Origin of the sequence: Staphylococcus pseudintermedius (assembly GCF_001792775.2) — a bacterium.
GTDB classification, from domain to species: domain Bacteria; phylum Bacillota; class Bacilli; order Staphylococcales; family Staphylococcaceae; genus Staphylococcus; species Staphylococcus pseudintermedius.
The window spans coordinates 1-57,671 of sequence record NZ_MLGE02000001.1; the positions used below are offsets into that span (position 1 = coordinate 1).

A 57,671-nucleotide genomic window follows, 5' to 3' on the forward strand; every position below is an offset into this window, starting at 1 on the left:
ACCTTTACCCGCTTTTTGATGTATTAATGAATTTAATTCACTGTTATCTAATAGCGTATAACTTGGTATTGCCTTACCTTTTTGTAAATTCTTTTTCTTATAATCTTCATACAATTGATGACCTAATTGGTGTCGATTCTGCTTTTCAACGTTCAATTCAACTTTTATTTTACCACTATCAATGGCATCCGTTATTTCCTTTTTAGCTGATTTTTGTAAAACTTTATCGTACTCAACGCTGTATTTCCCTTGTCTATCTTTGAAGAACTTGTCACGCCAGTTACCTACATGTGGCACTGTCGTACTTCGACAATGGGGATGCATCGGCGGGGCATTGACACCTGGCACCATGTCTTTGACTTTAAACACTTTCTTATCATAATGACGACAGATTTTAGATGTCTTTTCATCACGTTTCGCCACGAACTCATATTCGGCATCGTCACCCATTGTCTCTAAATAATGCAATTTCTGCGCTTCTGTTTGAACGCGTGCAGCTTCGGTAATCAATAACCTTTTCGTATTAGCGACTGTCTGCTTCTGTTTCTTACGTATCTCAGGCACAAACTCATACGGATGTCGGCCACGTAACATTACATGACTGGCCATCCGCTCAACATCTTTTCTGAGTTCATCTTGATTGTTCCAAAGTCGCTCAGACCAATTCAGCTTGCCAAAGTTAGAATACACAATCGCTTCCACATCTGTCGGCTTCACATGCACATCAGCCCCTAAAATTCCCGCTTGATGTCGTAATGTACGTGTCACAGTCTCTTGTAGATGATGATTCACCACATTCTCTTGTTCTGCATAGCCTTTCGTCACAATCAAACCGAGCTCATGCTTTAACAACTGCTCACGGCTCACATACATGGCTGTATTGTAGCGTTTAAGTTCTTTATTCGCTTTTTCGCTAAAATCTTTATTTTCAACATACGCCTTCGCTTGCATTTGAAACATTTCAACATCGAACGCATCCACAATCTTTTTTGCTTCTCGCCAGTCAATCCCCTCAGCCGTCGCAAGCTTCCCATAATACGCTAATAATGTTTTGTAGATATCCGCAATCATCATCGCAACGATACGCTCAATTTCAGCTACTTTAGCTGCATCCTCAAGCGTCTCAGATTGTATCGCTTGTTGTGCCCGCTCTAACCAGTAATCACTCAAGTTCGACTTTTTTGATTTAAACGATACTTTTATTTCAATGATTATTAGTTGTATCAATTGCAAGCGTTACATAAATCCTTTTAATGAACCAGTAACTTTAATACAAACCATTACTCATCCATCCGGTTACTCATATAAAAAATCACTTATTCCTTATTGTTGTTGGACTAAGCGCTCTATTTTTTATGTATATTGTAGAAAGCTGTTTTCAATAGATGAATCTAATGTATTAGACAAAGTGAAGTTGTTATGTTAATTTATAAATATAAAAGGCAACACACATGAAGTGTATTGCCTTAATGAGACCGTTAAAAAGACGGTGGATTATTACTTGATTATTAAATAACCATCACATTCTCCAAAGCTAGTGATGGTTATTTTTTTGATTTTTTATCGATTGAGACAACTTAATGTATGAGGGCTACAGTAAATGTACCAAACCCTAGCATAATCATTAGTGCATCTGCAATACTAATCATTAAAGCCTCTCCTTTCTAAAGATTTTGTTGATGCTCTCATAGGCATCACCTCACTTTATACTAAGATAGCCACCATCTATCTAACTTTCTCACCTGTTTATTTTATAGTGACAACAACATTTCGCCTAGTTATGTTAAATTTAAATCAGCATCTACAAGATAAGCCATAAGCAATTATTGTGTTGGCACATGATAACTTCTGGTATGAATACTGATTGTTTACAGTTATGTAAAAATGAAAAAAACGATTGATAATGCGCTCAGTAAGCCAATAACAAACTATTACTCAATTAGTAATTCCACTGTCTACCAATAAAAAAGCACCTAATCCATATTGTTCACTGGACTAAGTGCTTTATTTTTTATGTATATTGTAGAAAAATGAGATGATTGATCACTTGTGGCTAAACGACTCAAATCTTGTGACTAAATTTGTGTTTTGGGCACCTTCAATCAGCCACATTGTGACCAAAAATTTTAAAAACTAAGTTAAGTATAGTTAAATTTTGTTTTCTATGTATTTAATGAAGTAGTCTCAAATCCTTGATATGACAGTGTTTTGAGCTTATATGTAAAAAGAGAGCCGAAAAAGTTTAAACTACTTTTTCGGCTCCTTACGGAAAGTGAGGGATTCGAACCCTCGAGACGCTTGTGGCGCCTACACGCGTTCCAAGCGTGCTCCTTCGGCCAACTCGGACAACTTTCCACCTTATAAAATATAAAAAATCAGAAGCGATATTTCACTTCTGACTATATGACCCCTACGGGACTCGAACCCGTGTTACCGCCGTGAAAGGGCGGTGTCTTAACCGCTTGACCAAGGGGCCGTGGCTCCACAGGTAGGACTCGAACCTACGACCGATCGGTTAACAGCCGATAGCTCTACCACTGAGCTACTGTGGAATAACAATGGAGCGGGTGATGGGAATCGAACCCACAACATCAGCTTGGAAGGCTGAGGTTTTGCCATTAAACTACACCCGCATTAAAAATAAACGATATAGGCGGTTGATGGGAATCGAACCCACGAGTGTCGGAACCACAATCCGATGCGTTAACCACTTCGCCACAACCGCCGTGATTTAAGAAGTGGTTCAGGACGGAATCGAACCGCCGACACAAGGATTTTCAGTCCTTTGCTCTACCGACTGAGCTACTGAACCATTTTAATAATGGCGGTCCCGACGGGAATCGAACCCGCGATCTCCTGCGTGACAGGCAGGCGTGTTAAACCGCTCCACTACGGGACCACTTATAAATAATATTGCGGGAGGCGGATTTGAACCACCGACCTTCGGGTTATGAGCCCGACGAGCTACCGAACTGCTCCATCCCGCGGTAATAAAAAATAATAATGGCGGAGGAAGAGGGATTCGAACCCCCGCGAGCCGTTAAGCCCCTGTCGGTTTTCAAGACCGATCCCTTCAGCCAGACTTGGGTATTCCTCCGAATTATATGGACCTTGCAGGACTCGAACCTGCGACCGAACGGTTATGAGCCGTTAGCTCTAACCAACTGAGCTAAAGGTCCTAATAATATTTTCAACTAAAATTAGTGGCGGCGGAGGGGATCGAACCCCCGACCTCACGGGTATGAACCGTACGCTCTAGCCAGCTGAGCTACGCCGCCTTATGTAGTTGTATTAGTATTAAATTTAAATGGTGGAGACTAGCGGGATCGAACCGCTGACCTCCTGCGTGCAAAGCAGGCGCTCTCCCAGCTGAGCTAAGCCCCCATATAAATAATTTTAAAAGCTATCGGGAAGACAGGATTTGAACCTGCGACCCCTTGGTCCCAAACCAAGTGCTCTACCAAGCTGAGCTACTTCCCGTAAGGTAATGTAGCGCGCCCGATAGGAGTCGAACCCATAACCTTTTGATCCGTAGTCAAACGCTCTATCCAATTGAGCTACGGGCGCATATGAAACAGAAACAATGGTGCCGAGGACCGGAATCGAACCGGTACGGTGATCTCTCACCGCAGGATTTTAAGTCCTGTGCGTCTGCCAGTTCCGCCACCCCGGCAAATAATGGAGCAGAAGACGGGATTCGAACCCGCGACCCCAACCTTGGCAAGGTTGTATTCTACCGCTGAACTACTTCTGCATATGCGGGTGAAGGGAGTCGAACCCCCACGCCGTAAGGCGCTAGATCCTAAGTCTAGTGCGTCTGCCAATTCCGCCACACCCGCAAAGTGAGCCATAGAGGATTCGAACCTCTGACCCTCTGATTAAAAGTCAGATGCTCTACCAACTGAGCTAATGGCTCATCATGGTGCCGGCCAGAGGACTTGAACCCCCAACCTACTGATTACAAGTCAGTTGCTCTACCAATTGAGCTAGGCCGGCTACTCATATTTATTTTTTAAAAATGGTGGAGAATGACGGGATCGAACCGCCGACCCTCTGCTTGTAAGGCAGATGCTCTCCCAGCTGAGCTAATTCTCCAATTATGTAATAACCTGGCACCGTCCTACTCTCGCGGAACGTAAGTCCGACTACCATCGGCGCTAAAGAGCTTAACTTCTGTGTTCGGCATGGGAACAGGTGTGACCTCTTTGCCATTGGCACCAGATTAAGTTGTTGAATGTCATACATTCAAAACTAGATAGTAAGTATATTTATCACAAGCATTACCTTATGAACAATTATGTTGATTAAGTCTTCGATCGATTAGTATTCGTCAGCTCCACGTATCACTACGCTTCCACCTCGAACCTATTCACCTCATCATCTTTGAGGGATCTTATAACCGAAGTTGGGAAATCTCATCTCGAGGGGGGCTTCATGCTTAGATGCTTTCAGCACTTATCCCGTCCATACATAGCTACCCAGCTATGCCGTTGGCACGACAACTGGTACACCAGAGGTATGTCCATCCCGGTCCTCTCGTACTAAGGACAGCTCCTCTCAAATTTCCTACGCCCACGACGGATAGGGACCGAACTGTCTCACGACGTTCTGAACCCAGCTCGCGTACCGCTTTAATGGGCGAACAGCCCAACCCTTGGGACCGACTACAGCCCCAGGATGCGATGAGCCGACATCGAGGTGCCAAACCTCCCCGTCGATGTGAACTCTTGGGGGAGATAAGCCTGTTATCCCCGGGGTAGCTTTTATCCGTTGAGCGATGGCCCTTCCATGCGGAACCACCGGATCACTAAGTCCGTCTTTCGACCCTGCTCGACTTGTAGGTCTCGCAGTCAAGCTCCCTTATGCCTTTACACTCTATGAATGATTTCCAACCATTCTGAGGGAACCTTTGAGCGCCTCCGTTACTCTTTAGGAGGCGACCGCCCCAGTCAAACTGCCCGCCTGACACTGTCTCCCAGCACGATAAGTGCTGCGGGTTAGAAATCCAATACAATTAGGGTAGTATCCCACCAATGCCTCCACGTAAGCTAGCGCTCACGCTTCTAAGGCTCCTACCTATCCTGTACAAACTGTACCGAATTTCAATATCAGGCTACAGTAAAGCTCCACGGGGTCTTTCCGTCCTGTCGCGGGTAACCGGCATCTTCACCGGTACTATGATTTCACCGAGTCTCTCGTTGAGACAGTGCCCAAATCGTTACGCCTTTCGTGCGGGTCGGAACTTACCCGACAAGGAATTTCGCTACCTTAGGACCGTTATAGTTACGGCCGCCGTTTACTGGGGCTTCGATTCGTAGCTTCGCTTGCGCTAACCACTCCTCTTAACCTTCCAGCACCGGGCAGGCGTCAGCCCCTATACGTCACCTTACGGTTTAGCAGAGACCTGTGTTTTTGATAAACAGTCGCTTGGGCCTATTCACTGCGGCTCTTCGAAGCGTGAACCTCAAAGAGCACCCCTTCTCCCGAAGTTACGGGGTCATTTTGCCGAGTTCCTTAACGAGAGTTCGCTCGCTCACCTTAGAATTCTCATCTTGACTACCTGTGTCGGTTTGCGGTACGGGCACCGTTATTCTAGCTAGAGGCTTTTCTCGGCAGTGTGAAATCAACGACTCGAGGAACAAGTTCCTCTCCCCATCACAGCTCAATCTTAAGAGTGCCGGATTTGCCTAACACTCAATCTCACTGCTTGGACGTGCACTCCAACAGCACGCTTCGCCTATCCTACTGCGTCCCCCCATCGCTTAAAACGAATCATGGTGGTACAGGAATATCAACCTGTTATCCATCGCCTACGCCTGTCGGCCTCAGCTTAGGACCCGACTAACCCAGAGCGGACGAGCCTTCCTCTGGAAACCTTAGTCAATCGGTGGACGGGATTCTCACCCGTCTTTCGCTACTCACACCGGCATTCTCACTTCTAAGCGCTCCACATGTCCTTGCGATCATGCTTCAACGCCCTTAGAACGCTCTCCTACCATTGTCCAAAGGACAATCCACAGCTTCGGTAATATGTTTAGCCCCGGTACATTTTCGGCGCAGTGTCACTCGACTAGTGAGCTATTACGCACTCTTTAAATGATGGCTGCTTCTAAGCCAACATCCTAGTTGTCTGGGCAACGCCACATCCTTTTCCACTTAACATATATTTTGGGACCTTAGCTGGTGGTCTGGGCTGTTTCCCTTTCGAATATGGACCTTATCACCCACATTCTGACTCCCAAGTTAAATTATTTGGCATTCGGAGTTTGTCTGAATTCGGTAACCCTAGAGGGGCCCCTCGTCCAAACAGTGCTCTACCTCCAATAATCATCACTTGAGGCTAGCCCTAAAGCTATTTCGGAGAGAACCAGCTATCTCCAAGTTCGATTGGAATTTCTCCGCTACCCTCAGTTCATCCGCTCACTTTTCAACGTAAGTCGGTTCGGTCCTCCATTCAGTGTTACCTGAACTTCAACCTGACCAAGGGTAGATCACCTGGTTTCGGGTCTACGACCAAATACTCATTCGCCCTATTCAGACTCGCTTTCGCTACGGCTCCACATTTTCTGCTTAACCTTGCATCAGATCGTAACTCGCCGGTTCATTCTACAAAAGGCACGCCATCACCCATTAACGGGCTCTGACTACTTGTAAGCACACGGTTTCAAGTTCTCTTTCACTCCCCTTCCGGGGTACTTTTCACCTTTCCCTCACGGTACTGGTTCACTATCGGTCACTAGAGAGTATTTAGCCTTAGGAGATGGTCCTCCCAGATTCCGACGGAATTTCACGTGCTCCGTCGTACTCAGGATCCACTCAAGAGAGAATTCGTTTTCGACTACAGGATTATTACCTTCTCTGATTAACCTTTCCAGGTTATTCGTCTAACCAATTCTTTTGTAACTCCGTACAGAGTGTCCTACAACCCCAATAAGCAAGCTTATTGGTTTGGGCTCTTCCCGTTTCGCTCGCCGCTACTCAGGGAATCGATTTTTCTTTCTCTTCCTCCGGGTACTAAGATGTTTCAGTTCTCCGGGTCTGCCTTCTTGCATGCTATGTATTCACATGCAGATAACACGACATAACTCGTGCTGGGTTTCCCCATTCGGAAATCTCTGGATCAAAGCTTACTTACAGCTCCCCAAAGCATATCGTCGTTAGTAACGTCCTTCATCGGCTTCTAGTGCCAAGGCATCCACCGTGCGCCCTTAATAACTTAATCTATATGATATTTTGGCAAACGTTCGCATTCGGCTTCATCACTTCACATTCACTCAGTTACTTACGCGCAGTAAGCGCCTTCGCTCATGCTTGTGATTCATAGACTGACAAACGTTTTCAAAACATCATGTCGTCTACCGAAATACAATTTTTTCCAAAATCACCAGTTATTAATTATGTGAGTCGTCATTTGACGACTAGCGATAATTTTTTGTTTCAAGCTTTTAAACGCTTGTCACTCGGTTTTGCTTGGTAAAATCTATACTTACTTATCTAGTTTTCAATGTACAATTCATTCTGAATCCTCAAATGAATGAGCATTCAAAACTGAATACAATATGTCACGTTAATTCGCTTATCACCTGATGGTGATATTCCGTATATTATCCTTAGAAAGGAGGTGATCCAGCCGCACCTTCCGATACGGCTACCTTGTTACGACTTCACCCCAATCATTTGTCCCACCTTCGACGGCTAGCTCCAAAATGGTTACTCCACCGGCTTCGGGTGTTACAAACTCTCGTGGTGTGACGGGCGGTGTGTACAAGACCCGGGAACGTATTCACCGTAGCATGCTGATCTACGATTACTAGCGATTCCAGCTTCATGTAGTCGAGTTGCAGACTACAATCCGAACTGAGAACAACTTTATGGGATTTGCTTGACCTCGCGGTTTCGCTGCCCTTTGTATTGTCCATTGTAGCACGTGTGTAGCCCAAATCATAAGGGGCATGATGATTTGACGTCATCCCCACCTTCCTCCGGTTTGTCACCGGCAGTCAACTTAGAGTGCCCAACTGAATGATGGCAACTAAGTTCAAGGGTTGCGCTCGTTGCGGGACTTAACCCAACATCTCACGACACGAGCTGACGACAACCATGCACCACCTGTCACTTTGTCCTCCGAAGAGGAAAACTCTATCTCTAGAGCGGTCAAAGGATGTCAAGATTTGGTAAGGTTCTTCGCGTTGCTTCGAATTAAACCACATGCTCCACCGCTTGTGCGGGTCCCCGTCAATTCCTTTGAGTTTCAGTCTTGCGACCGTACTCCCCAGGCGGAGTGCTTAATGCGTTAGCTGCAGCACTAAGGGGCGGAAACCCCCTAACACTTAGCACTCATCGTTTACGGCGTGGACTACCAGGGTATCTAATCCTGTTTGATCCCCACGCTTTCGCACATCAGCGTCAGTTGCAGACCAGAAAGCCGCCTTCGCCACTGGTGTTCCTCCATATCTCTGCGCATTTCACCGCTACACATGGAATTCCACTTTCCTCTTCTGCACTCAAGTTTTCCAGTTTCCAATGACCCTCCACGGTTGAGCCGTGGGCTTTCACATCAGACTTAAAAAACCGCCTACGCGCGCTTTACGCCCAATAATTCCGGATAACGCTTGCCACCTACGTATTACCGCGGCTGCTGGCACGTAGTTAGCCGTGGCTTTCTGGTTAGGTACCGTCAAGATGTGCACAGTTACTTACACATTTGTTCTTCCCTAACAACAGAGCTTTACGATCCGAAGACCTTCATCACTCACGCGGCGTTGCTCCGTCAGGCTTTCGCCCATTGCGGAAGATTCCCTACTGCTGCCTCCCGTAGGAGTCTGGACCGTGTCTCAGTTCCAGTGTGGCCGATCACCCTCTCAGGTCGGCTACGTATCGTCGCCTTGGTAGGCCGTTACCCCACCAACTAGCTAATACGGCGCGGGTCCATCTATAAGTGACAGCAAGACCGTCTTTCACTGTAGAACCATGCGGTTCAACATGTTATCCGGCATTAGCCCCGGTTTCCCGGAGTTATTCCAGTCTTATAGGTAGGTTACCCACGTGTTACTCACCCGTCCGCCGCTAACGTCAAAGGAGCAAGCTCCTTATCTGTTCGCTCGACTTGCATGTATTAGGCACGCCGCCAGCGTTCATCCTGAGCCAGGATCAAACTCTCCATAAAAGAAGTAAGCTTGATATAGCTCGTTGATTGTTTAAGTCAATCACTCTCGAAAGTACTTTTGAAGTACTCAAATTATTGGAATTAACGTTGACATATTGTCATTCAGTTTTCAATGTTCATGTCATTTCTTTTTTTGACTCGACAAGAATTAATTATACACAAGTCATTCAACAAAGTCAACAACTTTTTTTAATTAATTTTTCATCTTCGTTGTGGCAACTTATTGTGCCGCTCAACAAGATATAACTATACAGCCTTTTAAACAGTTTAACAATCATAAAAATTACACCATTTCAATCACTTTGTTATATAAAGCGCACATTGTTGTTTTTTATTTTTAGGATGAATTGAAAAAAATGTAATCAAACATTCTATCTCAACTACAGCCAACCTAATCATTTGCTGCATACTTCATATAGCACCCCACATCAAACGTTTTAAAATCGCATCTTTTTTATACATAATCCCCCCCGAATCCATAACAACAAAAAAGAAAAGCAACATGTGTATGCAACCACCCATGTCGCTTTTCTTCATATAAGTTTAAACCATTACATTTCCGTACGGCCAGAAATCGCTCTCGACAATGTCACTTCATCCGCATATTCCAAATCGCCACCTACCGACAAACCTTGTGCCAATCGCGTCACACGAATACCCAAAGGTTTAACAAGGCGTGAGATGTACATCGCTGTAGATTCACCTTCTAAATTCGGGTTCATAGCTAAAATTAACTCTTTGACCCCTTCATCTTTTAAGCGTTCTACTAAACTTGGAATATTGATGTCTTCAGGTCCGATACCATCCATAGGTGAAATCGTCCCGTGTAGCACATGATATAACCCTTTATATTCTTTCATTTTCTCCATCGCAATCACATCTTTATCATCTTCAACGACACAAATCATTGAACGATCACGCTGTTTATCTTCACAAATATAACAAGGGTCTTGTTCGGTAATATGACCACATACACTACAATAGGTGAGTTCTCGTTTAACATCTACGAGTGCTTTAGCAAATTGTACGACGTCATCTTCTTTCATATCTAGTACGTGAAATGCCAGACGTTGAGCCGTCTTAGGACCAATGCCTGGCAATTTCATGAAACTATCAATCAGTTTCGATATCGGTTGAGGATAATGCATCTTACATCATTCCTGGGATGTTAAGACCTTTAGTATGTTTACCTAAACGCTCTGCAGTTAATGCATCTGCTTTATTCATCGCTTCGTTTGTTGCTGCTAATACTAGGTCTTGTAACATTTCTACGTCTTCAGGGTCTACCACTTCTTCATTAATGATGACATCGACCACTTCTTTATGTCCAGAAACAACGACTTTGACCATGCCACCGCCAGCTGTTCCTTCAACGTGTTCTTCTTTTAATTTTTCTTGCTCTTCTGCCATTTTCTTTTGCATTTTTTGCATTTGTTTCATCATTTGTTGCATATTTCCGCCACCGCGCATAAATAAATCCTCCTTAATTTTCAACTCTATGATAATAAGAGCTTGTCTCTCTTAGATTCGATTTCAATTATACATACCTTTCAATCGCTTGTCATGTTTCTTCGTCCATCAGATGCACCATCTCTTCGCCAAACAAATCTTTTGCAGTTTGTACGACGTCATTTTGTTGTTCAGCAGGTTTTTTCGCTTCTGATGCGTTGCTCTGAGTATTTCCGCGTTTACGATTTGAAATGTAATCACTGCGGACCTGCATCCATTTATCAGCTGGGACACCGACCACTTCTACAGATTTGTTAATCATATCTTTCACGACATTTTCAATACTTCGCTTTTTCTCTTCATCTTTTTTCAAGATTTCGCAATGAATTTCTTCGTCAAATTTGATTAACACTTTATCTTCACTTGCTGCGACAGGTTCTGAATTTTGAAGTAGGCTGACGAGCGATTTTTGATTGCGATCTTTCGCATATTGAATGACATCCGCCCAACGTTCTTTAATAAGCGCAATGTCTTCTTTATTCGCTTTATCCAATACTTTCGCAATTTGTTCAATAGAATACGTCGAACCGCTTCCCCTACGTTTAGCTGCTGCTGGTGGCTTAGGTTGTGCGGTCGCGGTTGAGAAGCCTTGAGATTTTAATGTTTGTAACTCAGACTCCAACGCTTCCATTCGTCTCATCATCGCGTCATGTTGTTCAGTTGGCGCATGATTGACTACGACTTCACCTGTACGGTTCACTTCTTTCACCATTTCAGATAACTTCACGAGCAAGACTTCTAAATGGACGTTTTGATTCACACTAAATCGAATGGATACGAGTGTATCGTTAATGACATCTATCATTTTGTATAAGACTTCTAAATTGAATGGCATAAGCGCATCGTATTCTGTTTCTAATTGCGTCGTTTTTGCCATAATCGTATCTCTTACAAAATAAATCATGTCATTAATGAGACGATTCACTTCTTTCCCTTCGCTCACAAATTGATGATAACGTTCAAAGGCTTCATGGACGTGACCTTGAACAACGTCTTGGAAAAGAGCGTTGAGATCAGACTCATCTAAACTTCCTGTCACATCTAAAGCATCCTTTAATGTCAAACGTTCATCACCAAATGCAATCGCTTGGTCCATAATACTGAGCGCATCACGCATCCCACCTTCAGACACTTTAGCAATAAACGTCAAAGCAGCCTCATCAAACTCAATTTGTTGTTGGTGTGCCACATAGCGCAAACGGTCCACAATACGGTTGGCATTAATCGCCTTGAAGTCAAAGCGTTGTGCACGCGAAATAATCGTCGGCGGTATTTTATGTGGTTCAGTCGTCGCAAGAATAAAAATGGCGTGTGCAGGCGGCTCTTCTAACGTTTTCAACAACGCATTGAATGCCCCTGTCGTCAACATGTGCACCTCATCGATAATGTACACTTTATATTTCGATTCACTCGGGGCATATTTCACCTTATCACGAATATTACGAATTTCGTCGACACCATTGTTGCTTGCTGCGTCAATTTCAATCACATCAGAATTGTACCCTTGTGTGATTCCTTTACAACTTGCACATTCATTACACGGTTCGCCATCATCGCGTACTTCACAGTTAATCGCTTTGGCAAATATTTTAGCGATACTCGTTTTCCCAGTACCACGTGGCCCACTAAAAATATAAGCATGCGACTGTTTACCTTTAGCAATAGCATTTTTAAGTGTTTTGGTCACATGCTCCTGCCCTACAACATCTTCAAAGCTTTGGGGGCGAAACATACGATATAATGCTTGGTAATCCAATTTGGCACCTCCGAATTAACAATGATTTCATTATAGCACGTTACGACTGATTTGTATGGCGACATCCTATTCAAAAAACGCTTCCGGATAGATCACTTTACCGTTAGGTGGGTCCTCGAGTGTATCCCACAAAAATTTGACGCGATAGTTTTCAGACGGTACATCAAATGGCGCCAAAATATGATGCCGTATTGCTTCCTCGTAACCTAACTTTTGATAGTAATCCGCATGGCCTAACACGACGATTGTTGTATAGTTCTCAGCAAACGCACGCTCCTCTAAGGCCTGAACGAGCGCTCGACCAATTCCTTTATTACGATATTCCGCCACGACAGCTAACGGAGCTAATGCAAGTGCAGTATACGTCGTGTCATCATTTTGAATCGTCACTTCAGAACACATGCCGTGGCCGATGATGTCGCCTTCATCTGTTTTCGCAACGACTTCTAATTCATAACGATAATTCGGTGACAAGCGCAGACGTTTGACGAGATGATGTTCTTGATGATCAGACTCAGGGACATCTTCAAAAGCATTCGCCAACAACTCATATGTCGCCTCATAGTCATTTTCGGTGGGTGTACTTAAAAATATAGACATTGCTTCAACCCCTTTGCATTAAAATAAAGTATAAAAAAAGAGCGACTCTTAACAGCCACTCTTACATCTATTTCACAATACATTACATTTAAAATTAAAAACCGTGCACCTCTGTATCGAATGCGCATCACAAACGTTACCAGAGTCGACAGCTAAATCTCGGCTACCCTACGGCACATACGAGGATCCACTTAATGCTGCTTCCGTCAGGACCTGACATGGTTCATGGGTTCATATTGCATAGGACCGAAATCTTCAAACACCTCGTGCTCTGGGCAGACTTCACAAATACACACCCTTCACAAAGGAATTCGGCCTCGCGTAAAGCGGATTTCGAGTAAAGGGAACCGCTACCTCCCCGCTTAGCACGGTACAAATAATAATACTATATTTCAGATTAGAATTGCAAGCATAATCAAAATTGCGAGCAATGAAAATGATGTAATGTTTCACCTATGATGATCAATGTGGATGTCGTCTAGAAAAATCAATAAATTTAAATTCAGTGGCAATGTGTTTAGAGATATTATACTGAAATTTTGTCGTATCTTTCAAATGGACGATACCTCGTACTGTTGCTGAATACTGAGGGGTCACATTCCTAAATGCTTCTCGTTCCAGTTCTCCAAACGGTTCAAATGTAATGGATTTACTCGAAAAACTAATCTCATAGCCTTTTTCTTTTTCAATATAATCATACAAAGAGTTTTGAACGACTTCTGCAGACAACTCTGGAAACAAATCGACACGTACGTAATCTTCATCAACGATTTTTGTTACCCCTTCAATTTGACGATAACGAACAAAATGCCATAATTCTGCTTCAGCTGTCAGTTCCAACGCTTTTTTCACTTGAGGCACGTCTGCAGCTTTAACCTTTTCAAAACGAACGACGACCGTTTCGTAATGAAGTCCGAGTTGCGTTTGAACCTCTTTAAAACTTTTCAAATCAGCAAACGGAAACTCTGTCACGCCTTGATAAATGACGACTGAACCTTTACCACGAATCTTTTGAATCATGCCATCCAAGACGAGCATGTTCAAACTTTTCCGCACTGTTTCACGTGACACGTTGTATTTTTTCACCAACTGATGTTCAGAAAGCAATTGTTCGCCGTATTTATATTCCCCTTCCAAAATTGCTATACGTAAACGTTCATAAATATATTGAAATTTATTTTGGTTTTTCATCCGCCTTGCCTCTCATTTTCATTATCTCGCTACAACGATTGTTGCGTATGCTTCGAGCTCATTCCCTTCAATTATACCATTTTGAAGGACGACCGAACCAGAGCGATCCAAATCTTCTGGCAATGTCACTTTTTCTGATGTCATATTCACAATAATCAACCAAGTGTCCCCTTGATAGCGTCGTTCATACACAAACAGTTGCGGATGATCGAGATAACGCGGTACAACTTCTCCGTACGTCACTATATCGTGTTCATGACGTAACTGAATTAACTTTTTGTACGTGTATAAAATGGATTCCGGGTCTGCCATGGCCGCTTCAACATTCACCGTATCATAATTATCTGCAACATCTATCCATGGTGTACCCGTCGTAAAACCGGCATGTGCTTCACCATTCCATTGCATTGGCGTACGTGAGTTATCACGTGATTTTTGCCCGAGTATCGTTAAAATTTCCGCTTCGTTGACACCTGCTTCACGCATTTCACGATACGCATTCAACGACTCTACATCACGATATTGTTGAATCGATTGAAAATGTGGATCTGTCATACCAATTTCTTCACCTTGGTAAATATAGGGTGTCCCTTGTAATAAATGTAAAGCAATGGCTAGCGTTTTGGCACTTTGTTGACGTAACGCTTCAGTCGCATCACTACCAAACCTTGAAACGACACGTGGTTGGTCATGATTACACCAAAAAATCGCATTCCAACCATTACCAGCATACATTTTCGTTTGCCATTCCATCAAAATCTGCTTCAATTGCAACAAATCAAATTTTTGGTTCGTCCACTTTTGTCCATCACGATAGTCGACTTTTAAATGATGAAAGTTAAACACGCTGCTCAACTCTTGGCGCTCTGGATTCGTATATTGAATACAATGGTCAATGGATGTAGACGACATTTCCCCAACTGTCATCATATCTCGATCACCAAACGTATGACGATTCATTTCATGGATATAGTCATGAACACGTGGCCCATCAGTGTAATACTCTTTACCAATCTCATTTGAGTCTTCAAACGTATCTTTAGAAATCAAGTTAATTACGTCAAATCGAAAACCATCTACACCGAAATCAATCCAATAATTAATCATTTCGTACAATGCGTGACGCACTTCGGGATTATCCCAGTTCAAATCCGCTTGCGTAACATCAAATAAATGCAAATAATAGGCATCCGTTTGCTCATCGTATTGCCATGCATTCCCACCAAACTTCGATAACCAATTCGTCGGCGGTCCGTCTTCTGAACGTCTGAAAAAGTAATAATCTCGATACGGGTTGTCTACCGACTGCTGCGCTTGTTGAAACCATTCGTGTTCCGTAGATGTATGATTGATAACAATATCGAGCATCACTTTCAATCCTCGTGCATGTGCTTCATCAATCAATGTACGTAAGTCTTCTTTATCCCCAAATTGTGCATTCACTTGATAGTAATCACGAATGTCATATCCGTTATCATTCATCGGCGAATCGTAAATCGGTGTGAGCCATAAATAATCGACCCCTAAAAATTGTAAATAATCCAGTTTCTCAATAATCCCTTTTAAATCGCCTTCCCCATTACCTGTCGTATCGTTAAAAGACTTTGGATAAATCTGATACACGACTGATTTTTTCCAATCTTGCCTTACCATGTGAAACCCACCTTTTTTCTTTGTGCTGTGCAACATGTTAAAACTTACCGTTCGTCATTGACCATTATTTTCGTTTTTTCACGACTTAATTTTGCGAAAATGATCGTTAACACTGCTGGTACGACCATCGAAATCAACGTCGCAATACCGAAAACACCCCAGAATTGTGATTTAATCGAAATAATCGCAGGTAAACCACCTACACCGACTGAACCTAATACGCCAGAGCCACCTACAATCGCCCCAGTGACCATCGTCGTTAAAATGGCTGCGAAAAATGGGTATTTCAATGGCAAGTTGACACCAAACATTGCCGGTTCTGTAACACCTAAAAAGCCTGAAATACCAGATGTCATCGCTAAACCTTGTTCTTTATTCATTTGACGACGTTGATAAACGAACCATGCGCCAAATGCGGCTGAACCTTGTGCAATGTTAGACAACGCTAAAATGGGCCATAAGTACGTACCACCGAGTTCACTTCCCATGAGTTGGAAGTCGACTGCTAAAAACATGTGATGCAAACCTGTAATGACCAATGGCGCATACAATAAGCCATACACTGCGCCACCAAACCAACCCGCATTGCCAAATAAAAATTGAACCGCTGATGTAATACCTGTACCCATCCATAACGCGAGAGGTCCGATAAATAAAAAGGCTAAAAATCCAGTTACTAACAAAGCGACTGGACCGACAACAAGGAGTTTTATCGAATCATGGACGACCTTATTTAACCCTTTTTCAATTTGCGCTAACACGTATGCTGCGAGGAGGACAGGTAGTACTTGCCCTTGATAGTTCAGTTGTTCGATCTTCAAACCGAAAATGTGCCACGCTGGAATTTCATCAACTTTACCAATGTCATATTGTGATAACAACTGTGGATGCATCAATACGAGCCCGAGCACAATTCCTAATACCGGATTGCCGCCAAACACACGCATTGCACTCCATCCGACTAATGCTGGCAAGAAAATAAATGCCGTTGTCGCAATGACATTAATAATATTGGCGAAATCAGCAATTTGCGGAAATCTTTCAATAATGGACGGCGCGTTACCTAGACCTTTCATCGTCAACACATTGTTAACCCCTAATAACAAACCAGCCGTTACGATAGCAGGTAAAATCGGAATGAAAATATCACCAAGCAACTTAATTAAACGTTGTAACGGATTTCCCTTTTTAGCCGCTTGTGCTTTCGCTTCCTCTTTCGATACAGCTTGCGTATTCGTTTCTTCCATCAACACCTTGTATGCTTCGTCTACCGTTCCAGGACCAATTACAATTTGATATTGTTGATCCGCTTTAAATTGCCCTTTAACAAGTGGATTCTCGCTTAACTTCTCTTTGTCCACTTGATTGTCATCTTTTAACACTAATCTCAAACGCGTCACACAATGTGTTGCAGATTGAATATTTTCTTCTCCACCAATTGCTTCGATAATATCACGGACATCTTTCTTTTTCACTGCCATCACTGTCACTCCTTATCCAGAAACTTGTATAGACAAATTATAACTTGTACATACAAGTTTTGTAAAGGCTTACATTTTATTTTTTCTTGCATGTTATGTAACACATACTCGAGATAACCATTGGGCTTCCGCTTGCCAACAATAGCAAGATGGGAGGCAACATGTTTTAACATTTCGAAAATAAAAAGACCGAGAAAATTCCATTCCCAGTCTCTTATCGTCGAAATCCGATTCAGTTTAAAAAGATTAAAAAAAGCCAAGCATTCAATTACTTGAATGTTTGGCTTTTATATCTATTAGTCTTGGATTTTACTTATAATGGCGGAGGAAGAGGGATTCGAACCCCCGCGAGCCGTTAAGCCCCTGTCGGTTTTCAAGACCGATCCCTTCAGCCAGACTTGGGTATTCCTCCGTGTGACGAGCACATAACATATATTATTACAGCTCGTTCACATTGTCAACAAGAATTTTACAAAATTTATATAAAAACTTTTCCGGCTATGTAGCGGTGCACTGATTGCGCGACTTCACGGCCTTCTTTAATCGCCCAAACAACAAGACTTTGACCACGTCGTGCGTCCCCTGCTACAAAATATTTCGACTGATTCGTACGATAATCTTTTGTGTCTGCCACAATTTTTTGACGCTCTACTTTTAACTGCAATGCGTGTGCCAATGGTGATTTGACACCTTCAAAGCCAATCGCGAGCAAAACGAGGTCAGCTGGAATAAAAATTTCTCGATCATCCCCTACAATTGTACCGTCAGCATGATCACGTTGAACTTGCGCATAAATACCACGGACATCGCCCAACTCATCGAGATCGAAGCGCATCGTTTGAATACCATATGCACGGGGTTCTTGACCATATTTCGCTTCATATTCTTGGTGGGCATAATCTTTCTTCAATACAGGTTGTGCGAGCGGCCAGCTATAGTTAATTTCAAAACGTTCAGGTTTACGCGCTTTACGGTTGAATTGGATAATGGATTCGCAACCATCGCGTAATGCTGTCGCAACACAGTCAGCCCCCGTATCACCGTCACCAATGACCACGACTTTTTTACCTTGAGCAGAAATTGTTTGCGTGTCCGTTTCATTCAATAACAATTGCGTTTGTTCAGTCAGATAATCCATCGCAAAATGAATACCGCGACCCATTCGACCTTCTAACGGCAAGTCACGTGGTTTTTCTGCACCCGTACAAACGACGACGGCATCATACGTCTCATCCAGTTCGTTTTTACTCACATCTTTACCGATTTCTACATTACAGTGAAAAGTGATACCTGCTTCTTCTAATAAACGAATACGTCGAAACACAACTTCTTTATCGAGCTTCATATTCGGAATACCATAAGTCAACAAGCCACCTGGTTGGGCATTTTTCTCATACACCACGACTTGATATCCTAATGCGTTCAACTCTTCTGCTGCGGCTAATCCTGCTGGGCCACTTCCGATAATCGCTACTTTTTCATTGCGACGTACTGAAGGGGTTTTCGGCTTCACCCATCCTTGTTCAAACGCCTCGTCAATAATCGTTCTTTCAATCCCTTTAATCGCTACAGATTCACGATTAATCTTCATGACACAGGAGGCTTCACACGGAGCTGGACACACATACCCTGTAAAGTCCGGAAAATTGTTCGTCTCTGCTAAACGTTCATATGCGGTTTTAAAGTCACCGCGATACACTAAATCGTTCCATTCTGGGATGTAGTTACCGAGCGGACAGCCCACTGTTTCACGTTCCACCATTTCACCCACTTGGCAAAATGGGGTCCCACAATCCATGCAGCGTGCCCCTTGTTGTTGCGCATCTTCTTGTGAGAAACGTGACTGATATGCCTCATAGTGTTGAATGCGTGTCTCTAGAGGCATTTCTGCGAGCTTTTGCTTATCATATTTCATAAAACCTTTAAATTCACCCATAGTTAGCCTCCTTTAGTACACAGCAATTGGTTCCGCTTGTGCCACTTCATCTATATTTTGATCATCATTAAATGCAGCTAATAATGCATCGTCTTGTGATGCATGTTGTTGCTGATGATAATGGATTTTTTGAACCATTTGCTTATAATCTTTCGGAATGACTTTGACACATTGCTGTAACTGCGCCTCAAAATCAGCTAAAATTACTGCTGCTTTTTGACTTTCTGTATAAGCGAGATGACGTTCCAACATGCCTTTTAACATCGCTTTTTCCGCTTCATCCTTGACCACATCAAAATCTAATGTTGCCAGTTGATTGTGTGTTTTAAATTGTTCAACATCTGAAGGGAACGCGTAACACACACCCCCACTCATACCTTGGCCAAAGTTTTTGCCGACATCACCTAAAATGACGACCCGCCCGCCTGTCATATATTCGAGGCCGTGATCACCGACACCTTCTACGACAACGTGTACGCCACTATTACGGATACAGAAACGCTCACCCGCACGCCCATTAATATACGCTTCACCTTTCGTCGCACCATAGAAACAAACATTACCGACAATGATTTCGGCTTCACGTGCAACATTCGGTGCATTGACGACAATTTTACCGCCAGATAATCCTTTACCCACATAGTCATTTGCATCACCCGTATGATGGAGGGTCAGCCCTTGTGGTATCCACGCACCTAAACTTTGTCCTGCATGCCCGTGCGTTTCAGCTACAATCGTATCTGTTGGCAAGCCATTCAAACCGTGGGCGCGCGTAATTTCACTACCTGTAATGACACCGATGTTACGCTGTTCATTGCCGACTTCGAACTGACCTTTAAAGCGACTGCCCGCTTGAATATGCGCTTGCGATGCGGGTAATAACGTCGTCAAGTCAAAACCATGTTCGAGACCGTGACGTTGTTCAATCTCTTTTGTACGTGGACCGACATGTTGATACAACAAGTTTTCTAACTTCATTTCACGTGCTTTTGGATGATGATAGGCAACAGCTGAACGTTTCAATAAGTCTGTACGACCGACAAGCTCATCGACAGTACGAATACCGAGTTCTGCCATAATTTCACGCAATTCCTCTGCTACAAAATGCATATAATTCACCACATGTTGCGCTTTACCTGTGTAGAGTTTACGCAAGTCACCGTTTTGTGTCGCGATACCCACTGGACACGTATCTTTATGACAGACACGCATCATAATACAGCCCAAGACGACTAACGGTGCTGTCGCAAAGCCAAACTCTTCTGCACCTAACATACATGCATAGGCGACGTCTTTACCTGTCAGTAATTTACCATCTGTTTCTAAACGAACACGTGAACGTAAATCATTCATCATGAGCGTTTGATGTGTTTCTGCAAGACCAAGCTCCCATGGCAATCCCGCATGCTGAATACTCGTTTTCGGTGACGCACCTGTTCCACCATCGTAACCACTAATGACGATTTTATCTGCAAATGCTTTCGCAACCCCTGCCGCAATCGTGCCCACACCTGATTTAGAAACGAGTTTCACAGTAATGTCTGCATCGCGATTAACATTTTTTAAATCATGAATCAATTGGGCTAAGTCTTCAATCGAATAAATATCATGATGTGGGGGTGGTGAAATCAAGCCAATACCTGGTGTTGAACCACGCACCTCCGCAATCCATGGATACACTTTACTGCCTGGCAACTGTCCGCCTTCCCCTGGTTTAGCGCCTTGAGCAACCTTGATTTGAATCTCTTTCGCATGTTGTAGATAATGACTCGTTACACCAAAACGACCTGAAGCCACTTGTTTAATCGCACTTTTGAAGTCGCGCCCATCTGCTTGCAGTTCATAGCGTGATAAAGCTTCTCCGCCTTCACCACTATTACTTTTACCACCGAGTTGGTTCATCGCTTCCGCTAATGTTTGATGCGCTTCTTGTGAAATTGACCCATAACTCATCGCTCCCGTTTTAAAGCGTTTCACAATTTCCTCAACCGGTTCGACTTGTGCAATATCGATGGCCTGTTGTGATTTGAAAGCAAATAAGTCTCGAATATGGCTGCTCGTTTGATCGTTCGCCACTTTAGAAAATGCTTTAAACTGCGCATAATCATTGTCGCGACACGCATGTTGAAGTAATCGTATCGTTGTTGGATTGAATGTATGATGTTGACCTTGTTGACGCCATTGGAATGTGCTTCCTGGGTCTAACGTGTCACCTTTAATCGTTTGGCGCGCCTTGTTTTCAGCGTCTAATGTTTCAATGGAGATGCCCGATAATTTAGAAGTTGTGCCCGTAAAATAATCGTTAATCACTGCTTCTGATAACCCTACCGCTTCAAAGATTTGTGCCCCTTGATAACTTTGAACCGTAGAGATACCCATTTTCGCCATTACTTTAATCAGACCCTCTGATAAAATGGCGTTGTAACGCGCGACGTTATCAGCTACTACACCGTCTAATCTACCGTGCTCTGTCAATTGCGCAATCGTTTGTTGTGCAAGATACGGAACGACTGCATTCGCACCGTAACCGACTAAACAAGCAAGGTGATGCACTTCACGTGTTTCACCAGAACTTGCGACAATGCTCGTTTGCATCCGTAAATTTTCACGAATTAATAATTGATGAATATGACTCACCGCTAATAAAATCGGCATCGCATACTGGTCTACTTCGGTGACGTCACTATCATTCAACACGATGATTTCTGCCCCTTGACGTACCGCTTTGATGACCACTTCCCCTAAATTGTCTAGCGCTTCTTTTAATCCACCTATGTAACCTGTCGAAAACTCTGCTACCGTAAAGCCTTCTTGTCCGATGACGTCTAATTGTGCTGGTGTCAACACGGGATGTTTCAGTTGTACCCGCTTGAGGACATCCGGCCCTGGTTCCAGCAAGTTGCCTTCTTTACCTAAATAACTCAATTCACTCGTTACAATTTTTTCACGATATGCATCAATCGGTGGGTTCGTTACTTGTGCAAAGAGTTGTTTGAAATAATTAAACAGTGATTCAGGTCGTTCGCTGAGTACGGCAAGTGGTGCGTCGTAACCCATTGCCCCAATAGGATCTTTGCCACCTGTCACGAGTTCAGTTAAATACTTGTCCAACTCTTCTTTCGTATAGCCAAAGCGTTGTTGCATTTTAAGAACATGGTCTACAGCGACAGGTCCACCCGCATATGAGACCGCTTCTAAATCGAGCTTGTGTTGATACGTTTCCAACCATTCCAAATAGGGTTGCTGCTCTGCAATCGCGGTTTTTAATTCATGGTTTTCGATAACCTTATGTTGATTAAAATCGACAAGCAATAGCTTACCTGGATTCAGTTGCCCTTTAAATACAACATCTGCTTCGTCTACATCCACGACGCCGACTTCTGATGAAAAGACGATTTCATTTTGTTTCGTAATTGTATAACGGCCTGGTCTCAAGCCATTCCGATCGGTTAAAGCCCCTAACTTGTCACCATCACAGAATGAAATCATGGTCGGTCCATCCCACGGCTCCATTAAATAGCTATAAAATTCGTAAAATGCGCGTACTTTCGGATCGTTACTTTCGTTATACAACCACGGTTCTGGAATGAGTAACATCGCTGCTTGTTCAGGCGACATCGCTAAACTTAAAAACTCTAGTGCGTTATCCACAATAGCCGAGTCACTGCCCGATTCATCCAATATTTGATGGACTTTATGTTGCGCCTCGCCGAAAATCGTTTCAATTAAGCGACGTTGACGGGCACGCATCCAGTTCACATTACCTTGAATCGTATTAATCTCACCGTTATGCATGAGCAAGCGATTTGGATGTGCACGCTCCCAACTCGGAAATGTATTCGTACTAAAACGCGAGTGTACCGAACCAAATTTCGATACGTATGACGGCTGTTGTAAATCGACATATAATGATTTAATTTGGTCTGAACGCAACCATCCTTTATAAACAATGGTACGTGTCGATAAACTCGTAAAATATAAATCTAACTGTGCACTTTCACCATATTTTTCGATTTGCTTACGCGCAAGGTACAATGCACGCTTAAAGTCTTGAGCGCTCTCATTTACGACGAAGACTTGTTGAATGACAGGCATCGTTTCTGCTACATGCGGCGCGAGACACGTCACGTCGACCGGTACTTGACGATCACCGATGATACGCAACCCTTCTCCTTCAAAAATTGATGCCATTACCGCTGCATGTTTTGTGTCAGAAATCATGACGTTGGCAAACAACATACCTACCGCATAGTCACCTTCAGTCGGCAAATCAAAATCAGTGACTTCTGAGAAATATTGATAAGGCACTTCTGTCATAATGCCTGCCCCATCACCTGTAATACCATCTGCACCGATACCTCCACGGTGATCGAGACGGCGTAACATTTCTAAAGACTTTTCGACAATCTCATGAGAACGTTCATTATTCATATTCGCATAAAAGCCAATCCCACAAGCGTCATGTTCTTCACGACTGTCATAAAGTCCGATTTTGGAATTTAAATAATTGTTAGACATTTCTGACACCTCCCTTTAGTAATATTTCAACTATATAGCAAAGCGATTTATCACATCAATATATACTTGAGATGAAATCTATCTAATTTTGAGATAATATAAATTGTAAGAGGTGGAATGGTATGGAATTGAAACAACTCAAATACTTTGTCGAAGTCGCAAAACGTGAACATATTTCTGAAGCAGCACTCGAATTGAACGTCGCACAATCAGCAATTAGCCGTCATATTCATAATTTAGAAAATGAACTCGAAACATCATTGTTTTATCGTCGCGGGCGTAACGTATTTTTAACCGCAGAAGGCAAACAGTTGCTTGAATATGCAAAACAAATTCTTGAGCAAGTCGATCTCACTTTGTCGCAGTTTCAAACGCAAGTACAACAACAGCAAAGCGTCTTCACAATCGGTTATGTGGACGGCTCAATCGGCCAAATTTTACCGCAAGTGTTACAGACAATTGAAAACGAGCTGTCCTTGTCACTCATTCCTACATTGTTAGATGAACAAGAGACATTACAAGCGTTGCGAGCACAAGAAATTGATTTTGCACTGACAACTGTCACAACGACGGATCCAACATTTGAAATAGTGCCATTAGTAGAAGAAACGTACGTCTTATATGGGGACTTACACGCACCAATGATGAACGTGCCGAATCCACCGTTATCACACATATTGAAACAACCGTTATACTTGCTTGAACCGATTCCTACAGACTTCAAAACATATTTGATAACACATGCCGACAAACCCGTCCGTGTCTTGAATCAAGAACAATTCGCACGCTTTATTTTACGCAATCAAAAAGGCTTCGTACTTGCACCAACGTACGTCAACTTATATAGTCAAAATCAACAATGGAAAAAGATTTCATTGTCACATACAGATTTCAAAAAAACGTTACACCTCATTTATCGACGCGATTTACAAAAACCTTTACGTGATGAAGTCATCCAAATCATCATGACACATATACAACAACGTTCGGTTTATCATTAAGGAGAATGATTTATGAAGCAACTTTCGAAAAAAATAAACACCATTGTCATCGTGGTGAGTATCATCGTAGCGATTTGTGCGATAGTATTCACACGTTTGAATAGTTCGTTTTATCATATCCCGCTCGGTGAAGTGACGAAAATTGAAAGTCATCACCAAGAAAAGTCAGTAGATGAACAACATAATCAAGATGTGAAATATAAAGACGTGTTACAAGTCAAATTGTTAAATACAAAACAACAAGGCGACACCCTTCACGTCGAACACCGGTATAACGCCTCGAAAACTGAAGAACAAGCGTATCAACCGGGTGATAAAGTGCTACTGCACAAAGGAAAAAATCAAAAAGATACATATATTATTGAGAAAAAACGCGATACCGTACTCGTGACAGTCATCAGCGCGTTCTTTATTGCATTACTCATTGTCGGGCAACGGATCGGAATTCAATCCATCCTATCACTCGTTATTAACGCGTTTGCCATTTTGTTAGCCATTAGTTTGTATCACGCGTATCCGCAACTGAATCTCTTTTTATTAATGAGTCTCGCAGTCATGATTGCGACGATTTTAACACTTTGGCTCGTCATTGGTTGGTCAATGCGTACGATTGTGACCATTGTCAGCACTTTACTCGGCACGTTCATTTGTATTTTTATCGCATGGAGTGTCATCGGTTTAACACACGGGCAAGGGATTAAATATGAAACGATGAGCTTTCTCACGATTCAACCTAGAACCGTCTTCCTTACTTCCGTCATGGTTGGAACGCTTGGGGCAGTGATGGATGTCGCCATTACGATTTCAAGCGGGATGTATGAAGTGCTACAGCGGTCGCCACACATTTCAATGCAACGGTGGGTGCTCGCAGGTCGTAACATCGGTCGTGACATTATGGGAACGATGACGAACATTTTATTATTCTCATATCTTGCAGGAAGTTTACCGATGCTCTTACTTTATTTAAAAAATGGCAACACGCTCACTTACAGCATTAGCATGAATTGGTCCTTAGAAATTTCCCGGGCAATTACAGGCGGGATTGGCATCGTCTTAACTATCCCATTGACCATTTTTCTCATGCGTATATGGTTAAGCCTACGAGGAGGTGCAACACGATGAATGCCATTGTCATCTTAGGTTTGATTCTTTTCATACTCATGCTCATATTTGGCGGTAAAACAGGACTCGTTTCATTTTTAACGCTATTTTTAAACTTTATCATTTTATTCATTACTGTACTCGCCATCGTTTTTGGCGCGCCTATTTATGTCGTTACTTTCATTTTTTGTATTATTGTCTCGATGGTTAACTTGTTTTTACTCAACCGCTTTAATACAAAAACTTTAGCTGCATTTATCGCGAGTACGGTCACGACATTATTAATGATTGTCGCCGTTTACTTGTCCGTACATTGGGGTCATCTACAAGGTTTCACCCAAGAAGAACAAGACGAAACGTATATCTTCTCCTTAAATATTGGGATTGATATGGAACAGTTTATGATTTTTACTGTGCTACTTGCTGTCATTGCAGCAGTGATTGACTTGGCGATTACGATTAGCTCACCTGTATTTGAGTTACACGAGACGAACCCCTCATTATCCGAACGCGAACTGTTTCATTCAGGCATGCGCGTCGGCCGAGAAATTTTAGCGACGTCTGCGAACACGATTTACCTCGCATTGATTGGAGGTTCAATGACAATTGTTTTTTGGTTTTTCAACTTGCATTACAGTTTCGGCCATATGCTCAATGCCAAATTATTTACACAAGAAGTCATTACAATTGCTTTAGGAGGGGTCGCCATTGCAGTCTGTATTCCGATTACGGCTATGATAACTGCTTGGCTTGTGAAACATCGCCATCAACTTCCTTTTCATCTAGACTGAGCTTCAAGACGAGTGAAAACGGGTACAATGTGAACGAGGTGAATTTATATGACAGCGATTCATATTCATGGCGCACGTCAAAACAACTTAAAAAATATTGACGTCTCCATTCCGAAACATCAGTTAACGGTCGTGACTGGGCGTTCAGGATCTGGCAAGTCTTCCCTCGTTTTTAATACGATTGCCGCTGAATCCGAACGACTATTGAACGAAACCTATTCGAGTTATATTCAGCACCAATTAACGCAATATGAAAAACCGGATGTTGACCATATTGAAAACTTGCCCGTCGCGATGGTCATCAATCAAAAAAGACTCGGTGGCAATTCGCGCTCAACGGTCGGTACCATTTCAGACATTTATGCGTCCGTCCGGCTATTGTGGTCGCGTATTGGCACACCTTTCGTCGGTTATTCAGACGTCTTTTCGTTCAATAATCCGAATGGAATGTGTGAACATTGTCAAGGGCTTGGTTATGTTGAAGATATCGACTTGAATGAACTGCTCGATTTCGACAAATCTTTAAATGAAGGTGCGATTCGCTTTCCGTCATTTAAGCCGGATAGTTGGCGCGGGAAACGTTATCGCTATTCGGGTTTGTTTGATAATGATAAAAAGCTCAAAGACTATACAAAAGAAGAGCTCGATACGTTTCTTTATACCGAGCCAACACGCTTGAAAAATCCACCCTCAGAATGGCCTAAAACTGCAAAATTTGAAGGGTTAATCCACCGTTTCCGACGCTCATTTTTAATTAATGATAACTTTGAAAAGAAACGCTTTTTAAAGGACGTTGAACGCGTAGTCACCAAACAAACATGTCCTGTCTGTCACGGACAACGCTTAAATCAAAAAGTGCTCAGCTGCAAAATTCATGGACTGAACATTGCCGATTTTACAGCACTGACGATTGAAGAAACGCTCCCATTTTTAGAGCAAATCGACAGCGACAAAGCGACTTATATTATCGAACCATTGAAAGCCCAACTCCAAGCTTTGAATGATATTGGGCTGAACTATTTAACGCTCGCACGTGAAACAACGACCCTTTCTGGCGGAGAGTCACAACGGATTAAGCTTATTCGTCATTTGAACAGTCCGTTAACCGATCTCGTGTACATTATCGACGAACCGAGTGTCGGTTTACATCCAGCAGATATTGAAAAAATCAACGAAATCATGCTCAATATCCGTGACAAAGGTAATACCGTCATCATCGTTGAACACGATCCCGACGTCATCAAAATTGCGGATCACGTGATTGACATCGGACCTGGCGCAGGGAAACATGGCGGCCAGATTACATTTGAAGGCAGTTATGCACAACTTAAACAGTCCGATACCGATACAGCGCGCGCATTGACACGCCAACATCACTTGAAACAGTCAGCGATTCGTGACAACCAAGCATGGTTACACTTAGAACATTTGCAACACAACAACTTACAAGATGTGTCTGTTGCGATCCCGAAAAATGCGCAAACGGTTGTAACAGGTGTCGCTGGTTCAGGAAAGAGCTCCTTAATTAAAGGCGGTTTTGCGAAACATGAAGATGCGATACTCATTGATCAAAAAGGCGTACACACTTCCAACCGATCGAATTTATTAACGTACACGGGTATTTTCGATGATATTCGTGAGTTTTTCAGTAAAGCAACAGGATTGAAAAAAAGTATGTTCAGTTATAACTCAGATGGCGCGTGTCCAAATTGTAACGGGAAAGGCGTGCTCAAAACCGAACTCGCCTTCATGCCAGACTTCTCGCAAGTATGCGAGGTGTGCGGAGGGACCCGCTATCGTCCAGAAGTGTTGGAAACGAAAGTCGACGGTTATTCTATCGCGGACGTGTTAGCACTCACCGTTGAAGAAGGCTTGTCACTTTTCCAAACACATGACGCCATTGCTCTAACGTTAAGCGCCTTGCAATCGACAGGACTCGGCTATATGACACTCGGCCAATCACTCGACACCTTATCTGGCGGGGAAATTCAACGACTCAAACTGACGCGCTACATGATTGAGCCTGTTACAGAAAAGATATTTATTTTCGATGAACCGACAACAGGTTTACATGAAGATGATATCCCAATTTTACAGGCACGCTTCGATCAACTTATTGAAGAAGGCCATACCGTCATCTTAATTGAACACAATATCACGATGATGACACGAGCAGACTGGCTCATTGACGTTGGACCTGGTGCGGGAAATCAAGGGGGACGCATTCTTTATAGTGGACCACCTGCAGGCCTAAAAAACGTCGCCGAATCTCGCACCGCTCCCCATTTATTTGGTAGTTTATCGGAATAAGTATGATATATTACACTCTCCTGCAAATACACAACGTCTGGCTAAGTCTATTGCAGAAGCTGCACAAGGCCACGAGATTGCATTAAATTGAAATACTTAAACAAGCTCTCATCAACTCAAAAACTCCGAGACTTATCGTCTACTATTCACGAAAAGTCTCGGAGTTTTTTTAACTATGACGTTGTATGGGCAAAGTACGCCTCAATCTTAACGACTCTCTTTTGCTTTAATCACAATTGAGTTGCCTGAGTAAAATGCGACATGTGTTGTTTTTGTATCATAAATTTCGCCTTGTTTCACATGATCACGCACAGATTTATCACTGTGATTAATTTTTTCAATTAATAATGTCATGTTGACCAATTTACCTTCGCTATCAATACCGAAAATGACATCATTTTTCTCGTAGTAAGTGACACCTTTTTCTTCATAATATTTTTTCACGTCGTTCCCTACCGCTTTTTTAACGTCAGCGAATGTAGACTGGCCGACTTTTAAACCTTCATATTTAAAGTTATCGTGTTGTAATGCGCGGTAAAAGTTTTTGTCCTCTAAAGCTTTATTCCCTTTGAAGTTAAATAAGCCGTTATATGTGTAATAAGGTGTTTGCTGTTCCGTTGCGGCATGTGCATCTGCATGGATTGCACTTGCCCCAGCTGTTGCTCCTAATAATGTGCCTAATGATAAAGTTGTTGCGACTGCAATTTTTGTAACTTGATTCATGTGTACCACTCCTCTTTCTCTCGATACTGTTCTAAAAATTAGGAATTTATGTTATTTGTAATTGTCGAATTAAATTTCCAATTTATAATAACTTATATATCAAATTGTTCCTTACTCGAATGATAACAAATTAAGATAACATTTTCATCCAAAAGTTTTTCGGTCATTGGACTGAAATTTTTCTACAACGCTGTATCTAAAAGACGTGTTAACAATCATTTAAGGAAAGTGCATATGTTGGGTTTTGACCTATCAGTAATGTTATAATGAATGACATCATACTATATTCATTGGGGGAAGTATAATGGCTAAAAAATCTAAAAAATCATTAAGTGTGCTTTCAACTGCTTTAACAGGCGCAACATTAGTTGTAGACTTTTACAATTCTTACATTTATCGCTCAAAAAATCGCAAGCTAAGCTATATTTCAGTTGGGCTTGGCTTAGTAGATGTCGTATTAAGCTTCTATTTATCACTTGGTGCAAAAAGCAAATTCACAAAAGCATGGTCTTTCTTCTCAGCAAGTCGCCAAGTATGGAGTGGTATCCAAAAAATCCAAGCGATTCGCACACGTGGGTAGGGTAACGACTTGATTCATTTTCAAATCATTAAATATAGGCGTGAACATGAAACATTATGATTTCTGTTCACGCCTTTTTATGTAGTAACTAGTAACCATTGCCCAGATGCTCAAGTCGTTATATCTTCGCTTCATCCAAGTTTTTAAAGCTAATCATTAAAGCATCCGTTTCTGTGAATATGACGATACAAATGGATTGACTCAACGGCTTTATCCTTACCTAAGAATCATCGACAAGATGTTTGTTACCATTTTGTTAATAGAATATGACATGCATTTCAAACTTTTTGGGATTTTTTCAAATGACGAAAATTTTCTCATTCGACCCTTGTCTTAAAAAATAAAAACGTGAGCACCATGTAAAAGGTATACTCACGTTTTTTGATTAATGGATATATTTGAAGGCACTTACACGATGCGCTGGTACAGTACGGTAAGTGAGAATGCCTGGTGCTGCAGTGAAATTCATTTCTGATACGAGTATACTACCATCAGCATTAATTCGCTCTACATACGAAACATGACCATAGTAACCTAAGTCAGATTGTAAGATTGATCCCACTGCGGGTTGGTTATTAATTGTATAACCATCACGTGCAGCGTTATCATCCCAAGCATTTGCATTCCACCAGTATGTACTGATTGGGCGCCCCATCTCTTTACGCTTATTAAATACGTACCATGTGCATTGACCCCAATCGTATAAGTTTTGATGGTTGAATGTAGGAGATTGATAACTTGGACTTGGTGTCGGTGTTGTTTGACGTGACGGTGCCGATCCACTCACTTTTAATTGTTGACCTGGGAAAATTAAGAAGGATGTTAATCCATTTAACTCCATAATATGTTGATATGTTGTACCATATTTAGACGCAATCAATGACAGTGAATCACCTGGTTGTACTGTATAATAACTCGCATTTCTTGAAGACGTTTTAGGTGCCGGCTTCTTCGCTGTGGAACGACTTGGTGTTGTAGACGGACCACTTACATTTAACTTTTGACCTGGTAAAATCAAGAAGTTGTTCAAACCGTTCCATTTCATAATGTTTTGGTACGTTGTTCCATATCGCGCTGCAATGCCTGATAAAGTGTCTCCGTAACGTACCGTATAGACTGTTGATGACGTAGTGCTATGGCTTGAATGATGAGTTGTTGTGCGTGATGTACTGCTACCACCAGAAACCTTCAACACTTGATTCGGAAAGATTAAGTTAGAGTTTAATCCATTATATTGTTTAAGTTGTGCTATTGTGATGTTATACTTTGTTGCAATAGCCCAAAGTGAATCACCTGGTTGTACACGATACGTTGTTGAAGCGTCTGCATGTGCTGATAATGCTGTGGCAGCTGCTGTTGTTCCTATTACGGCTGCGATAAACTTTTTACGCATTCGTTTCCCTCCTTATAAAATAGAAGATATTATTCTTATACAGTTTTATATTATACACCGATTATCATGTAGAAATATGTCTGTTATATAACATTATGATTACAAAAACCATCATGGCGGTCTTCAGAAAGTAAATATATTTACACATGCTTATTTGAGAATTAAAATAATAGCTATCATATTATTCATAAAGACATTTTTCTCGGATATTTCTTTTATTTATCTTTCGTAATTGTAAAATATTTGACCACTTCATCATTGTTTATGGAAGTAAACTTATGCATCACGATAAAGCTTGATACGACCTTTTTAACATTACAAGGTGCGATTTCGGTCGTTAAAAACTTATGCCAAAAAATAATACCAAGATGATTAAAGGTGTCAAAACAAATATATTAAGTAAATTGATGATAAACCAAATTAAGCCTACTTTTTGTAACTTCGCATCGTCTGCGTTTAGGTGCCACAATGAAAATATGCCCGCAGCTAATGACGTTGCCTCAAAATATAATAATAAATCACCAAACGCTAACATCAATTGCACACAAATCAGTCCACCTACTATTAAAAATAAGTAATTCAAAACATTCACGATATACACGACTCTGATCTTATTCATTTATCACGACTCCTGTTGAAAGTCCTTAATATGGTTTTTCATCATACTATAAACCTAGGAAACAATTCTGTAACTTATCAAAATTATAACATTTTCATATGATTGTGATTATATATATATATATTAGTTTCATACTTATAAAAATGTGCGTGCATGAAGATAGGACATAAAACTTTTTGGCGCTACTGATACCGCATTGGTTTAACTTGTACGCTTCCAGGACTTGTCTTAACTAAATCCAGTGTCCACGAGGGCCATTTTCATTTGTCGCGTATATCAAAAAAGTCATGCCATGTTCAAAACGAGACATGGCATGACGCTGTCGAATGTGATTGATTTTATAAACGAAATTCATAAGGATTTGGGGAAGACCTTTAACTTTGGTACCAGCTACTGTTTAACGCAGTAGCTGTCTGACTTCTCAATGCTTATACTTGTGAGAAGCCGAGTCAGCCTTGCGCAGGCATTTACGACGAAATCTTTGTTGCACAAGAGGTTTCTGTACGACCCCCTCAACCCCATGTCACTTACAATTGATCAAGTGCTTGTTTTAAATCTTCTACAAGATCATCTGTATCTTCAATACCCAATGATAATCTGACTAAACCATCTGCAATGCCTTCTTTTGCACGAATATCAGCCGGAATCGATGCATGTGTCATTAAGCTTGGTACAGAAATTAAACTTTCGACTGCACCTAAACTTTCTGCGAGTGTGAAATATTTTGTTTGTCTCACTAGGAATTTCGCTTTTTCTACATCTGCTACTTCAAATGAGATGATGCCTGTTGTGCCATCTGCTTGCGCTTGATGCACGTCGTAGTTTAAATGTGACGGTTGGCTTGGGTGATACACTTTCGTCACTTTGTCATGTTGATTCAACATTTCGACGACCGCTAATGCATTACGTTCGATTTGTTCCATACGTAAAGCTAATGTTTTCATCCCGCGAATAAGCAAGTAGCTATCTTGAGGCCCTAATACGCCCCCTGTTGAGTTTTGGACGAAAGCAATGCGCTCTGCGAGTGTTTCGTCTTTAACTGCGACAAGTCCGGCTACAACGTCACTATGCCCACCTAAATATTTCGTCGCTGAATGTACAACAATATCTGCGCCAAGAGACAACGGTGTTTGATAATATGGCGTCATAAATGTGTTATCCACGACAGTCATGAGTTCGTGTTGCTTGCCGATTTCACTCACCGCTTGGATATCTGTAATGCGCAGCAATGGATTAGATGGCGTTTCGATAAATAACATTTTCGTATTATCTTTAATCTTATCTTCAATATTTTGAACATCTGTCGTGTTAACAAAGTCAAATTCAATACCAAAACGTGTGAAGACACGTGTCATTGCACGATAAGAGCCGCCATACACATCAGAGCCAACAATAATGTGGTCGCCTTGGTCTAATAACATGATAACTGCGCTGATGGCCGCCATGCCTGAACCGAATGCGAAACCGTAGTTCCCATGCTCTAAATCAGCAATGACAGACTCGAGCGATGAACGTGTGGGGTTCGCTGTACGTGAGTATTCAAACCCTTGTCTTAACTCCCCAATCGCATCTTGTTCATACGTACTCGTTTGATAAATCGGCGTCGTCACTGCACCTGTATAATCATCTGTAGTATTACCGCAATGAATTAATAATGTTTTTTTATTCATTTAAATCTCCTCCGTATTGAAATATCTTTTTCGACATATAACGATCACTGCCATCAGGAAAAATAGCTACGACTGTTCCTTGTTCTAAACGGGACGCTGCTCGAATCGCGCCTTCTAATGCAGCACCTGAAGAACTACCCGCTAATATGCCTTCGTAACGTGCCAAGTCTTTCACGTGTTGAAATGCGACTTCATCCGGTACCACTTCGACCGCTTCGATCCATTCTCGTTTTAAAAATTGTGGCCACACCTCTACGCCAATGCCTTCAGTATCATGGCGCCCTTTTTCTTGACCACTTAGAATAGAACCCGGTGGCTCAACGACAATTGATTTCACATCATGGAGTTGGAGTGCTTCTGCCACACCTGCAAATGTGCCACCCGAACCTGCACCCGCAACAAAGTAGTCTAAATCCGGAAGTGCCTCAATGAGTTCAACTGCTAATGTATCACGGTACGCTGCTGGATTATTGCGCGTTTCAAACTGATTCGTATAAAAAGCACCTGTCTCATCAGCATAGCTTTCGGCCCATTGTCGTGCACCGAGCATCCCTTCTGCTTGTGGTGTACGATGAATCTCAGCGCCAAGTGCCCGCATAATCGAAATCTTCTCTTCTGAAAAACCTTCTGGCGCAAAAATGATACATTTAATGTCATAATGATTCGCAACAATCGCTAGCCCGATACCTGTATTGCCTGCTGTTGCTTCCACAATTTGATCACCGGGGTGGAGCCGACCATCTTCCATCGCACGCTCGATTAAATACTTGGCCAATCGATCTTTCACACTGCCCCCTGGATTGTGCATCTCCAGTTTGGCGAAGATTTGCACCCGGTCTGTACTGTAATGCTCGAGTTGTACAAGCGGTGTCCGGCCAATCAAGTCAAAATTTCTCAACACTGTCCCCTCATTTCAACCGTTTAATTCTTAGTTAATACATATGAATTATAAGATAAATATGTGTCGGTTTCAATGTTAATCTCTATAAAAATACAAATTATCTCAAAAGCAATCGATATGGTACGATACAATTGCAAATGAGCGATTAAATTTTGAGGTGCTCATTAATAACGTCTTCACTTTATCCTTACACATTGCAATCCCATACAAGAAAGCCGTGCTTACGCTATAATGAAAGCAATCACACACTACATTTCAGAGTACAAAGGAGAGAGATTGATGGAACTGCATACACCTAAAGGCACGATTCACGGTGAACGTCATACTGGTTATGAAGTATTTAAAGGTATTCCTTATGCGCAACCACCTGTTGGGGCATTACGTTTTAAACATGCGCAACTGCTGTTAACGTGGCCGGAAGATTTTCAAGCGACTTCATTTGGACCTGTCCCAATTCAGCCACCGAATTCATTAGAGTCCTTTTTTGATACACACGTGCAAGACTACCCGCAGAGTGAAGACTGTCTCACTTTAAATATTTGGCGTCCTGCAACACCCGCTCACCAACCATTGCCTGTCATCGTGTTCATATATGGTGGCAGTTTTGTGAATGGTCATAGTGCACAAGCGTTGTATCACCCTCATGAAATCGTCAACCGCGAATCCGTCATCGTCGTTACGTTGAATTACCGTTTAGGTGCACTGGGTTTCTTAGACTGGTCTACAATCAATCCGGAGTGGGATGCGAATAATGGCTTGTCAGATCAAATTTGTGCACTACAATGGATACGTGAAAACATCGCACATTTTGGTGGGGACCCAGAGCACCTCACCTTGATGGGTCAATCTGCGGGTGCGATGAGTGTTGCGGCCATGTTGCGTATGCCAACAGTACGGCCTTGGATTAAAAATGCCGTCATGTTAAGCGGGACTTTGCATTTGGAATCTCCTCAAGTCGCATCCGATAAAGCAGACGCCTTTGCAGCATTAAAGGCACAACACTATGCTTCCACACCTTGGCATGAACTTGGTGCACAAGGGATATTGGCATTAATGGCGAGACACCAAATGCAGTATGGCCCATCGAAAGGTTTAGAATTGTTGTATCAACCGGTTGCCACAGATGATATCGAACTAGACTATCGCCATGTCAATGTTCCCGTATTATTAGGCCATACGACAGCTGAGGGTGACATTTATATTAAAAATGAACAAAAAAAATTAGCCCCGCAACAATTCCAACGTGTCATTCAACGTTTAGAAGGGCCCGTGCCACCGCTAGAGGACATCGAAACTGCTCAACAACAGCGTGACCTGATTACGAATTGGCATTTCAAAGCACCGTTTCAACAACTGTATCAAGCACTATCAGCAGTGACACCGACTTGGCAGGCGACTTTCAATTGGTCTCGTGGCGATCATCCAGACTATGCCTCGGCGTATCACATTTTAGATATGATTTTTTGGATGGGCCGTCTCGACATTTTAGCAGCACACGGTTTGGAAGTAACTGCACGAGAGACCGAACTACGCAAACGGATGATTCATGATTTGTGCCATTTCGCCCAACATAGTACATTAGATGGCAATCGCTTTTATGAATAATGTGACGCCCCAAATAAATAAGGAAGCGACTCGGAAACAATTGACGTTTTCCCAGTCACTTCCTCTTTATTTTTATGTGCAGTAATCAACCTTTGGAAGCCATCAAACATACGTATCACTGTGTCGATTCAACATGAATGAAATGCTTGTTATACTAATTGCAAAATGAAAACCAATAAAATGACAACCGGTAAAATGTATCGAATGAAAATGTACCAGATCGCAAACAATTTCAGAGGGTCGTTACCAAAACCTGTTTTTAAACGCACCTTTTCCATCGCATAACCAATCGCTAACGTTGAAGCTAAGGCGCCGATAGGTAATAAAATATTCGAAAAAACAAAATCCATATTATCAAAAATTGAACCGGCACCAAATTGGATGTGGCTGAGTGGCCCAAATGATAATGTAGCAGGTACACCAACGATGAATACGGCTAAACTGATGATCAATGCCATCGTTGGACGTTTGCGGTTATTATTACGTGTGAAGTTCGACACGTTCAGTTCTAGTAGTGAAATAGAAGATGTGAGCGCTGCAAATAAAAAGAGCACTAAGAAAATCGCATAAAATAATGTGCCGAACTGTATTTTTTCAAAAACGAGTGGCAATATGATAAACAATAAGCCAGGTCCTTCTTTCGCTTGGTAGCCGAACGTTTCTAATGCCGGGAAAATCGCTAAGCCCGCTAAGATCGCAATGGCAATATTCATGATTAAAATCGTCAATGCTGACGTTTTAATCGGCATGTCTGTTGAAGCGTAACTCGCATATGTCATCATCCCTGTCGTCCCGAGTGATAGCGCAAAAAAGGACTGTCCTAAAGCGAATAACATAGACTCCATATTGATTTCAGAGACACGCGGTTGGAATAAGAAACGTACCCCATCCATAGCCCCATCAAGCGATAATGTTTTCACTACGATGATGATTAAAAAGACTAATAATAAGGGCATCATTAATTTCGACGCTTTTTCCAACCCTTGTTGCACGCCACGCATGACAATACCACATGTTAATGCAATAAAAATCGCCTGCCCCGTAACAACATAGAGCGGTTGACTAATAATAGCTTGAAATTGCAAATCGTGAAGATGTGTCGGCACAATGTGGAACAGTTGCGCAAGGACAAAGCCGAAATAGACAATAATCCAACCGCCGATCACACTGTAAAAACTAAACAACACAAACACCGCTAAATTACCAATCCATGCGATGCCATTTAACCATTTGCGCCCTGTTAACTGACCAAATAATTCTGTTGTATACGTGCGACCAAGTTGACCGACTGCAAACTCCATAATCAGTAACGGTAGACCTACTAAAATCGTAAAGGCTAAAAACATAAATAAAAATGCGCCACCACCGAACATCCCCGCCATATAAGGAAATTTCCATAGTGCACCTAGACCAATCGCAGAACCGGCACTCGCTAAAATAAAGCCGGTTGACGATTTCCATTGTGACCGTTGCGACAAAACCGTTCATCCTCTCTTTTTCTACGCTTTAATACGTTGAATCGTTTAAGTCATCTTGCAATATAACACATTCATCAGTTATCGACAATGAAAGAACACTTTTTTATAGTATTTCATCAAAAGTTTAGTATTGAAACGATGTTGTATTTTGTTATGATTAAGTTGTAAAAGAGGTGAGAAGTCATGTCGCAAAAATTAAAAGAACGTATTTATTTAATTGCCATCATTGTGAGTACGCTATGTGTCTTGTCGTCTGTGCTGTTTGGTTTAAGTCCAACAATCACAGCAACCGTTACGTTTATCTCCATTATCGTCTTTGCGATTCTTTATTTTGTCGTGCCTAATAAACAACAGAATCGCAAATTAAGGTAGCAAAATGGGGGATGAGACAAGCCCAACACATCGAAATTTACGTACTATAATAGGTTCATTTTCAGATCTTTATTTTTTTAAACAGACAGTAAATCTAGAATCTACACTTTCAATCACTTTAAGAAAAAGCCATTAAATTCACTTTTTAGAGTTTAATGGCTTTTTTATATTTACTTATCTTATGAATAATAGAAAAATACACTTACTGGCTAGAGATTTCTTCTATGTTTTGATAACATGCCGCTGTGTCTTTTATTCCTTATTGCTATTACAGTTACTTTAGTACACTTATTTTGAACAATTATTGTTTCGTTACAAATTTAAAAAATGTCACAAATTATCCATTCATACTATTAATGTATAATGTTATTATAATTAAAACAAATAGTTCTAACAGGATTTAATATTTAGATACCAAACAAATAATGATAGTCATTTTTAATATTTAAAAATAAAAAATACAAAATATACATTAGGGGTGCAGATAATGAAAAAAAGAAAAATACCATTAATTCTCATTTTATCTTTTATCGTAATATTTATAATTACGCCTTGTGTGAATGGAGCTGAGAAAAGTGAAATTACTAAAGAAGGAAATTTACACAAAAAATCAGATTTATCTGGTGTTACTTTAAACAATCTTAGACAAATCTACTTTTATAATGAAAAAATTAATTCTGAAAATAAATCTACCGAAGACCAATTTTTAGATTATACTTTACTGTTTAACGATTTTTTTATAGACGATCCTTGGTATAATGATTTATTGGTACAGTTTATTTCAAAGGAGGACGCAAGTAAATATAAAGGGAAAAAGATAGACTTGTATGGTTCTCATTATGGTTATTCATGTTTTGGTGGTAAACCACACAAAACAGCATGTATGTATGGAGGTGTAACGTTACACGATAACAACAAACTAGACGAAGAGAAAAAAATACCAGTTAACTTATGGTTAGATGGGAAGCAAACTTCAGTACCTCTAGACACAGTCAGAACGTATAAGAAAGAAGTAACCGTTCAGGAACTAGATCTCAAAGCAAGACATTATTTGCACGAAAAATATAATTTGTATAACCCAGACGCCTTTGGAGGAAAGATACAAAGAGGCCTTATAGTATTTGAAACCTCAGGGAAACATTCGGCTAGTTATGATTTATATGCTGCTGAAGGAAAAGGTGCAGACACGATATTAAGAATATATCAAGACAATAAAACTATTAGTTCTGAGAATATACATATTGACATATACTTATATACAAATTGAATTGATATATTTAAAATCTCTTTGAATACCGTATCTATCCCTCTCTTTCTGTGACTTTATAAATGTGGAGGTTTTTTAATCAGGCTTACGTAGTCAACTTCTATCTCAATTAAATTCTTGCCGTCACTGTATCATGATTTTGAAGTAAAATCTTCAAAACGCTTTTCAACATAACTTTATTGCCAATATTGCATTTGATAACCGATACGAGGCCGCGTAATAATGAGTTGTTTCGACTCGGGATGGGCTTGGGTCAGTTTATTGCGTAACGACGTCATATGTACGCGCAAGCTCGGCATTTCTGATTGATTCACATAACCATAAATTGCTTTAAGTATCGTATCATACGTAAGCACTTTACCTACGTGACGGCACAATAATTCTAATAAAGCAAATTCGTGCGGCGTCAAATTGAGCAATTGATTATCAATTTGGGCCGTTTTAGCTTGATACGATACGACTAAAGGGCCATTTTCAAAGACAATTTCTTTTTGATTCTGCATATTCTCCAACCGTTGCACCACTCTAATACGTGCGCGTAATTCATCCACATTGAATGGTTTGGTCATGTAATCATTTGCACCGTTATCCAATGCCTCAACAATTGTTTGTTCATCCAATCGTGCACTGATCACAATAATAGGAATATCGAAAGTTTGCCGTATCCTTTTAATCAATTCTAAACCGTCGATATCGGGTAACCCTAAATCTAATAAAATGATGTCTGGTGCTTTAGAACGTATTTGAAAATCAGCATCCTTTCCATTTGTCGCAGTGATGACTTTATAATAATCAAGGGTTAATGAGACATCGAGCAAATGGGTAATTGCCGCATCATCTTCTACCACTAATATTTTTGTGTTCACGGCACTTCACTCCTCAATTTGTATTTTTTTCAAAAGGTAAGTTGAAATAAAATATACTCCCATGCGGCTCATTTTGTCGATATTTTAATTGACTGTCATGCTTTTGTAGAATCGCCTGCACGAGATAAAGTCCGAGTCCCATACTATCTTTCTTGTTATCTTTGAAAAGTTGATGTTTCTCAAAAGGTTGGAAAATCGTTTGTTGTTCTTCATCCGACAATCCCGGTCCCCTATCGATCACCTCAAATAATATGTGGGGTTCATTTTTATTGATTCTTAACGTAATAGGTGTTTCAGGTGGCGTATGTTTTAACGCGTTTTCAATCAAATTAAAAACCGCTTGTAAAATGAGCTGACTATCAATATCGACGAAGCATATCTCATGTAATGCCGACACTTTCACTTGCTTGTTGAGTCGTCTACGTTCAAGCACGGATTCGATTTCTTCAACTAATTCTTCAATGAGATACAGTTGGCGGTTGAGCTTCATATTCGAATGCTCGAGTCTGGTAAGTGACAAAATATTGGAAACGAGCATGTGTAAATACTGGGCTTCGTCAAACGACCGCGAAACTAACTGCTGTTGTTCTGCGCGAGGCATTTCTTTCCCATTGAGTAATAAGACGTCCAAGTTACCGATGATAGAGGTTAGTGGTGTGCGAATATCATGAGAAATGGAGCGTAAAAAGTGGGCACGTGCCACCTCCCGCTCAGCTCGTAACATCGACTCTCGTGTTTGACGAAGTAAGCTCAAGTTCTCTACAGCAAGCGACATTTCATTCAACATGGACTCTAAAATAGAATTGTCATAGGAATCAATAATTTGCGCTTCAGAAAAGTGTATGGAAACGATTGCTTTAACAGGTTTTGTGCCAATCGGTATGAGCAAATAGTGAATACCTGGAAATGTATCCGTTGTTGCTCCTGCACGCTTTTGGTTTTTAATGATCCAACTTAGCGCTTGTTGGTGGCGAGAATCATTAGTCTGTGGCCCTTCAACCGGTATCGTTTTTGAAATTTTTTCATCTTCCACTAAATAAATCGTAACTTCTTGCTTTAACAGATGTTGAATTTGATGTCTTGCATTCACTAATAAATCAGGAATCGTGTACGTTTGTTTAATTGAATCATTAAACTGCAACAAAATATCGGTCCGGTACAATTGATGTTTCGTGACGATGTACTGATGCTTAATTTGTTTTAATAAGCCACTCGTGACGATACTCACGATAATACTGATCGTGAAAGTGATAGGATAGTCAAAGCGATAAACCTCAAACGTAAATCTTGGCACAGTAAAAAAGAAATTAAACACCAACACGTTTAAAATCGCAGCGAAAAAACCGATTAAATACGATTGCGTCCACATACTTAAAACGACAATACCTAATAAAAATAACAGTAGAATGATTGTATCTTGTTCTCCTTTGCCTGTGCTATAAATCCACAAGCCTAACAGTACGCAAATCGCTTGAATCGCAATCATTTTAAAAATATCGACAGTCCAACGCTTTTGTTGCATATGTTGCTGTTGTCGCTCAGGCTTTGCTTTCATTTGAATATGTTTAATCGGCACAATTTCAATTTTATAATGATGTTTTAAATCAAGTAATTGGTCAATTAAAGGCCGCTTCAACCGTGTATGCCATTTATCATTCATATGTTGACCGATAACGAGTTTCGTCACTTTTTGGGATTTACACCAATCATCGAGACCCGATGCAATTTGATTATCATATATCACTTTGACGGATGCCCCTAACGACTGCGCCAGCATTAAATTTTGGTGCACTTGACTATTATTTGCATACTGTTTGCCTTCATGATCAAACACGTCAATATACACCGCTGTAAATTGAGCATGCTCACGGTTCGCAATGCGACGTGCCTCTCGAATGACGGTTTCATTGCTGATACTTCCACTGATAGCAACTGCGACATGCGGGGTAATATCTGTATTTTTCTTATAAAGATGCTCTTTTTGACTCATCATATCAGCGGCTGTTCTCAATGTTAATTCTCGTAATTCAGTAAGGTTCTCATATGTAAAAAAATGCGAAAATGCTGTGTCGAGTCGCTCCTTTTTATACACTTTTCCTGCTTTAAGTCGGTTGATGAGTTGCTTTGGTGAAATATCAATGACCTCTATTGCATCACTCGACATAATGAATTGGTCAGGCACACGCTCTTTAATTTTGACCCCCGTCAGTAACGCCACTTGTTCACTCAAACTTTCGATGTGCTGAATATTTAATGTTGTATGAACATCAATGCCGTGGGAAAGTATTTCTTCAATATCCATGTACCTTTTTTCATGTCGCTCTTTTGAAATGTTGGTATGCGCTAATTCATCGATGAGGACCACATCTGGGTCGTCTTCAATAATTTGATCAACATCTAAATAGTGGAATGTATGGCTGCCGTGATTTTTAGATTTTGTTTGAATAACTGGCAATTGTTCAGCAAGGGCTTGAGTTTCTTTACGTTGATGTGGCTCGATATAACCAATTTTAATATCCGCACCTTCGTGATAAGCATCGATCGCATTGGATAACATTTCATAAGTTTTACCTACACCCGGAGAATAACCCAAATATATCGTTAATGCTCCTCTTTTTATCGTTAGATGACGCTCCATATTCTTCACCTCTTCTCACTCATCATAAACTTCAAATCTTACATTTTCTATAAAAAAATACGCTTTTATTTATCTTAATAACTTCTTAATAAAACAATGCAAATATTAATAATCCCCTTATAGAAATTTTTATATAATGATTTCGGCAATAAGGAGGAGGTCCACAGATGATTAGCATATTAGGTTTGATCGTCATCGTATTAATCGGCTATTTAGTTTATGCCTTAATTTACAGTGAAAAGTTTTAAATTCAGCTATTGATGGAGGGAAAACATGGAAATCGTTATCTTTTTAATCACTTTTTTTCTATGCGCATTTTTATTAAGTCGTTATTTATACAGCGTGGCGTTATTAACACCTACACCCGCAGACAAAGTATTTTCAGGTGTTGAAAAAGGCATTTATAAAGTTTTAGGGACGCAACTAGAGCATATGTCGGGTAAGACTTACCTCAAACATTTTCTATTGTTTAATGGACTAATGGGCGCGTTGACGTTCGTACTGCTACTCATTCAACAATGGCTCTTTTTAAATCCTAACCATAATTTAAATCAATCTGTGTCATTAGCATTTAACACAGCCGTGTCGTTCTTAACGAATACGAACTTGCAACATTACGCTGGTGAATCCGGTCTAACCTATTTGACACAAATGATGGTCATCACTTATTTGATGTTTACGTCTAGCGCTTCAGGTTACGCGGTTTGTATTGCAATGTTACGCCGTTTAACAGGAATGACAGATATCATCGGCAACTTTTATCAAGATATGGTGCGCTTTTTAGTCCGTGTTTCCATACCTTTGTCATTCATTGTAAGTCTCCTGTTAATCAGTCAAGGGACACCGCAAACTTTAAAAGGGAACTTAACATTGCATACGATTACAGGAAAAGTTCAACATATCGCATATGGTCCTATGGCATCTTTAGAGTCCATTAAGCATATCGGTACAAATGGTGGTGGTTTTTTAGGTGCGAACTCTGCCACACCTTTTGAAAATCCGACTGTATGGTCTAACTATATCGAAATGTTGAGTATGATGTTAATTCCGGGTGCACTCGTCTTTCTATTCGGACGAATGTTGACCAAAAACGGCAAACACATTCATGCGCATGCTTATGTCATCTTCGGAACCATGCTGCTCTTTTTCTTAGTGTGCTTTGTCATCGCATTGATTGCAGAGTACAAAGGCAATGTCGTGTTGGCTCATTTAGGTGTTATTGGCCCGAACATGGAAGGGAAAGAAGTCCGATTTGGTCCAGGTCTGTCAGCATTATTTACAGCGATCACGACAGCATTTACGACCGGTACAGTCAATAATATGCATGACACACTCACCCCAATTGGTGGTCTCGTACCTATCGTGCTCATGATGCTGAATGCCATTTTCGGTGGTGAAGGTGTCGGGTTAATGAATATGCTCATTTACGTTTTATTGACTGTCTTTATTTGTAGTTTGATGGTCGGCAAAACACCGCATTATTTAGGGATGAAAATAGAAGGTCGCGAAATGAAGCTGATTGCGTTGACCTTTCTAATTCATCCGGTATTAATTTTAATCGCAACAGCCTTGGCTTTTATCGTTCCTGGTGCGAGTGCGGCAATCACCAACCCTTCATTTCACGGTATTTCACAAGTACTTTACGAAATGAGCTCATCTGCAGCGAATAATGGTTCTGGCTTTGAAGGTTTAAGCGATAATACAGCATTTTGGAACATCTCGACAGGTATCGTCATGTTGCTTGCACGCTATACCCCTATCATTTTACAAGTGATGATTGCTTCAAGTTTGGTGAATAAAAAAGCCTATCAAAAAAGTGATCAAACGATTGCGATCGACAAACCTTTCTTCGGGGTATCACTCACGATTTTTATAATTTTGTTGAGTGGTTTGACATTTTTACCTGTGTTATTACTTGGACCGATTGGCGAATTTTTATCATTAAAATAAAGGAGACTGTGTTGAATGAAACAATCATCTCATGTGTTGAATCGCGCGATTGTCAGACAAGCCATCAAAGAAAGTTTTATTAAATTAAACCCTGTATCTCTCATTAAAAATCCAATTATGTTTGTCGTAGAGGTGGGGATGGTTTTAACGTTAATTATGACAATCGTGCCACAAATTTTTACAGATGGCGCGATGTCACGACTTTATTTATTTACGATTTTCATCATTTTATTCTTTACCGTGCTCTTTTCTAACTTTTCAGAAGCGATTGCAGAAGGTCGCGGTAAAGCACAGGCCAACAGTCTTCGAGAAACAAAGTCTCATATGATTGCACGTCGCATAGTCAACGCTGAAGTATACGAAACGGTTGATGCATCAGCTTTAAAACGAGGTGACCGTATTCTCGTAAAATCAGGTGAAATGATTCCGTCAGACGGCACCATTATTAAAGGGATTGCCACAGTTGATGAATCTGCTATTACCGGAGAGTCTGCCCCTGTTATAAAAGAATCAGGTGGCGATTTTTCGGGTGTCATTGGTGGAACAACTGTGACGTCGGACTGGCTCATTATTGAAGTAGACAGTGAAGAAGGTGCGACATTTTTAGATAAAATGATTGCCCTAGTTGAAGGGGCCCAACGTAAAAAAACACCAAACGAAATTGCGCTGTTTACATTGCTAATGACATTAACGATTATTTTTCTCGTTGTCATTTTAACGTTGTATCCCATTGCCCAATATTTAAATCTGAATGTCCCTATCACATCATTGATTGCATTGACAGTTTGTTTAATTCCAACAACGATCGGGGGATTACTTTCTGCCATTGGGATTGCCGGTATGGACCGTGTTACACAATTTAATATTTTGGCGAAAAGTGGACGCGCGATTGAAACGTGTGGCGATGTCGATGTCTTAATTTTAGATAAAACAGGCACAATCACGTACGGTAATCGTTTAGCGGAATCCTTACTGCCTGTTCGGGAGGAATGGTATGACAGATTACTCGTCGCAGCGTATGAAAGTTCCGTTGAAGATGATACACCTGAAGGCAAAAGTATCGTCACTTTAGCAAAACGTTCATCCGTACAGTTGCCAGAGGAGGTCAAAGGAGATTATCGACCATTCAAAGCAGAAACACGTATGAGTGGTATCATTATCGGCGAACGTTCAGTCTTTAAAGGGGCACCTAATAGTATGTTGAAATATGTGAAACAACAAGGTGGGGTGATTCCTTCCAATATCGAAGCACTCGTTACTGAAGTCTCTAGTAAAGGCGGCACACCGTTAATTGTCGTTGAAAACCAAACGATCTTAGGCGTGATCTATTTAAAAGATGTCATTAAAGAAGGCTTGGTGGAACGTTTCCAAGAGTTGCGTCAAATGGGCATCGAAACGGTGATGTGTACCGGTGACAACGAATTGACTGCCGCTACAATTGCAAAAGAAGCCAGTGTCGACCGTTTTATCGCCGAATGTAAACCGGAAGATAAAATCAAAGTCATTAAAGAAGAACAAGAAAAAGGCCACATTGTTGCGATGACAGGTGATGGAACGAATGACGCCCCTGCTCTTGCCCAAGCGAATGTCGGCCTAGCGATGAGTTCAGGGACATTAAGCGCAAAAGAAGCCGCAAACTTAATTGATTTAGATTCCAATCCAACGAAATTAATGGAAGTCGTCAAAATCGGTAAACAGTTGCTCATGACGAGGGGCGCATTGACAACATTTAGTATTGCGAATGATATTGCCAAATATTTTGCCATTTTACCTGCTATGATGATGGTCACGATACCTGAAATGAGTCGCTTAAATATTATGCAGTTACATTCCCCTGAATCTGCCATTATTTCAGCACTCATCTTTAATGCACTCATTATTGCATTGCTGATTCCTATTGCGATGAAAGGGGTGCGCATTAAAGGGGCGTCGACTGAAACGATATTGATGAAAAATATGTTGGTCTATGGACTCGGCGGGATGATTGTCCCTTTTATTGGCATTAAATTAATCGATCTTTTAATTCAATGGTGGCTATAGGAGGATGCATATGAAAACGATAAGAAGTAGTATAGGACTCGTTGTAATGACAATGATTTTATGCGGTCTCATCTTTCCACTGGCTGTTACTGCAGTTGGGCAGACATTGTTTCATCATCAAGCGAACGGTAGCCTTGTGACACAGAACAATCAAATTGTCGGCTCCGAGTTGATCGGTCAACAATGGGATGAACCTCAATACTTTCATGGCCGTGTAAGCGCTGTAAAATATAATATGGATGCCGCCATGATCAAAGGAAACGGGGTCGCTTCTGGTAGTCATAACTATTCTAATGGGCATCCTGAACTTCAACAGAGAGTGGCAGCTTTAAAACAAACAAACGACCATACACCTATTGATGCCGTTACAGAGTCAGGTTCAGGTTTAGACCCGGATATTACTGTAAACAACGCGAAACAACAAGTCGCGCGCATCGCAGAACGCAGAAACCTGTCAACAGAACAAATCAATCAACTCATTTCGAACCAAGTCCATCAAGGTACTTTGTATGATGATGATGTCAATGTGTTAGCATTAAATCTTGCCTTAGATCGCATGTCAGGTCATTAGTTTTTAGGTAGTTGCGTAGATACAAACGAAACATCTCGTTCACATACCGTCGGAGAAACAATGAGATAAGTTGTGGAGGAATCTGTGACACTAGATTACTTCACAACTTTTTATATTTAGCTATAGAACGCTTCAAAAACTTCCTCTAAATCGTGTTGTGCCTGTTGTAATACCGCTTCTTTACTTAATTTAGCTGTACCTTGAGCGCGAACAATGTAATAGTCATCAAATGCTATCATTTCTTTAAACATCGCTTTTAAATATTGAGGCGCAAAATCTAAAGGTTGATAGCGATCTTCGTTAGTATAAATGGAACCGATCGCCTGGATATATAGCGCTTTATAATTATCAGTCATTAACCCTACTGAACCGTCAGACGTATATTTGAAAGTTTGACGCACTATCAAAATGTTATCAATATAATCTTTTAAACGTGATGTAACATTAAAATTGTGCAGTGGCGAAATGATGACAATGCGGTGATGTGATTTGAATTGTGAAAGCAAGGCTGCATTAATCTGAGCGAGGCGTTGTTCTTCTGCTGTCATTGTTTCACCTGAAGATTGCTTATCCCAAACATTAAGCAACTGTGCCATTTCAATACGGGGTAATTCAATATCATATTAAATTTAGAATATCCGGTGTATCATTTGGGAATTCATCGTTGTATTTTTTTAGAAACATGGCTTGCATTTGATTGGCAAAGCTGTCCTTGTTGTTGAACCTCGGATGTGCGTTAATGATTAACGTTTTCATAATTGATGCTCCTCTTTTTTGGGGTGAGACGAGTATAGTATTGATAGTTTTCAAAATATATCTTTTAAATTAATACATAAAACCCATCTTTCAAAACGATTTATCTCTTCATTATACTCACTTGATCTTGGCGAAAAGCAAAAAGACTGAGATATGATCCCAGCCTTTATGGTTACAATGCATTGCTGTTCATGAGACACCAATAATTCAATGTGCTTGATTGACTTCATATCGAAAGCTTGTCCTTATTCACATCATCAAACCGCTATTTTTGTAAAATCTTTTCAATATAAAATGCAGATTCTTCAATTGAACGATATTCTGTATTAATGACTGTCGCATTGAGCTGTTTAAAAACCTCTTCCGCATAGGCGAGTTCTGCTTTAATGCGCTGTAAATCATTGTAATACGCTTGTTTCCCTTTCATACCGAGCACTTTCACACGCTCTGTTCGAATGCTCATAATATATTCAGGGCTTGCGGTGAGACCGATGACTTTCAATTTTTTGTCTTTTACGATGTCATAAGGGATGCCGATTTCAGGCACTAACGGAATATTAGCGACCCTGTACCCTTTGTTCGCTAAATACATACTTAAAGGTGTTTTAGATGTTCTAGAAACACCGACAATAAGGACGTCCGCTTCTTCAATATCTGTAAAATGTTTGCCATCATCATATTTGACTGCATATTCTATCGCGTCAATCCGTTTGAAATAGTCTTCATCTAACTCACGTATTTTTCCTTTTTCCTTCACAGGCACATGACCCGTTGCGGCTTGAACATGCTGCATGAGTGGTGACATGTAATCAATGTATGGAATTTCATGTTCCGAAGCGTACGCTTGCCCCAACGCATTGAAATGATCCGTCACTAACGTTGTCACGACGATGGCTTGCCGTTCTTTGGCGAGTTTTAGTACGTTAAGGAGCGCTTCCTCACTTTCAATCAATGAAAATTTCTTCATTTCTATCTGTGTCAGCTTCGGAAATTGACTCATCACCGCATGCACCATACGTTGTGCGGTCTCACCTAATGAATCTGATATGATAAAAATGGTCAATTGCGGTGTTGTTGCCATATTATCCCTCACTTTCAACGACACTTTGTGCTGCCGCTAACTTGGCACCTGGTACACGGAATGGCGAACATGACACATAATCAATCGCCATACGGTTAAAGTGGTGGATGGATTTCGGGTCCCCGCCGAGCTCACCACAGACACCGATTTTAATATTAGGATTTGCGGCTTTTGCTTGTTCTGACGCATTACGAACGAGTTCACCCACGCCATCCACATCTAAAGTTTGGAATGGATCAGCTGCTAAAATATGTTGGTTCAAATAGTCATTAATAAATTTTCCGGCATCATCACGAGAAAAGCCGAAAGTCAGTTGTGTTAAATCGTTCGTACCAAAGCTGAAGAAGTCGCACTCTTTCGCAAGGTCACCCGCAATCACACAAGCGCGCGGTGTTTCAATCATCGTCCCTACTAAATAATGGAGTGATTGGTTCGTGTCTGTCTCAATTTGCTGAATCGCATCCAGAATTTGTGCTTTTAATACTTTAAACTCTGCCACAGTAGAAACGAGCGGCACCATAATTTCTGGATGACATGTGATACCCTCTTCTTTCAATTGCGCCACACTCTTCATCATCGCTTCGACTTGCATAACATACAATTCTGGATATGTGATCGCGAGACGACAACCACGGTGGCCTAACATAGGGTTCGTTTCATGCAATTCTGCTATGCGTTGTTTCAACTGTGCCGCTGAAATGTTTAACTGCTTTGCGACACTGTCAACTTCTTCGTCAGATTTCGGTAAAAATTCATGAAGCGGTGGATCGAGTAAACGCACAATCGTTGGACGTTCGCCTGATAAACGGAAAATTTGTTCAAAATCTTCTGTTTGATATGTGCGAATACGGTTTAAAGCTTGTGTTCGCGTCTCATCGTCTGAAGATAAAATGAATCGACGCATTTCTACTAATCGTTCTGCACCGAAAAACATATGTTCTGTACGGACAAGGCCAATACCTTGCGCATTGAACTGATAACCCGCTTCAATATCAGGCGTCGTTTCCGCATTCATACGAACACCTAGACGCGCAATCTCTTCCGTCCATTGCATAAATTGTTCGAACGCCTCGCTATGTTCTGCACTTGTCGTTTCCACGATACCTGCATAAATGTCACCTTGTGCGCCGTCGACAGAAATTTCATCCCCTTCAAATAACTGACCATTCGCATAAGTCACTGTTTTCTCACGTGTATTAATTTCAAGGTCCGCACAGCCTGTCACACAACATTTCCCCATGCCACGCGCGACTACAGCCGCATGCGACGTCATTCCACCGTGTGTCGTTACGATGGCTTCACTCGCAATCATCCCTTCAATATCTTCCGGTGACGTTTCTGGACGCATTAAAATGACTTTTTCGCCCGCCTCAGCTTGACGTTTCGCTTCTTCTGCTGAAAACACAATTTTACCCGTCGCCGCACCTGGACTCGCTGGTAAACCTGCCTTCGAAATGATTGTCGCCGCTTCTAACGCTTGTGCTTCAAATGTTGGATGTAATAACGTATCAATGGATTTCACGTCCACTTTAGTCATCGCATCTTTTTTCGAAATGACGCCCTCTTCGACTAAATCAACCGCAATTTGCATCGCCGCTTTCGCTGTACGTTTACCATTACGCGTTTGCAGAATATAAAGCTTTTCATTTTCAATCGTAAATTCAATATCTTGCATATCTTGATAATGTTGTTCGAGTTGGTCCGCCACAGCCACAAATTGTTCATGGACGTGTGGCATTTGGTCGTGTAATGTCGCAATATCTTGGGGCGTACGAATCCCTGCGACCACATCTTCCCCTTGTGCGTTCAACAAATATTCACCAAATAGTTTCGCTTCACCTGTGACAGGATTGCGTGTAAAAGCAACCCCCGTTCCACTTTGCGGTCCACTATTTCCGAACACCATTTCTTGTACATTCACAGCTGTTCCAATATGATGTGGAATGTCATTCAGGTCACGATACACACGTGCACGGTCATTATCCCAAGATTTGAAGACTGCCTCAATTGCTTCTAACAACTGATCAAGTGGGTTTTGTGGGAATGGTTTATACACTTCTTCAATATAAACCGTTTTAAAGTGTTCACAGATTTCTTGTAACCCTTCAGCCGGAATATCCGCATCATTTTGATAACCGTGCGTTGCTTTGTAATTATCGAAGTATATATCAAATGCAGTCATCGGAATCCCGTACACGACTTCCCCAAACATTTGTAAGAGACGACGATAACAATCATAAGCAAAACGTGCATCATTCGTTTTACGTGCGAGTTTTTCAACATTTTCATCATTCAAGCCTAAATTTAAAATCGTATCCATCATGCCCGGCATCGAAATTTTAGCCCCACTACGAACTGAAACAAGTAACAGGTTTTCATCTGAAGAAAATGCCTTATTCGTACGCCCTGAAAACGCCTCCAATTGTTTTTGTAACTGTGTTTTCACTTCATCTGACAACTGGTCACCACGCTCTAAATATTCAATACATGCGGCTGTCGTTATCGTGAAACCATCAGGAACTGGTAAACCTAAACGCTTCATTTCTGATAAATTGGCCCCTTTGCCACCGAGTAAATCTTTCATATTTTTCTGACCTTCATCAAATGCATAAACATATTTTGTCATACTGAGCACCTCTATCTTTTTAATATGACATACTAATTAAATAAAAGTATGTCATATTAATCCGAAATTGACAATCAAAAATAGCTGTATTCATTAATTTTTTTATTTACTGTCAATAATTTGTCATAAAGAAGGCCATGTCCAATTATCAAAGGGTATCACATCTTACGTCCATATTGATGACACCGTTGAAGCAGCAATCAAAGCGTTCGATTTCGAACCAGGTATTTATAACGTGACAGATGACGAGCCGATTGATGGCGAAACATGGGCTACTTGGTATGCCGAACAACTGAACGTTTCTTCTCATATTAAATTTTTCAAAGCGCAATCATTCGAACGTGGCGCGGAGAATCGAAAATACAAAGCACAAGGTGGCACATTGTTATATTCAACTTGACGTGATGGTATGAATGTAAACGAATAAATAACTGTAACGGAAAGCATACTTCAAATGGTGCTTTTCGTTTTTTATTTGAATTTAATGAAGTCTCTGTTTAATTTTGTTCAATATGACATGCTTAAGAGAAAATGAATGATGGAAGCATGATTTCAAAATGCTTTTTGATGTTCACACGCGCACTACTTTAAATTCGGAAATATAGTGCCGGCAAAGATAAGGTGATAACAGTCATTTAAAAACCAGATAACGCTAGCGATTGATATAGATTTAAGAAGGAGCAACTTCAAAAAGCGAGCCATATTTATCCGTACACTAGCAACCATGTCCTATATATTACGAAAGCTAATTGCCAAAAATTTAGTTGCAAACCAAAGTGAATCCACTGAGTAATTAGCTTATTCCAAATAAAGTTTTACACATTATTTCTTAACCGTTTATTAAATGCTTTAAGAATTGTTTAATTTCAATTAATTCCGAGTTAATTTCTCTTATTTTAAAAGTGATATATAATCAATGCTTACAAATTAATTAATTGGGAGATTAAAAGTAATTTGTAACTATAAATATATTCATATTAAGGGAGAAGAATTAATGAAAAAGAAATTGCTTGTTTTATCCGCAAGTGCTGTGCTTGCTTCACACTTTTTAGTTGGAGGAGAAGCGTCTGCCATTGTTTCAGGGGAGAAAAATCCTTATACATCTAAAGCTTTATCGATTATGGAGAAGAGTAGTACGTCATCAGTCACTACAGAACAATATAAAAAGAGCTTAGAAGATTTGATTTATGCATTAAGTATTTATAATCATGAAAGATATGATGAGCCAGAATATGAGGCAGCCGTAAAGAAATATCAACAACGTTTTATGGCTGAGATGGAAGCGATGAACCAATTTTTACAAGGCGAAAAAGTTAAAGAAAGAAAAAGACAAAAGAACGAAGATATTCCAGAACATGTTATCGGGTTAACGCACCAACGATATGAAGCCATTTATAACGCATTAAAAGAAAATAAAAGTGATTTTGATCGAGAAATCACAGAGCTGAATGAAAAACACCCTGAGTTAAAAACTTTTAATCAACAACAACAAACTGAAGCAGATCAAAAATTAAATGACTTAGAAAACCAAGTGTTAATGTTAGGTCAAACATTTACTAGAAAAACAGATGCAAGGGCTAACTTATATCAAAAACTCGATATGAGCATTGGTAACTTAGACTATGAACGTGAAGAAAAGAAACCGATTAACAAAAGGATGTTAGACCGAAAAATAGAAGACTTGGAAACAATCATTGATGAATTTTTTGAAGAAACGGATTTAGCACGTCCTAAAGAAATCCCTGTTTTGACAAGGGAAAATGAAAAAGATAGTGCAGTGAAAGCAAAACTTAGACAAGATGCTCAAGATGCTAAAAATGACGCAAGTTTGAGACACCCTAGAGTGTTAAAACAACAAAGTACTGACGCACCATCTCAACCGAGTCACCAAGAAGTTGCGCAACCATCAGTTAATAGCATCGAAATCAAAGCACCACAAACTGCAACACCACAACAACCTGTGCATACTGAAACAATCGTACACACACCAATGACTGCTGTACCACAAACGAAGTATGAGATTACATTCGACGTACCTCAAGGGCGTAACACACAAACATCAGCTACTGCTAACAGTGAACAAGCAACTGAAACAGTCGACGAACCAAAGGCAAATGGACAAGTACAATCTGAACAAGTCTCGACACCTGGAGTACAACAAACACATTCAATGGCACAACAATCAGAGACACCTCAGCCAGTAGCAGAAGAAACTGAAATAATCACAGAAAATCACGTCGTTGATATTGATGAATCTACTACTTTCCAAAAGTCAGGCTATTTGTATGGTGTAAGCGAAAGTGATACATCTGGCTACACAGAAAGAGAAAAGCGCGCCATTCGACGTAACCATGTGAGAGAGGCAGAAGCATTAGTAAACCAGTACGTTGAGACACATCGTTACCAAGACCGAATGGCGGCTCAACAAAAAGTCAACACATTAAGCAAAGCCCACCAAAAACGCTTTAACAAAATGATTAATAAAGCTTACAACGGTCAATAAAATATCAAATAATCAAGAAAACCCTTATTTTAAGTTGTAACTCAAAATAAGGGTTTTACTTATTAAATTTCCATGACATTAATTAATAATCATTTAAAAATTAGTTAATATTAAAATCTCTAGTATCTCTATATAATTAAAAAGTCTTCAATGACAAACAATAGATGACAACATATTAAGGAGAAAAATCATCATGAAGCAATCAACTATTCTAAAAGTAAGTTTAGCAGTAGGTATTTTAACAACAGGTGGGGGGATACACAGTCAGGCAGCCGCATTCGCTAGCGAAGCACATGCCCAAAATGTTCACTCTGAAGCGCAACAACTTAAAGATTATTACTCTAAAACTTATTTTGAATACAACGACGTGACTGGTTATGTAGAAGATAATAACAAGTTAAGTGTCGTAACACCTCATGGAACAGCAGTGTTCGTTTCATTAGTAGGAAATGACTTATCAAAATATACAGATAAAGCAAACGGGTATGACCATTTAGATCTTTTTGTGGTGCCTGAGGGAACAGATAGAAGTGCCGAAACGAAATCTATTGGGGGCATTACTCGTACGAACCAAGCGACATACCACGATTACGTAAAAAGACCTAATATCGTGATTAATAGAACGAGTGGTATAGTCACTTCAAGCATGAGCACAAATGACTTTTCGATTAACAAAGAAGAAGTGTCTTTAAAAGAATTAGACTTTAAACTTCGAAAAATGCTTATGAAAGAATATGGTTTATACCAAAACGGTTCAAGTAATGGAAAAATTGTCATCAAAATTGGGGATAATGATAAAGACATCATGACTTTAGAGTTAAATAAAAAGTTACAAGAACACCGTATGAGCGACACGGTGGATGTCAATAAAATCCAACAAATTACGATAGATCTGTAAAAAGTTCTATTTGATATAGATAAAAGAGGTAGCCCTAAATGGTTGCCTCTTTTTTTGTAGTATCATTCATAAAAACAGGCTAGGAATAACGTTATCCTAGCCTACCTTACTGTATATTTAAAGAATCACCGTATCTTCTTTTTCTTGAATCATTTCCACAATTTCATTATGTTCATTCATGACTGCTACTTTAGGGGAATGTGAATGTAACTCCGTCTCATCTAACTGCGCATATGTCATAATAATGACCACATCGCCCACTTGTACGAGACGCGCGGCTGCACCGTTTAAACAAATTTTACCACTGCCGCGTTCACCGGCAATGACGTATGTTTCTAAACGTGCACCGTTATTATTGTTGACGATCGCGACTTTTTCGTTTGGCAAAATATCAACTGCCTCTAAAATGTCTTGATCGATTGTAATACTACCGACATAGTTCAAATTGGCTTCTGTGACACGTGCACGATGAATTTTTGCGTTCATCATAGTTCTTATCATTTTTCTGTTTCATCTCCAATAATAATGTTATCGATTAACCGTGCTTGGGTAAACTTCACGGCTAATGATATAAAAATACGTCCTTCTATGTGTGCTTGCTCTCTTAATTCGGGGTAACTGTATACGGCAACTTCTTGAACTTGACCACTTGTATGAGTCTGTAAATATTGTGTCACTTTATTAATAATGACGCTACTTTCGCGCTCACCCGCATCATACAACGACTGTGCGAGTGCTAAACTTTGACGTAAATGGACAGCTTCTTGTCGTTCTTCCACTGTTAAATAAACATTTCTTGAACTTTTCGCTAATCCATCCGCTTCACGCACAATATCGACACCGACAATTTTAACGGGGTGGTTAAAATCGCGGACCATTTGTTCGACAATTGCGAGTTGTTGGGCGTCTTTTTTACCGAAGTATGCGACATCAGGTTGAACAATGTTAAACAACTTATTGACTACTGTTACTACACCATCAAAATGGCCTGGACGTAGCGCACCTTCTAATACTTTTGCTAAACGCCCCACTGTTACATGAGTGCCGATTTCACCTGGGTACATTTCTTCTACTGAGGGATAAAAGACGTAATCCACATCGATTTGACTGACCATCGCCTCATCTTCATCAATTTGACGAGGATAGGCATCAAAATCTTCATTTGGACCGAATTGTAATGGGTTAACAAAGACACTGATGACGGTGATGTCATTGTCCTCTGTTGATTGACGCATCATCGTTAAATGACCATCATGTAACGCTCCCATTGTCGGTACAAAACCGATTGACTTGCCTTCACGATGAAATTGTCTTGAGAGTTGTTGCATTTCTTGAATTGATGTTATACGTTGTGTCATGCGTCTACCTCATCCATAATTTGCTTTTTATAAGTGTATGCTTCAGATGGAAATACACCTGTTTTCACTTCTTCATTATATTTTTCTAACGCAGCGATACCGATTGAGAGGTCACAGTACTGTTTCACGAATTTCGCATGACGATCCACGCCATAATTGAGCATATCGTGATAAACCAACACTTGGCCATCTGTTCCTTTACCAGCGCCGATACCAATCACTGGAATTGTTAATTTTTCTGAAATGACTTGGGCGAGATCACTCGGAATCGCTTCAAGCACTAATGCAATCGCACCTGCACGTTCAACTGCCTGAGCATCTTCAATCAGTTGTTGTGCCGCTTCTTTCGTTGTACCTTGCATCTTATAACCCAATACGCCAACACTTTGAGGTGTCAAACCGAGATGTGCAACAATCGGAATCCCCATTTGTGTTGCTTGTGTCATAAAGTCAGTCACATGTGCACCTTCTACTTTTAAAGCATTTCCACGACTTTCTCTATAAAGACGAATCGCATTTTCAATATCTGTTTTAGCATCGATACCTACTGAACCAAATGGCATATCGACAACCACAAACGTGTCTGGGGCACCACGACGAACAGCACGGCTATGATGCAACATATCTTCAAGTGTCACATCGACTGTGCTGTCATAGCCTAATACCGTCATACCTAGTGAATCACCCACTAGAATCATATCGATATTAGCCGCTTCAACTTGTTTCGCACTTGGGTAATCATAAGCGGTCACCATTGAAATTT

At 40.9% G+C, this 57,671-nt stretch carries 39 protein-coding genes, 21 tRNA genes, 3 rRNA genes, 1 other RNA gene and 1 pseudogene (1 of these 65 running past the window's edge); 15 read left to right on the plus strand and 50 right to left on the minus strand.

The genetic code is table 11. The features are described from left to right. The 36 genes from BJK46_RS00005 to gltB all read right to left on the minus strand — a co-directional run. A partial coding sequence (locus tag BJK46_RS00005) for a minor capsid protein (protein WP_242445275.1) occupies positions 1–1,170 on the minus strand: 1,170 nt, incomplete at its 3' end. 407 nt (positions 1,171–1,577) lie between these two features. Continuing rightward, complete coding sequence (locus BJK46_RS12590) at positions 1,578–1,649, minus strand: putative holin-like toxin (protein ID WP_112424775.1); 72 nt, start codon at positions 1,647–1,649, stop codon at positions 1,578–1,580. Positions 1,650–2,266: 617 nt separating this feature from the next. Further along, positions 2,267–2,355: transfer RNA gene (locus tag BJK46_RS00015), tRNA-Ser, on the minus strand. 49 nt (positions 2,356–2,404) lie between these two features. After that, positions 2,405–2,476 (minus strand) — tRNA-Glu (locus BJK46_RS00020). Position 2,477: 1 nt separating this feature from the next. Next, a tRNA-Asn gene (locus BJK46_RS00025) sits at positions 2,478–2,552 on the minus strand. 7 nt (positions 2,553–2,559) lie between these two features. Continuing rightward, positions 2,560–2,633, minus strand: a tRNA-Gly gene (locus BJK46_RS00030). A gap of 19 nt (positions 2,634–2,652) precedes the next feature. After that, positions 2,653–2,725 (minus strand) — tRNA-His (locus BJK46_RS00035). Positions 2,726–2,739: 14 nt separating this feature from the next. Further along, positions 2,740–2,812 (minus strand) — tRNA-Phe (locus tag BJK46_RS00040). A gap of 10 nt (positions 2,813–2,822) precedes the next feature. After that, positions 2,823–2,899 (minus strand) — tRNA-Asp (locus tag BJK46_RS00045). 14 nt (positions 2,900–2,913) lie between these two features. Beyond that, positions 2,914–2,987 (minus strand) — tRNA-Met (locus BJK46_RS00050). A 17-nt stretch (positions 2,988–3,004) separates the two neighbouring features. Next, positions 3,005–3,097, minus strand: a tRNA-Ser gene (locus tag BJK46_RS00055). A gap of 8 nt (positions 3,098–3,105) precedes the next feature. Beyond that, positions 3,106–3,179, minus strand: a tRNA-Ile gene (locus BJK46_RS00060). Between the two features lie 25 nt (positions 3,180–3,204). Next, a tRNA-Met gene (locus tag BJK46_RS00065) sits at positions 3,205–3,278 on the minus strand. A gap of 30 nt (positions 3,279–3,308) precedes the next feature. After that, a tRNA-Ala gene (locus tag BJK46_RS00070) sits at positions 3,309–3,384 on the minus strand. Positions 3,385–3,406: 22 nt separating this feature from the next. Then, positions 3,407–3,480, minus strand: a tRNA-Pro gene (locus BJK46_RS00075). A gap of 13 nt (positions 3,481–3,493) precedes the next feature. Continuing rightward, a tRNA-Arg gene (locus BJK46_RS00080) sits at positions 3,494–3,567 on the minus strand. A gap of 17 nt (positions 3,568–3,584) precedes the next feature. Next, positions 3,585–3,673, minus strand: a tRNA-Leu gene (locus tag BJK46_RS00085). Between the two features lie 6 nt (positions 3,674–3,679). Then, a tRNA-Gly gene (locus BJK46_RS00090) sits at positions 3,680–3,754 on the minus strand. A 3-nt stretch (positions 3,755–3,757) separates the two neighbouring features. Next, a tRNA-Leu gene (locus BJK46_RS00095) sits at positions 3,758–3,839 on the minus strand. Between the two features lie 4 nt (positions 3,840–3,843). Next, positions 3,844–3,916, minus strand: a tRNA-Lys gene (locus tag BJK46_RS00100). A 4-nt stretch (positions 3,917–3,920) separates the two neighbouring features. Beyond that, positions 3,921–3,996: transfer RNA gene (locus tag BJK46_RS00105), tRNA-Thr, on the minus strand. 23 nt (positions 3,997–4,019) lie between these two features. Then, positions 4,020–4,095 (minus strand) — tRNA-Val (locus tag BJK46_RS00110). A 12-nt stretch (positions 4,096–4,107) separates the two neighbouring features. Beyond that, positions 4,108–4,222: ribosomal RNA gene (rrf, locus tag BJK46_RS00115) — 5S ribosomal RNA — on the minus strand. Positions 4,223–4,300: 78 nt separating this feature from the next. Then, positions 4,301–7,222, minus strand: a 23S ribosomal RNA gene (locus tag BJK46_RS00120). Between the two features lie 392 nt (positions 7,223–7,614). Then, a 16S ribosomal RNA gene (locus tag BJK46_RS00125) occupies positions 7,615–9,166 on the minus strand. The 16S, 23S and 5S rRNA genes sit together here with 20 tRNA genes alongside, the layout of an rRNA operon. A 551-nt stretch (positions 9,167–9,717) precedes the next feature. Continuing rightward, a complete protein-coding gene (gene recR / locus BJK46_RS00130; protein WP_014614826.1) occupies positions 9,718–10,314 on the minus strand; it encodes a recombination mediator RecR in 597 nt (198 codons plus the stop codon). Between the two features lies 1 nt (position 10,315). Further along, positions 10,316–10,636, minus strand: a complete 321-nt coding sequence (locus BJK46_RS00135; protein ID WP_014614827.1) for a YbaB/EbfC family nucleoid-associated protein — start codon at positions 10,634–10,636, stop codon at positions 10,316–10,318. Positions 10,637–10,727: 91 nt separating this feature from the next. Beyond that, positions 10,728–12,431 carry a DNA polymerase III subunit gamma/tau gene (gene dnaX, locus BJK46_RS00140; RefSeq protein WP_103263483.1) on the minus strand — a complete coding sequence of 568 codons (1,704 nt, stop codon included), beginning with the start codon at positions 12,429–12,431 and terminating at the stop codon, positions 10,728–10,730. 66 nt (positions 12,432–12,497) lie between these two features. Further along, positions 12,498–13,031, minus strand: a complete 534-nt coding sequence (locus tag BJK46_RS00145) for a GNAT family N-acetyltransferase (protein ID WP_063279040.1) — start codon at positions 13,029–13,031, stop codon at positions 12,498–12,500. Positions 13,032–13,132: 101 nt separating this feature from the next. Further along, an RNA gene (gene ffs / locus BJK46_RS00150) (signal recognition particle sRNA large type) lies at positions 13,133–13,402 on the minus strand. Between the two features lie 91 nt (positions 13,403–13,493). Further along, positions 13,494–14,222, minus strand: a complete 729-nt coding sequence (gene treR / locus BJK46_RS00155) for a trehalose operon repressor (RefSeq protein ID WP_103263482.1) — start codon at positions 14,220–14,222, stop codon at positions 13,494–13,496. Between the two features lie 21 nt (positions 14,223–14,243). Then, a complete protein-coding gene (treC, locus tag BJK46_RS00160) occupies positions 14,244–15,875 on the minus strand; it encodes an alpha,alpha-phosphotrehalase (protein ID WP_103263481.1) in 1,632 nt (543 codons plus the stop codon). A 44-nt stretch (positions 15,876–15,919) separates the two neighbouring features. Beyond that, a complete protein-coding gene (gene treP / locus BJK46_RS00165; protein WP_103263480.1) occupies positions 15,920–17,356 on the minus strand; it encodes a PTS system trehalose-specific EIIBC component in 1,437 nt (478 codons plus the stop codon). A gap of 319 nt (positions 17,357–17,675) precedes the next feature. Next, positions 17,676–17,768 (minus strand) — tRNA-Ser (locus tag BJK46_RS00175). Positions 17,769–17,834: 66 nt separating this feature from the next. After that, positions 17,835–19,292, minus strand: coding sequence for a glutamate synthase subunit beta (locus BJK46_RS00180; RefSeq protein ID WP_099987164.1), 1,458 nt, complete (start codon positions 19,290–19,292; stop codon positions 17,835–17,837). Between the two features lie 12 nt (positions 19,293–19,304). Then, positions 19,305–23,810, minus strand: coding sequence for a glutamate synthase large subunit (gltB, locus tag BJK46_RS00185; protein ID WP_103263479.1), 4,506 nt, complete (start codon positions 23,808–23,810; stop codon positions 19,305–19,307). 122 nt (positions 23,811–23,932) lie between these two features. Between gltB and gltC the strand changes: the two genes are divergently transcribed. The 4 genes from gltC to BJK46_RS00205 are packed head-to-tail and all read left to right on the plus strand — an operon-like array spanning position 23,933 to position 29,013. Beyond that, complete coding sequence (gltC, locus tag BJK46_RS00190; protein WP_103263478.1) at positions 23,933–24,811, plus strand: glutamate biosynthesis transcriptional regulator GltC; 879 nt, start codon at positions 23,933–23,935, stop codon at positions 24,809–24,811. Positions 24,812–24,823: 12 nt separating this feature from the next. Further along, positions 24,824–25,933 (plus strand): YibE/F family protein, encoded by a 1,110-nt coding sequence (locus BJK46_RS00195; protein ID WP_063284949.1) that lies wholly within the window; start codon positions 24,824–24,826, stop codon positions 25,931–25,933. Beyond that, complete coding sequence (locus BJK46_RS00200) at positions 25,930–26,703, plus strand: YibE/F family protein (protein ID WP_014614837.1); 774 nt, start codon at positions 25,930–25,932, stop codon at positions 26,701–26,703. Before BJK46_RS00195 ends, BJK46_RS00200 begins: the two co-directional genes overlap by 4 nt. A 48-nt stretch (positions 26,704–26,751) precedes the next feature. Then, the gene (locus tag BJK46_RS00205) at positions 26,752–29,013 is read left to right on the plus strand and encodes an ATP-binding cassette domain-containing protein (protein WP_101431556.1); all 2,262 of its coding nucleotides are present in this window, start codon (positions 26,752–26,754) and stop codon (positions 29,011–29,013) included. Between the two features lie 207 nt (positions 29,014–29,220). Here the strand turns inward: BJK46_RS00205 and isaB are convergent, their stop codons facing one another. After that, entirely contained in the window at positions 29,221–29,736 is a 516-nt protein-coding gene (gene isaB / locus BJK46_RS00210) for an immunodominant staphylococcal antigen IsaB family protein (RefSeq protein WP_014614839.1), read from the minus strand. 304 nt (positions 29,737–30,040) lie between these two features. On the opposite strand from isaB, the gene BJK46_RS00215 reads away from it, so the two are divergent. After that, positions 30,041–30,316: a hypothetical protein gene (locus tag BJK46_RS00215; RefSeq protein WP_015728571.1), complete on the plus strand. Its 276-nt coding sequence runs from the start codon at positions 30,041–30,043 to the stop codon at positions 30,314–30,316. A gap of 385 nt (positions 30,317–30,701) precedes the next feature. Here BJK46_RS00215 and BJK46_RS00220 read toward each other — a convergent pair whose 3' ends face one another. The 4 genes from BJK46_RS00220 to BJK46_RS00235 all read right to left on the minus strand — a co-directional run bounded on the left by BJK46_RS00220 (position 30,702) and on the right by BJK46_RS00235 (position 34,896). After that, positions 30,702–31,709, minus strand: coding sequence for a LysM peptidoglycan-binding domain-containing protein (locus tag BJK46_RS00220; RefSeq protein WP_014614841.1), 1,008 nt, complete (start codon positions 31,707–31,709; stop codon positions 30,702–30,704). 337 nt (positions 31,710–32,046) lie between these two features. Further along, positions 32,047–32,328 (minus strand): hypothetical protein, encoded by a 282-nt coding sequence (locus BJK46_RS00225; RefSeq protein WP_240621151.1) that lies wholly within the window; start codon positions 32,326–32,328, stop codon positions 32,047–32,049. 527 nt (positions 32,329–32,855) lie between these two features. Next, on the minus strand, positions 32,856–33,998 hold the full coding sequence (locus BJK46_RS00230) for a bifunctional cystathionine gamma-lyase/homocysteine desulfhydrase (protein WP_103263477.1): 1,143 nt from the start codon (positions 33,996–33,998) through the stop codon (positions 32,856–32,858). After that, positions 33,991–34,896, minus strand: a complete 906-nt coding sequence (locus BJK46_RS00235) for a PLP-dependent cysteine synthase family protein (RefSeq protein ID WP_101485270.1) — start codon at positions 34,894–34,896, stop codon at positions 33,991–33,993. The genes BJK46_RS00230 and BJK46_RS00235 overlap by 8 nt, the downstream gene beginning before the upstream one ends. Before the next feature lie 234 nt (positions 34,897–35,130). Between BJK46_RS00235 and BJK46_RS00240 the strand changes: the two genes are divergently transcribed. Beyond that, a complete protein-coding gene (locus tag BJK46_RS00240; RefSeq protein ID WP_242058969.1) occupies positions 35,131–36,504 on the plus strand; it encodes a carboxylesterase family protein in 1,374 nt (457 codons plus the stop codon). A gap of 149 nt (positions 36,505–36,653) precedes the next feature. Here the strand turns inward: BJK46_RS00240 and BJK46_RS00245 are convergent, their stop codons facing one another. After that, positions 36,654–37,982: a sodium-dependent transporter gene (locus BJK46_RS00245; protein ID WP_015728566.1), complete on the minus strand. Its 1,329-nt coding sequence runs from the start codon at positions 37,980–37,982 to the stop codon at positions 36,654–36,656. 183 nt (positions 37,983–38,165) lie between these two features. On the opposite strand from BJK46_RS00245, the gene BJK46_RS00250 reads away from it, so the two are divergent. After that, positions 38,166–38,354, plus strand: coding sequence for a hypothetical protein (locus BJK46_RS00250; protein WP_014614849.1), 189 nt, complete (start codon positions 38,166–38,168; stop codon positions 38,352–38,354). A gap of 487 nt (positions 38,355–38,841) precedes the next feature. Next, a complete protein-coding gene (locus BJK46_RS00255) occupies positions 38,842–39,621 on the plus strand; it encodes an exotoxin (protein WP_096536596.1) in 780 nt (259 codons plus the stop codon). A 176-nt stretch (positions 39,622–39,797) separates the two neighbouring features. Here BJK46_RS00255 and BJK46_RS00260 read toward each other — a convergent pair whose 3' ends face one another. Together BJK46_RS00260 and BJK46_RS00265 are read right to left on the minus strand one after the other, a co-directional pair. After that, positions 39,798–40,487, minus strand: coding sequence for a response regulator transcription factor (locus BJK46_RS00260; RefSeq protein ID WP_070407720.1), 690 nt, complete (start codon positions 40,485–40,487; stop codon positions 39,798–39,800). A gap of 13 nt (positions 40,488–40,500) precedes the next feature. Beyond that, on the minus strand, positions 40,501–43,134 hold the full coding sequence (locus tag BJK46_RS00265; protein ID WP_370864304.1) for an ATP-binding protein: 2,634 nt from the start codon (positions 43,132–43,134) through the stop codon (positions 40,501–40,503). A 158-nt stretch (positions 43,135–43,292) separates the two neighbouring features. Here BJK46_RS00265 and kdpF point away from each other — a divergent pair, with 158 nt between their 5' ends. From kdpF to kdpC, 4 genes are read left to right on the plus strand one after another with little or no spacing between them, the layout of a single operon-like run. Continuing rightward, positions 43,293–43,373, plus strand: coding sequence for a K(+)-transporting ATPase subunit F (gene kdpF / locus BJK46_RS12595; protein ID WP_064485063.1), 81 nt, complete (start codon positions 43,293–43,295; stop codon positions 43,371–43,373). Positions 43,374–43,398: 25 nt separating this feature from the next. After that, positions 43,399–45,075: a potassium-transporting ATPase subunit KdpA gene (gene kdpA / locus BJK46_RS00275; protein ID WP_015728565.1), complete on the plus strand. Its 1,677-nt coding sequence runs from the start codon at positions 43,399–43,401 to the stop codon at positions 45,073–45,075. Between the two features lie 15 nt (positions 45,076–45,090). Further along, on the plus strand, positions 45,091–47,115 hold the full coding sequence (gene kdpB / locus BJK46_RS00280) for a potassium-transporting ATPase subunit KdpB (RefSeq protein ID WP_096536600.1): 2,025 nt from the start codon (positions 45,091–45,093) through the stop codon (positions 47,113–47,115). A gap of 10 nt (positions 47,116–47,125) precedes the next feature. Continuing rightward, on the plus strand, positions 47,126–47,686 hold the full coding sequence (kdpC, locus tag BJK46_RS00285) for a K(+)-transporting ATPase subunit C (protein ID WP_096536602.1): 561 nt from the start codon (positions 47,126–47,128) through the stop codon (positions 47,684–47,686). Between the two features lie 116 nt (positions 47,687–47,802). On the opposite strand, the pseudogene BJK46_RS00290 reads toward kdpC, so the two are convergent. The 3 genes and pseudogenes from BJK46_RS00290 to ppdK form a co-directional block, all read right to left on the minus strand. Continuing rightward, positions 47,803–48,442, minus strand: a pseudogene (locus tag BJK46_RS00290) (FMN-dependent NADH-azoreductase). 265 nt (positions 48,443–48,707) lie between these two features. After that, positions 48,708–49,535: a pyruvate, water dikinase regulatory protein gene (locus tag BJK46_RS00295; protein WP_370863475.1), complete on the minus strand. Its 828-nt coding sequence runs from the start codon at positions 49,533–49,535 to the stop codon at positions 48,708–48,710. Next, positions 49,525–52,149: a pyruvate, phosphate dikinase gene (gene ppdK, locus BJK46_RS00300; RefSeq protein ID WP_063284560.1), complete on the minus strand. Its 2,625-nt coding sequence runs from the start codon at positions 52,147–52,149 to the stop codon at positions 49,525–49,527. Before ppdK ends, BJK46_RS00295 begins: the two co-directional genes overlap by 11 nt. Positions 52,150–52,384: 235 nt before the next feature. On the opposite strand from ppdK, the gene BJK46_RS12325 reads away from it, so the two are divergent. The 3 genes from BJK46_RS12325 to BJK46_RS00310 all read left to right on the plus strand — a co-directional run bounded on the left by BJK46_RS12325 (position 52,385) and on the right by BJK46_RS00310 (position 55,550). Further along, positions 52,385–52,549, plus strand: a complete 165-nt coding sequence (locus BJK46_RS12325) for a hypothetical protein (RefSeq protein WP_237614615.1) — start codon at positions 52,385–52,387, stop codon at positions 52,547–52,549. A gap of 594 nt (positions 52,550–53,143) precedes the next feature. Further along, positions 53,144–54,652 (plus strand): coagulase domain-containing protein, encoded by a 1,509-nt coding sequence (locus BJK46_RS00305; RefSeq protein WP_103263608.1) that lies wholly within the window; start codon positions 53,144–53,146, stop codon positions 54,650–54,652. Positions 54,653–54,845: 193 nt separating this feature from the next. Continuing rightward, positions 54,846–55,550, plus strand: coding sequence for an exotoxin SpEX (locus BJK46_RS00310; protein ID WP_103263609.1), 705 nt, complete (start codon positions 54,846–54,848; stop codon positions 55,548–55,550). A 117-nt stretch (positions 55,551–55,667) separates the two neighbouring features. Here BJK46_RS00310 and panD read toward each other — a convergent pair whose 3' ends face one another. The 3 genes in view from panD to panB are tightly spaced (each overlapping or abutting the next) and all read right to left on the minus strand, a layout consistent with a single transcriptional unit that may run on beyond the window. Next, on the minus strand, positions 55,668–56,051 hold the full coding sequence (gene panD / locus BJK46_RS00315; protein WP_014614860.1) for an aspartate 1-decarboxylase: 384 nt from the start codon (positions 56,049–56,051) through the stop codon (positions 55,668–55,670). After that, a complete protein-coding gene (gene panC, locus BJK46_RS00320; protein ID WP_015728555.1) occupies positions 56,048–56,908 on the minus strand; it encodes a pantoate--beta-alanine ligase in 861 nt (286 codons plus the stop codon). Before panC ends, panD begins: the two co-directional genes overlap by 4 nt. Next, positions 56,905–57,671, minus strand: partial view of a 3-methyl-2-oxobutanoate hydroxymethyltransferase gene (panB, locus tag BJK46_RS00325; RefSeq protein ID WP_015728554.1) — the 3' portion only. 46 nt of this gene lie beyond the right edge of the window; 767 of the gene's 813 nt are visible here — the last part of the coding sequence; the start codon falls outside the window, past its right edge; its stop codon occupies positions 56,905–56,907. The genes panC and panB overlap by 4 nt, the downstream gene beginning before the upstream one ends.

Coding starts and splice junctions, on each gene's coding strand:
- recR (WP_014614826.1), bottom strand. CDS start 10,314: ATGCATTATCCTCAACCGATATCGAAACTGATTGATAGTTTCATGAAA.
- BJK46_RS00135 (WP_014614827.1), bottom strand. CDS start 10,636: ATGCGCGGTGGCGGAAATATGCAACAAATGATGAAACAAATGCAAAAA.
- BJK46_RS00145 (WP_063279040.1), bottom strand. CDS start 13,031: ATGTCTATATTTTTAAGTACACCCACCGAAAATGACTATGAGGCGACA.
- treR (WP_103263482.1), bottom strand. CDS start 14,222: ATGAAAAACCAAAATAAATTTCAATATATTTATGAACGTTTACGTATA.
- treC (WP_103263481.1), bottom strand. CDS start 15,875: ATGGTAAGGCAAGATTGGAAAAAATCAGTCGTGTATCAGATTTATCCA.
- treP (WP_103263480.1), bottom strand. CDS start 17,356: ATGGCAGTGAAAAAGAAAGATGTCCGTGATATTATCGAAGCAATTGGT.
- BJK46_RS00180 (WP_099987164.1), bottom strand. CDS start 19,292: ATGGGTGAATTTAAAGGTTTTATGAAATATGATAAGCAAAAGCTCGCA.
- gltB (WP_103263479.1), bottom strand. CDS start 23,810: ATGTCTAACAATTATTTAAATTCCAAAATCGGACTTTATGACAGTCGT.
- gltC (WP_103263478.1), top strand. CDS start 23,933: ATGGAATTGAAACAACTCAAATACTTTGTCGAAGTCGCAAAACGTGAA.
- BJK46_RS00195 (WP_063284949.1), top strand. CDS start 24,824: ATGAAGCAACTTTCGAAAAAAATAAACACCATTGTCATCGTGGTGAGT.
- BJK46_RS00200 (WP_014614837.1), top strand. CDS start 25,930: ATGAATGCCATTGTCATCTTAGGTTTGATTCTTTTCATACTCATGCTC.
- BJK46_RS00205 (WP_101431556.1), top strand. CDS start 26,752: ATGACAGCGATTCATATTCATGGCGCACGTCAAAACAACTTAAAAAAT.
- isaB (WP_014614839.1), bottom strand. CDS start 29,736: ATGAATCAAGTTACAAAAATTGCAGTCGCAACAACTTTATCATTAGGC.
- BJK46_RS00215 (WP_015728571.1), top strand. CDS start 30,041: ATGGCTAAAAAATCTAAAAAATCATTAAGTGTGCTTTCAACTGCTTTA.
- BJK46_RS00220 (WP_014614841.1), bottom strand. CDS start 31,709: ATGCGTAAAAAGTTTATCGCAGCCGTAATAGGAACAACAGCAGCTGCC.
- BJK46_RS00225 (WP_240621151.1), bottom strand. CDS start 32,328: ATGAATAAGATCAGAGTCGTGTATATCGTGAATGTTTTGAATTACTTA.
- BJK46_RS00230 (WP_103263477.1), bottom strand. CDS start 33,998: ATGAATAAAAAAACATTATTAATTCATTGCGGTAATACTACAGATGAT.
- BJK46_RS00240 (WP_242058969.1), top strand. CDS start 35,131: ATGAAAGCAATCACACACTACATTTCAGAGTACAAAGGAGAGAGATTG.
- BJK46_RS00250 (WP_014614849.1), top strand. CDS start 38,166: ATGTCGCAAAAATTAAAAGAACGTATTTATTTAATTGCCATCATTGTG.
- BJK46_RS00255 (WP_096536596.1), top strand. CDS start 38,842: ATGAAAAAAAGAAAAATACCATTAATTCTCATTTTATCTTTTATCGTA.
- kdpF (WP_064485063.1), top strand. CDS start 43,293: ATGATTAGCATATTAGGTTTGATCGTCATCGTATTAATCGGCTATTTA.
- kdpA (WP_015728565.1), top strand. CDS start 43,399: ATGGAAATCGTTATCTTTTTAATCACTTTTTTTCTATGCGCATTTTTA.
- kdpB (WP_096536600.1), top strand. CDS start 45,091: ATGAAACAATCATCTCATGTGTTGAATCGCGCGATTGTCAGACAAGCC.
- kdpC (WP_096536602.1), top strand. CDS start 47,126: ATGAAAACGATAAGAAGTAGTATAGGACTCGTTGTAATGACAATGATT.
- ppdK (WP_063284560.1), bottom strand. CDS start 52,149: ATGACAAAATATGTTTATGCATTTGATGAAGGTCAGAAAAATATGAAA.
- BJK46_RS00305 (WP_103263608.1), top strand. CDS start 53,144: ATGAAAAAGAAATTGCTTGTTTTATCCGCAAGTGCTGTGCTTGCTTCA.
- BJK46_RS00310 (WP_103263609.1), top strand. CDS start 54,846: ATGAAGCAATCAACTATTCTAAAAGTAAGTTTAGCAGTAGGTATTTTA.
- panD (WP_014614860.1), bottom strand. CDS start 56,051: ATGATAAGAACTATGATGAACGCAAAAATTCATCGTGCACGTGTCACA.
- panC (WP_015728555.1), bottom strand. CDS start 56,908: ATGACACAACGTATAACATCAATTCAAGAAATGCAACAACTCTCAAGA.